The sequence below is a fragment of the Arthrobacter sp. FW306-2-2C-D06B genome, from assembly GCF_021789175.1.
Lineage (GTDB): Bacteria > Actinomycetota > Actinomycetes > Actinomycetales > Micrococcaceae > Arthrobacter.
Window position 1 is genome coordinate 1,138,312 of the sequence record NZ_CP084560.1, and the last position, 55,529, is coordinate 1,193,840.

Genomic DNA, 55,529 nt, shown 5'->3' on the forward strand with positions numbered 1-55,529 from the left:
CCTGCGGCACCCGATTCCCGGGAACAAAATAAGCCGAAGATTTTCCATCTAAGTGTGGAGGTGGTCCCATCTACGTGCATTTTGGCCGGTTTTCGGGCCGATCTCAGTGTGAATTCCGCAAAAATCAGTGTGGCTCAGCATGCTTCTACGTGTTCGACTACGTTCTCCTTGGCAGCGAGGTCCGTCCATGGATCGCGGGTAGGACTCCGAAGACTTCGACCGGATACGGTCAGGAGTCCCACCGCTGGCATTGCGTTCCTGAACCGAACCATGGAAGCAATAGACTTTGGGTAGTTGCGCCATTCTGAACGCTCGCGAGAGACGGAGGAAACGTTGAACAGAGCAGTAAACAGGGGATTATTGTTCGGGGCCGGGTTCGGATGCGCATATGTGCTGGCGGTTCTTCTCTTGGACGGGCCTGGCGGCCCCGGATTGACGATACTCAGCGGGCTCGGCGGCGCGATGGTAGGTGCCGTGTCGGGTTGCATCAATGCCGCATTGACCTTTTGGGCGTGTCGCCTGACTAGAATTCGCCGTGATCTTGAAAATGCTACGGCCGCCGGTATCACCGCGGTTTCGACTTTGCTGATCCTTATGGCCTTGGCTTCGGCATCCGATTCGAGGTGGCCGTGGTGGACGAATCTTGTTTCGGCGGTTGCGGCAGCTGCCATTGGCGGATTGGCGTGGCCTCGGACGAAAACTGTGATGCTCCGCGACTGAACCACGCAGTACCGGAACGCCACCGCTCCGGTGCCGGGCGGCGTCGTACATCTCAACCAGGGCGTTTAGAACGCCGGAGTTCGCGGACTGCCCCAACGTCTCTCCGCACACCATCGGGGAGGTTCGCTCTGATGGCCGGACATTTTGAAGTGTTCACTGACAACGGCGGCAGCTGCAGGGTCAGGCTGGTTGACGAGTTCGGCAGGGTGCTCGCAGTGTCAGGCCCCTTCCATGACAAGGACGCCGCAGCCCGCGGGATCTACGCTTTCCGTGACAACGAACGCGAGCGGCCTCATCGAGGTCCACACGTCCACATTCTGAACGGTTCCACGATTACAGCGACGAGCCAACGCACTCGCGTTCCCCGGATGGCGCCTGGCCGGCGTTCGCGCTTGTCCGCGAGGCTCGGCGCTGGCCGGCCGCCAGCACCCCGAGCGAAACGATGGTCAAAGACGCGATCGCCGCTCCGACTGCCGGTGGCCCGGTTTCGCCTGCCGCGGAGCTGAGGGCCAGGCCCGCCGCCCACGAGCCGGCGGCAATGCCGAAGTTGAACGAGGCCGTGGTCAGCGCGGACGCAAGCGTCGGGGCCTTGCCAGCGAACTTGACCGCAAGCGCGAACGCCACGGGATTCACCACGAACCCGGCGAAGCCTGCCAGGGTGATCAGGATGACGACAGGCAGGGCCTGCTCCGAAAACACGCACAATGCGAGAAGGAAGAGCGTGGCCGCGACGGCAGCTGTGATGGTGGTGGCGTACGGCCGGTGGTCTCCGAGCCTGCCTCCCGTGTAATTGCCGAGGAGCGCGCCCACGCCGAAGCAGCACAGCACCCACGGCAGCATCGCAGCCGGGACGCCGGCACGGTCCGTCAACAGGGGCGCGATATAGCTGTACGTGGCCAGGACGCCTCCCATGATCAAGGCACAGGAGGCCAGGGCCAGCCCCAATCGTCCGGACCGGAGTGCCGCGAACTCAGAGCTCAGGGACGGCGTCGCCCCGGCGGGCTCTTCGTGCGGGACGAAGCGGACGATAAACACCGCGGCGGCGGCCGCGAGGATGGCCAAGGCCCAGAAAGGAGCCCGCCAGCCGGCGATCTGCCCCGCGAACGCCCCGAGCGGGACGCCAACCACTGTCGCCAGGCTTCCTCCACCCATGACGACGCCGAGCGCGCGCGATCCGGCCGCGGGGCCTGCCGCTCGGGTCGCCACCACGACGGCGACGGACCAGAAGGCGCCTGTAGCACAGGCTGTGACAAACCGGGCCGCGAAGATGACTTCGAAGCTCGGGCTAACGGCGACCAGGACATGACCGACCGCGAACAGCAGGAGCGAGAGCATCAGGGTGAGCCGACGCTGGAGGCGCAGGGTCAAGATGATCATCGCCGGTGATCCGATGATCATCCCTACGGCGAAGATGGTGATGAGGAGGCCCGCGTGCGGAACGCTGACCCGGAGGTCGCTGGCGAGTTCGGGCAGCAGACCGGCTATGAAGAACTCGGTTGTCTGCATCAGGAATGTTCCGGCGGTGAGAACGAACACCACCGGTGGCAGTCCGCCGCGTGAATGTACGGCGCTTTTCAACCCGGCCGCTTTGAGATCCGTTGATGGCATGCTTTGAGGCACCACTTTCTAGGGGAACACAGAAGGCAACGCCCGAGGCGTGCTGGGGATGGGGGAGGGTCAAATTCACGGTATCGGAGTAGAAGCGAACACTGAGAGGCCCCCTTAGAACCCCTCACCCGGGTCCAAAAGGGGCCCCGGCAGGGCCTCCCACTGTTGCCGGTCCACGCCCTACCGTGGAAGGTATGAGTTCGAAAGATGAAGTGCGGGCGTTTCTGATGTCCCGCCGCGCCAACATCACGCCGTCCCAGACCGATCTGCAGGATTTCGGCGGGCAGCGCCGCGTACCCGGCCTCCGACGCTCAGAAGTGGCCATGCTTGCAGGGGTTAGCCTCGACTACTACACCCGTCTTGAGAGGGGGAACCTCCGCGGGGTGTCAGAGCATGTACTGAACGCCCTCGCCAATGCCCTGCAGCTCAACGAGCTCGAACGGGAATATCTTTTCGGACTCGCCCGCACCGCTACGGCGCCCACCGCCGCCGCCCGGACAGTGCAGAAGAAGCCGGTAGTGCGCGAATCGGTGCAACGGGTTTTGGACAGCATGGGCGTTCCGGCCGTGGTGTGGAACCGTCAACATGACCTCGTCGCCTCCAACCTCATGGGGCGGGCGTTGTACTCGCCGCAGTTCGAATCCGACAGTCCCAACCTCGCGAGGTTTATCTTCCTGGACCCCCGGGCGAAAGACTATTACGTGGACTGGCCGCTGGCCAGGCAGATGACAGCAGCAATGCTCCGCATGGAAGCAGGACGCGATCCGCTGAACGCCGAGCTGACCGCCCTGATCGGGGAGCTCTCCACCCGCAGCCCGGAGTTCCGTTCGAACTGGGCTGAGCGAGACGTGCACGAGCACCGCACCGGCCGGAAGCTGTTCAAGCATCCGGTGGTGGGGGTTGTTGACGTTACATACGATGTGTTTGAGATGCCGGGGGAGAAGGGGCTATGGATCGGGATCTATAGCGTCGAGGAGGATAGCGAATCCGCGGAGAAGTTCGCACTCCTCGCCAGCTGGGCCGCCACCAACGACCAGCTCGCCGCGCAAGGGCCCGCGCCGCCGTCGTCCGTTCATCCAGACCAGAACCAAACACTCACAGCTAAATCATCACGAAGCACTGGAGAGCAATGAAGGTCATCGTCATCGGCGGCAGCGGTCACATCGGATCTTTCCTCGTGCCCCGGCTGGTGCGCGCCGGCCATGAAGTCATCAACATCAGCCGTGGCACCCACAAAAGCTATGGCGACGCGCCCGAATGGCAGCAGGTGAGCCAGGTCATCGCCGACCGGCAGCAAGAGGACCGGGACGGCACTTTCGGTGACAGGGTCGCGGCGCGGCAGGCCGACGTCGTCGTCGATCTGGTCTGTTTCACGCTCGAATCGGCGAGCTTGCTCGTCAACCGGCTCCGCGGGGAGGCCGGGCACCTGCTGCACTGCGGCTCGGTGTGGCGGTACGGCCAGAGCCTCAAGCTGCCGATCGCTGAGGCGTCCGGATCGGCGGCAGCCCCGTTCGGCGAGTACGGCATCCAGAAGGACCGGATCGCGCGGATGCTGAAAGAGGAGACCGACGACGGCGGACTGGTCACCACGTCCGTGCACCCTGGCCATATCGTCGGGCCCGGTTGGCACCCGATCGGCCCGCTCGGGAACCTCGACCCCGCCGTCTGGTACACCCTCTCTGCCGGCCAGCCGCTGCAAGTCCCCGGAAGCGGCTCCGAACTGATGCACCACGTGCACGCGGACGACGTCGCCCAAGCGTTCGAGAAAGCCATCCAGAACCGCGACGCGGCAGCAGGCGAGGACTTCAACATCGTCGCCCCCACAGCGCTCACCGTCCGCGGATACGCCGACATCGCCGCCGGCTGGTTCGGCCAGTCAGCAACGTTGGAGACGGTCACGTGGGGACACCTCCGCGAATCGACCACACCGGAGTACGCCGAGTCGAGCTGGGGCCACCTCTACCGCAGCCATTGCTTCACGACCGAGAAGGCCAAGTCCCTGTTGGGCTACGCTCCCCGGTACCAGCCCGAAGAAGCTGTGCTGGAATCCATCACCTGGCTGATCGAGCGCGGGCAGCTCCGCGTCGCAAATCCGCTAAGGGTCCTGGCGGGCTGATCGTTCACGTGGACAGCGCCGGATGTGTCTGGCGGTCGTGGGACATGAGCACCTTAACGACTCCGCGCACCTTAACAGATGCGTTTCAGGTCAAACATCGCCCGTCGCCCGACTGAACTAACATGCCTACTTCTTCCGTGTCGGGAGCAAGGAACTCCTGGTTCGTTGCTCGGTGGTGTAGCGGTAGAAGGGTAGGCCTCACTTTGACCACCCCTCAAATAGGCGCGACTACGATCTTCTGTACTGCGTTCCGAGCCCCCGGTGCCGTACTTGTGAGTAGACAATCCAACCGACTGAGCCTACAAACGGCAACACAAAGATCGCGACGGCAATGGCTACTTTGGCTAGAGCGGGGATCCACTTTGATGCCATAAGCGATGCAAGCGCGACGACTACCAACACCATATAGACGATGCCAAGAACGGGAGTAACCCAGGAGTCGACGTCTGGGTTAACCGGATCAGTTGGACCCAGCGCGACCGCCAAGTTCATGTCTAGTGCCTTTCTTTAGAAGTTACAGTTGTTGATCTCGAGGCCCGCGGTTGTCGCTTGGATTCCAGCCCGGCTGGCCGGACAAACACGCCGCGAAACTTCTGGAAGAGAACCCCGCCCGAAGGCCGTGCGGACTCACCATGCCTAAGCGCGTAGCCAGCAAACGACTCTGGAGTTGCGCTAACCACACCCCCTAAAGAGCGCGGCCCTGACCGGCTTTTCTTAACCGGTAGCGATAAATCGCCGGGACCCCAAGAAAGATGTACCCAAACGCTATTGCTGGATATCCGGTCCACAACGGGCCAAGCAACTCGCGAACTGGGCTAATGAAAATCATGGCAACGCCCAGGAGGATTATTGCGAGCGTCAGCCAGCCGCTCCAACCGTGAAGCATCACGTAGCGGGCTTGTTCTGCAGTGATCATTTCACAGCTCCTCATGCCACGTGCTACCTACAATTGCTGCCATTGTAGATGACAGGGAATGACACCTGACCAGCAAACCGTGGCGTCCGGATGCCTACGCATTCGCCCTGGTTGTGAGCTTGCGACGCAGTAATCGTGACAGCCCCTCCAATGGCACCGCACAGCACGGCCATTCCCGGGGTCAGCAACCCGCACCCGATGGAGATGACTCCAGTTGCCTGCCATCCATTGTCCGCGATGGTCTTGGTTTCGGATCTATTGAATTCCACTGTGCAAAACCAAGGGTCGCAGGCCGTCTGTGGGTCGGCAACCACGGGGAAGGTCGCTCCCTGCAAATTGACCTCCTGTCGGAGGATGTTCCCATTGACTGAGTATGACGTCGACAGATTCTTGTCAGTGGCATCAACAGCCCAGGCCGGGAGTATCGCGTTGACCAGTGTGCCGTCGACGGAATAGACCGCGACACCACCATTGCTTCGCGGCTCGAGGACGGCTGGGGCTCCGTTAACAAGGAATTCGTATTCGAAACTGCTCTTATTGGCAGAGTTGATGATTGTGTATCCCGCGAGCCGACCGTTGATTGAACCTGCCGCGTAGTTGTAGTCCGAGGACTTCGACCCGAATACGGTCAGGGTCCCATTGCTGGCAGCGGCTTCCTGAACGGAATCATCGCGGAAGCGGATCTGGAGCGTGGCACCTGGCAGATCGACTTCCGTTCCTCGATCGACGAGACGAATTGAGCGCCCGAGAGTCGACTGTGAATCGACCTTGCGCTCCCCATCGACAGATGACCGAGCCGCCGCCCTGGCGCTTGAGTCTTGGTGTGCGATTTCGGAATGCTCGACGGCTCGTTCCAGTGCACTGAGCGCTCGCGCCGATTGATCCGAAGGCAGCTCGGCCGCCGCGGAAGGAAGAGCGGACACCAAAAGCCCTGCAGCTACAAGCATTGCGGTCGATAACACTTTTCCTCTGAACTTCATTTCGTTCCCCCAGATGGTTCGAATTGATTCATTTCTTTGGATAGGGCAGTCGTTCACCTTCCACCGGTAAGCCTCGGGTGTTCTTGCCCATGACCCGAAAGCCATATCCGTCAGAGAGGGTGATGCATCTGACCCAATTTGGTTAGGAAAGTTCGGTCAGCCGTTGAGCTGCTGACGGCTCCGTCCTGAGAGAAAGATAAACCTGCGAAACCCCGTCTCCGTGTGGATTGGTTGAATCTCCGTGCGTTTTGAGCGAATCTCCGTGTGAAAATCGCAAAATTCAGTGGAGACGAGCGGGCGTCTACGTGTTTGATATCCCCGCCAGAGACGCAAGCCGCGCCTAGTCGTCAGACTCCGGCAGTTCCCGCGTCCCGGATCCGGGTTCCTTCCTCGGGGAGTCGCCATCCGGGCCGAGCTCATCGGAGTAGGGGGCGTGCCCTTGCGGGAATTTGTTGATGAGTTCGTTGGCGGCCATGGCCAGGAGGTCACGTTGTAAGACGGGCAGGGAGAGGAGGCCTTGGAGATAGGCTTCCACCTCGTATTCGCCAACTTCGCCGCCTAGGCTGAAGTACTTGAGCCAGAGTTCGCCGACGTTGATTTGTGCTGACTTCATGGCAGCGGCCAGCATGCGCTGCTGTTGTGGTTCGTGCGGATCGAAGCCCACGGGCCGGCCTTAGTCCAGGGCCGCCGGAATCCCGGCGACGAGATCGGCACTGATCTGGCCCAGTGTGCTGTTCTGGCGCCGGGCGCGGCGCATCAGTTCGGCAAGGGCTAGGTCAACGGTCAAGGAATGGCGCTGCATCAGTATGCCGCAGGCCCGGTTGACCAAGTCGCGACTATGGAGGGATTCAGCCAAGGCTCCGCTGATGCGATGGGGGGCTTCGCTGGTCTGGATGTTCGCAAGCAACGTGGCAGCGGGGGCGGCAAATAGTTCCAACACACAGGCCGCGTCCTCCCCGAAAGCGCCGGCAAGGTCCGAATAGATCTTCAAGGCACCAATGCATTCTTGCTCGGCAAGCAAGGGAGTGCTGACCACCGAACGGATGGACATGTCCTTCACAGCGTCAGTCCAGTCCGGCCAGCGCGGATCTGTTGCGACGTACTGGACGATCACTGTTTCTTCCATGGCCCAGGCTGTCAGGCAGGGCCCTTGGCCCAGGTCGTACTGGAGGGCATCCGCAAGGGTGACCATTTCGTCCGTGGAGGCGCTGCTGGTTCGCCTGCCCCTCGAATCCAGAAGAGAGACCCCCGCGCCGGTGGCTCCGGACACGGAATCCTTGATGGCTCGGGCCAGCAACTGCACGGCGCGGTCCACTTTCTCTTCCGTGAGCAGCAGGCCGTGGATTCGCGCAATCACGGTCGACAGTTCGTCCAGCGGTAGTTTTCCGCGCCATGGTCCTCATTCATCTAGGTCGAGTGCATCGAGCCGCAGCGTTCCTGTGAAAGAGAATCCAGCACGGCAGTTGGTGCGCTGTTCCTAGCTTAGTCCGCACCATTCCCCACGCTTTGGCTATTCGTCGAAGTAGACTGCCGGATCCGTCTCGCCCGACACAGAGGCAACGACATGAGCGGCTATATCCCGGAGTTTGACGTTTCGACTGTTCGAGGCCCGGGTCAAAACCTTGAAGGCAGCGTCGCGTCCGAATCGGTTCTGCGCCATGACAATCCCGACGGCGGTATCGATCGTCGAGCGGGACTGCATGGCAGCGGTGAGATCGTCCCGGGCGTTACGCAACTGGGAGATCATCAAAGCCAGACTCAGGGACTTCGCCGCACTGTAGGCGAAGTCTTCCGCGGCTGTAATGTCCGGTCCGGTAAACCCGTGCGGCGTGGTCGAATAGAGGTTCATGACGGCCTCGGCATCACCAGCCACATCGAGCGGCACTGCCAGGACAGATCCAATGCCGTTCCGCCAGACGGCCTCCATGTAGTCACTCCAACGGCTTTCGCCGCGGGTATCGGCCACAAGAATCAGTGAACTGTGCCGAAGCGCCGTAAGGCACGGCCCGTCGCCGAATTCAATTTGCAGTTCATCGAGCGCCCGCACCCGCTCATCGCTGCTGGCTGTGGTGAAGCCCTTTTTCTTCGTGATCACGGTGAGACCGCATGAGACGCCATTGGAGGCAGTTGTGAGTGCGGCCGCTGCCAGATTGGCTAAGGCACCAAGGAATTCGTCGACGTCGGCAGTCTCCAAGACAAGGGCCTGCAGGGTGATGCCAAGGTCCTGGTTCGGGTCGGCAACCAATCCGGCCAACCCAGTGTGGGTTGGCCTCGGCTCCGAATTAGTCATGGACCGCACTGGAGGAAGTCCAATCCCGGGGGACTGATGCGCTCAAAATATCGGTGGCGATGTCGTGAAGCCGCCGGCTGCTATCCCGCGCCGCGAGCTGGAGCAGTTCCATGGCGCGGTCCCGTCCACAACGATTCTGGAGCATGATCAAGGACAAAGCAGCGTCCACCACGGCTCGCGATTGCAAGGCGGATCGCAGGTGTTCAGGGTGCGGCTCCGGGACATGAAGCCGCAGCGCCAACCTCAGTGTTTTCGAGATTGTTTCGGCATGCTCTAGCACGCGGGAAACGGTGGCCTCGTTGAAGATTCCGGTGGTATAGGCGTAGCAATTGAGGGCTGCGCGTGACGACGAGTCTGTTTGGATTGGCACCGCCAGCACAGAGCGAATACCTTCGCCTTCCACCTGGTGGGCGTACTGTGCCCAACGGCCATCGGCCTGCAGATCATCAATCAGCACGCGATGTTGGTGACGCAACGCCGTAAGGCAAGGGCCGTCGTCGAACGTGTATTGCTTTTCGTCCAAGCGCTGCGCCGCAGCCGTACTACTGGCCACCGTTGAGGGACCGCCATCCCGCTCCACAGTGATGGCGCACAAAAGAGGTTCCCGACCGTCCAACAAGGACGCTGAGATGGTGGCCAAGCCTAGGAGAAATTCGGTGAAGCCGGGACTTTCAAGCAGGAGGTCCTGCAATTGCTCTGTAGTGGGAACTGCGTTATTACTGGCCATACGGCCTCGATTCCAAGGGGCGCCCGGGATCCGAACCCAAGCCGGTAGCCCTGCCCGCTCGCGCGCTGCACGGCCCTTATATTCAATCCCTGGACCCGAACGGCCATCCTGAAATCTCCTACTTCGACACTACGCCCTCCTGGAAGCTTTGGACACGAGCCCGGGCCCCGGCGTTCAGCGATCCAGCTGCGGTCCGAAATAAAGTCAAGTCGATTGGCATGACCTAAGTCACATTCGATATGCTGGTATAGGTCAAGCAGCTGGCTTTCTCGATTTTCGTACGGGGAGGTCAGTCATGGCACCTATTCAACCCAGTCACCCCCATCTTCATGGTCAAAGGGCCGTCCACCTCGATGTCCGCGCTGCACGGCGCGGTGCGGCCTGGACGGCGGACACCTCCAGTGAAGCCTTACGGGGCTACCTGCCCAGGCCGAGCGCGGTTCAACAACTGTTTCGGCGATGGCCATTCGTGCCCTCGCGGGAATTGGAACGCATCCGTCTAGTGCTTCTTCATTGCGACGAAATAGCCCACCCGGCCGCAACCCGCCGGCTCTCCGAACCGGCCCAGGCGTTGCTGGATCTCGTGACGGGCGAGTTGGAGCGGCGACGCGAACCAGGACATCATCAGCCGCTCGACGGCAGCCCCGCTACCGGGCATGCCGGACCGCCCACGCTTGCTCGCGGTCGCCGTCGGGGAGGACTTCTCTGATGGCGGGACACTTTGAAGTGTTCACTGACAACGGAGGCAGCTGCAGGGTGCGGCTGGTTGACGAGTTCGGGAAAGAGCTTGCCGTCTCCTCACCATTCCGGGACACGGACGCAGCGGTCCGCGGGATCTATACCTTCCGTGAGATCGCGGCGAGCGGGCTGATCGAAGACCATACTTCCCGATTTTGAGCTCTTGTCCTTGCTGGTGGCATCGCCACTGCGGCAGCTACTTCTTGGGGGAACGGGGTTTTGCGGCTTTCGGTGGGAGGGTTGCGACGTACTCGAAGGCTTTCTCGATCCATTCTGCTGTTTGCTCGTCCTTGTCGCTCAAAGCTTCGGGCAGCCCGACGTAGCCACCCATGGCGCGACCTTCGGGTCCGAACGGAAGCGTTTGGTGAGCGGCCTCGAGTGCCTCGCGATCGGCGTCGGAAAGCTTGACGCCGATCATCGGTCCGAACAGTCCGGCGAACATATTGCCGTTCACGAATGCACCCAGGTTCCCGAACATCGGCTTGACGACGACATCAGGGTTCTCTGGCACCACCGCGCGGAAGCGGTCTTTGTCGGCGTCGGACGGTTTGGGGATCTGCATGTGCGTACTCCGCGGTAGGGGATCAAAAGCCTAGGACTGCATGCAGCATACGACGGCGGGATGCGGGCCGCCAGCGTCGGGGCACCGTTCTCCCTGGCAAACGAGGAAAGTAGGATGGGAGGATGTCGAGTTCACCGGAAAACGAGCCTGCAGACGAGCTTCAAGGCATTTTGGAACTTCAGTCTGTTCTGGTGGGCGCAGGGAATGCATCTGAATTCCTGACCGGGCTCTCTAGACTCGCTGCGGCCTCGATCTCTGAGGCTTCCGGCGACGAGATCGACTGCGCAGTCACCGTCAAAGTCAGGCGCCGGCCCCTTACTGCAGCCGGCAGCAGCGCACGCGCCGTGGAGCTTGACCGGCTTGAGCAGGCTATCGGTGACGGCCCCTGCATCAAGGCACTCCGGGAGATGTCCCCTGTGATCATCGACGACGGTTCGACCGATCTGCGCTGGCCGGAGGTCACGAAAAAATTCGCCGAGATGGGCATTCATAGCTCGTTGGGGATTCCCATGGAAATCAGCGACGACGCCAGCGCCGCACTGAACTTTTTCGCATCCAGGCCAGGCGCGTTCACCCCGGATGTCTTCGACAAGGCCGTGGGCTTTGCGGCCGCCGCCCGCAACATACTCCACCTGTCTGTGCGCATCGACTCGGCCCACAACCGGGCGAAGGACCTGGAATCGGCCATGCAAAGCAGGACCGCCATCGACATGGCCTGCGGCGTCATCATGGCGCAAAACCGATGCTCGCAGGCTCAAGCGATGGAAATCCTTACAAAGGTCTCCAGCAACCGCAACCGCAAACTGCGGGACGTCGCCGCCGAACTGATCGAACAGGTCTCGGGGAGCGCGATCGAAACTCACTTCGAGGGGTAGGAACGGGCTCAGCCGGAGTACCGTGGCAGTTTGGATGGCCCCGGTAGGACCGTTACTTGTGGATGGGCTTGGTCACCGCGAGGCTGATTGTCTGGCCCGGGGCGAGCTCACCGGTGGGTGGGTCGGTAAAGGCGTACCAGACACGGTCGGTGCCGGTGAGCGGTCGGTTCGCCCACTCCAGATCAGGCATTCCGAAACGGAACGAGATCTGGCGTTCGGTGTCCCCGGGGGCGGTGGTGTACGTGAGTGGAATCCCGTCGGCGTCGGCAGTGAAGCTGCCTTGAGCGCCGTCGATCTTCAGCTCTCCTGGTATCAGTCTCACCCTGGTACCCGCGGGGATGGGCCGGTCCGCGGCCAAGGAAGTGTTGTACTGCAGCAACTGCTCGGTGGTGCATCGGAATTTGTAGCCGATGCTGTCGAATGAGTCGCCCTCGACAGTGGTGTAGAAGATGGTCTGCCCGGATGAATTGTTGACGGTTTTTCCTCGACCGGATCTGCTGTCGACGGGATTTTTCTGCAGCTGGATGTGGTTCCCGGCGCGGACAAAGTAGGTGTTGCCCTTCTCGTACACGTACGGGACCTTGTTCGCTTCGGCCAACTGCTCGCCGGTGATTCCAAACCGGTAGGTGATCCCGCCCAGAGTGTCACCGGATTCAATGACGTAACTGGTGGGGATACCGTTCCCATCGACGGTAGCCGTCCCTTTCGCGCCGTAGATCGGACCCGGAACCGGGATCAGCCGAAGCTTCGTGTTGGGTGCCAATGCGTTCACGGGCTGAAGTTCATTGAATTCGGCGAGTTCCTTCTCCGTGATGTGGAACGATGCGGCCACCGCTGCCACAGTGTCTCCGGAGACGGTGGTGTAGTAATCCACGTTTCCAAATGAATCGGTAATCGTGGGCCCCGACAAGGAAGGCTTCCCGGCGTCGTACGGTGTCGCCACAGCGGTGACGGTCGGAGCCGCAGCCGTGTTGAGCGGACCCGCTACGAAACTCGAGGCCACGAGTACGCAGGCCGCGACCGCAGCTGCCGCAAGCCCCGCAGCGGCGAAACGCACCCAATGACGTTTCGCCCGTGTGCGGTGGAAGTCGTGGACGGATCCGCCGACCGCGATGTGAGTCACATCGGAATTCATGAACGACAGGGACCGATCGCGGCTGCGCTCCAATTCTTCGTCGGTGATCATGAGTGCAGGATCGGCGGCTGAAACCAGATCGGCGAGGGACAGGTCCTTGCTCATTCCGTTGCTCCTTCTGACACTTTCTGCTCCTGAAGTAGTCGGCCTAGTTCCTTGCGGGCCCGGTGCAGGCGCATTCGCACGGCAGTCGCCGTCGTGTCGAGGAGATGGGACACTTCGACGGCGGTGAGTCCGTCCCAGTACGTCAGCAGCAGCACCTCCCGTTCCTTCGGGCCTAGGTGGTCGATGGCATCCCGCACGGAGGATTCCACGGCGGGTGTTGCGGGGATAGGCTCAAACCGCAAAGCACCGATGAGCCCGGCCGACCGGGACAAGGACCTGTCATGGTTTCGGAGCACGTTCTTGGCTATTCCGAAAATGACGAGCACCGGGAGCTCAGCGTCCTGTCCGGACTTCTCCCAGACAATCCTGAAAACCTCCGCGCACAGATCCTCCGCGGTGGCGGGGCCATCCGTCCTCCGCCGGAAATAGCGGTAGATACGGTCGTGGGACCCCGTGTGGGCGGCAAGGAACCGTTTTTCCCTCTCCAGATCCACCCGTTCCCCCATTGTTTGCAAGCTCATGCCCAGTTAATGTCCGGCAGCCAACAAACTGTAACGAGAATCTTGAAAGAATCTGGGCCATTCAGAAGATGCCCGGCGAGTCACGAAGTGGGGGCCAGCGATTGCCGAGCAGTTAACAGAACCATTCGTGCAAGAATCGCGGCATGGATGAGGATGAGCGGCAGACAAGGGAACAATTGGTGGTCCTCGAGGCTCTCGAGCAGGCGATGGATCGGCGGGGCGAGGTCTTCCAGGTGGTCGAGGATTCAGAGGACGTGGACGAAGCAATCCGTCGGGTGGGTCAGCTGTTGGGCCTGGGAGAGCTGGGCAGCCGTGCAGTCCTCGACCTGCAGGTCAAAAGACTCACCCGCGACCAGCGTCAGGCCATCGCTTCCTATGCAGAAGAACTTAGATCAAGGTTGCCCGATGGGCGCTGAACTGGTCGCGTGCGGTTGATCGTCCTGGGCCTCGCTCCCGAGCTTTCAGCGCAATGAAGTGCATTATGACCTCCGTGGCGGCGACGGCCCACGGGGAAGTTTAGCCCTCGACGACGGACATCGGCAGGCCGCCTCCGTGCACGCTAGGGGCGATGCTGTCTAGCTGCCAAGCGTCTCCAGATGACCGGAACGTCGCGGTCTGGACCAGCGAGTACCCCGACGGGATGCTGCTCGGCCCATTCGCCGTCGAGGCCTGGTATTCCTCAGTCAATTCCTTGAACCGGACGCTCGCCTCCGAACCGGTCACCTCGACCGATTCCACGGTTATTTTCGTCGAAAATGACGTATACCAGAAGCCCATTGCCTTGAATCCGGCCTTCGAACGGGCCACCTTTGAGAGGTCCCGCTCGCGCTTGGACAGGTAGGCCGCCGTCATATGCTCTCCGGCAAGTCTCATGGCAGGGGGAGTGTCGAGGACTGTACCGTTTCGATCCTCGACGGCTGCCTGGATGATGGCCGCCAGCTCGGACGGTGAGGGGCTCGAGGCTGCCCCGGGCGATCCCACCGTGATCGGACCCGCGGTGGGCTGGCATCCGGCAAGGGCTAGTCCGAGCACAGCCGCCGCGGCGACCGTGCACATCGGGCGCTTCATCGTGGTCCCCCTTGCCGTGGATGTCCTCACAGCCTGCCGTGCCTACCCGACCCCGTCAACGGGCGCTCACTCAGGGTGGGGATGTGAGAAGCGCTTTCGACCAAAGATCCCGATGACGCTGTGCGTAGTCGGTTGCGGCCCGCCAGTGGTCCCCATGGCCTTCGACGTACATCGAGCCCCACGGTTGACGCCCAGCGTCATGGGAAGACTTTAGAAGGTGATACATCGCCGCGGCGCGCTGAAACATCGCTTGTGGAAGTTGTTCGCGCGTACGTCGATCCGCATCGTACCCACCAATGAAGGCCGTCAAATTCTGCGCGGCTTCCTCCGGCGCTTGGTTCGTATCTGAGAGCGTGAATCCCTGGGCGGCGTAGGCCAAGTCCCACAGTCGTGTGCTCGGTGCGGCAGCGTCCCAATCGATGAACGTCCAACGATCACCGATGATGAGATTCCACGGCGCCAGATCGTTATGGCAGATCAACTCTTCGCCCGGTGAAGGGATCGCTACGGTCCACCGTGCGCCGCGCGGTGGAACGAATGACTCGCTCGCGTCGTGGATCGCGCGGACCATCGCTCCGACACGATGAAGTTCCGAATGCGTGAGTGGCTCTGACCCGAGCGCGAGTCGCCCCGGAATGAACTCGGTGATTTGTCGGCCCTGCTCATCCTGGCCTAGGACCGCTGGCACATCGACGCCGGCTTCCCTAACAGCTGTCATGAACTCGAAGACGCTCGGGGTCGAGTCCATCCACGGCTTGCGGACCGTCGATCCAATGCGTACGACGCCATCGCTGGCATTGCCACCTTCGAGTATCTGCTCGGCATCCATTACTCGATGCTAGCTCCGTCCGTAAGCCGATCCACTTACGGGCTCCAGTCATACATGGCGCGAAATTGACGGCTTGGTCCCGTCATAGGCTGAGGTTCGCTGAAAGGGAAGCGAGATGTGGTGTCCCAAGTGAAGGTGCCTCGGTTGACGTCCTGGTGGACGGCTATGAAGTGCACCTCGTTGATGGTCAGGGGAGGCAGTGCGGGGGCCCTCAGACGGTCGGACGCTTGTTGAATAAGTTCGGTACTTCCTTCGGCCAGGGCGTAGCCCAAGGTGAGATGAGGGTTGAAGGGGGCTCCGGGCAGGGGGTGGCTCTTGTTGATGGTGTCGGCGGCCGCGTCGCGGACCGCCGCCGTCAGTTTCGCCCATGATGACGTAATCGTCCCTCTGACCCCGAGCGAGTAATCATCCGCTTCCGGTTCGCCCAGCTCGACGCTGAACGGCTTGGTTTCGGCGGTGAGGCTCTTGAGCCTGGCCATGAAGGCGTCTATTTCTTCGGGGCTGACCTCCTCGGAGGTAACCGCGAACTGCTGCACCGTTGCATGCAGGTACTCGGCTGGCTGGATGGAGCAGTAGTCGAATGCCTCCAGGACCCGCTGACGTTCTTCCAGCGCCGATCGGAGGTCGGGGGCGGGCAGTGCGTAGACGTGCAGGCGGTTCCGCATAGACGGCCACAAGGTCATGGGGTGCCCAAAAAAGCGCTTCACGGGCAAACCGTAGCGTCATCGTATGAATCGGAGGTGAACCGCCTGCTTCGTGGGCAGCACGGCGCAATCGTCGGGGTGGCCTCGTTGGATTCCACGGTCACCCCTTAGCGGCTAAGCACCGAATCCGCAATGTGCTGCGCGGCTTGCTCCGGCGTGATGTGTGTGGTGTCGATGACCTCGGCTTCATCGTGCAACCAAGTACGAGCTGCCTCGGCGTATGGCTCCAAGTACGCGAAGCGGAACGTCGAGGGGCCGAGGTCTTTGTCGTTCTGTATGCGATCGCGGAGCGTCGCCTGATCAGCGTGGAGCACGAAATGCTGGATCGGTATGCCGTGCTCCGTAAGACCATCGCTGATCTCCCGCCAGTAGCTCTCAACCAAGACAGTCATCGGCATCACGAGTGTGCCTCCGGTGTATTCGAGCACTCGTCGAGCCGTTTCGACAACGAGCCCCCGCCACGGTTCCCAGTGCTGGAAGTTGTCCGTTGCAGGAAGCCCCGGCTTGATGTCCATGAGCACGTCACCGACCTTCTCGGCGTCGAGGACGCGCGCGTCGGGCAGCAATTGCTGCACGAGCGCGCTCGTCGTCGTCTTTCCCACTCCATGGGTGCCATTGAGCCAAACGATCATGGACCGAACTCTAGCGCCAAGAAGTGTCTTTCACGGGCACCCGATAGCCGATCCCGCTGGGACATGGCCTCTGTTAAGGTCGAAACATGCTCGTCGTCCTGCGTGGAAACTCCGGTTCCGGTAAGAGCACCGTCGCGGCCGCGCTACAGCGAGAGCTGGGCTGGCCGACTGCGATCCTCAGCCAGGATCATTTTCGGCGAATCGTCTATCGGGAGCGGGAACAGGAGAGCCTCGCCCACGCGGACCTTCTCGAAGTCGCGGCAGCTCACTGCCTCAGCGCCGGGCATCACGTCATCCTCGAAGGGATATTCAACGCCGAGCGGTATTCAGCGATGCTCGAACGCATCGCCGCCCAAAGCGACGACGCGAGGTTCTTTGCCTTCGACCTTACGTTCGATGAAACCGTCCGCAGGCACGCTTTGCGGCCACAAGCGAGAGATTTCACCGAGGACGAGATGCGGGCCTGGTACCACGGCTGGCAGCCGCTATCGTTCGTGGAAGAGGAGCGCATCAACGCATCGGAATCGCCGGGCCGCATCGTGGCGCGCATTCTCGGCACGGCCGCCCGATAGCCGATCCTCCGTGATGCAGTTCGTGAGGTCTTTGGGTACCGCTATGCGCGGCACGCCCGAAAAAGGTTCTGCCCTGGGTGAGGATTGAGCCATGGCAAAGCACATCCGCGGCCTATCCGCCGCGATCTACAAGCAGACTGGGTCCGTGCCCCTGTTCCAAAGTTCATCTTTATGAAGCAGATGAGGCTCCGGTACGCCGGAGTGTGCAGGGCGTGCGATGTCTCACTTCCGGCCGGGACAGAAGCTATTTATGAGAGCGAGACGAAGACCGTCCTCTGTTTGGATTGTGCCACCGAGGCTACGGAAGCCATGTCCCCAGACCTGGAACCACCTTCTTATGATTCGTTGGCCGCTGAGTCCGGAGTAGCCGGGTCGTCCGCCCGACGCGAATATGAGCGCCGCAAGACGAAGGACGAAGAAAGGCTTCGCGAGAAATGGGGTCGCTTCGGTGGCCTCGCAGTCGCCCTCTCTGACGAGCGGCAAAGCACCAAGGCCTGGGACAAGGGTGCGATTGGTGAAGAACGCCTCGGCGCTCGGCTGAATGCCCTGGCCGCCGAGGACCTCGCTGTCCTTCACGACCGGCGCATTCCCGGCTCGAAGGCCAACATCGACCACATCGCCATCACTCGCGGTGGAATCTTGGTGATCGACGCCAAGCGGTACAAGGGACGGCCTGAACTGAAGGTCGAGGGCGGCATCCTTCGCCCACGGGTCGAGAAACTCCTGGTCGGCCGGCGTGACTGCACGAAACTGGTCGATGGGGTGCTCAAACAGGTCGACGTCGTGCGGGACCTCGTTGGGGATGTTCCGGTCACCGGGGCATTGTGCTTCATCGAAGCAGATTGGCCCCTAATCGGGGGCGCGTTCTCAACTCAAGGCGTTCATGTGCTCTGGCCGAAACGGTTAGCCAAAGTGCTTTTAGAGCAGACAGCCGGCGAGGTTGATGTGGCGACGATGCGTGAGGCGTTAGCCTCGCGGTTCAAGTCTGCGTGACGTCAGGCGTCAATGTTCGATGCTGTCCGGAAGCACGCTAAGGGATCCTCCAGCGGGCGCTCTCGACGCTCTGAACAAAATCTGTCTTCAGGGATTGGGTGCGCACCCTCGAAAATGCGACGTCACGAAGGACCTCCCGGCTAGCTGTCGGGCGAAGCTGGGGAAGTCCCGAAGAGCATATTGCCCATTGCTGGTTCCATAATCAATGCATGGACAGAAAGCAGCTCGAACTCACCCTTGCGGCAGAAGGTTTCTCACCGGATTCTTACGTCATGCACGGCAGCGACCGGAACGACACGTTGAACATCGAACAGCAAGGGTCCAAGTTCGTTGTCTGTCACACAGAGCGTGGATCCCGGAGCGATGTACACGAATTTCTTTCTGAAGCTGATGCTTGTGACTACTTTTTAGAATCAATGAGACGCGCCTACCCGAGCGCAAAACGCTCCGGTTAACCAGCCGAGTCCGTAGACAACTGGGGGGAAGAATTCTGCTACCCTGCCTGGCGCGTGAGCCGAGAGGTATCCGCTGTAACCCGCGCGAACCGTCCGGTGGGGGATCCCCTACAGGGCGCCAGGGCGTCCGTTGAACCACCGGCTAACGGGCGGAGTCTCCTACTGCTCCACTCAAGGTCAGGAGCTCGTCGACAACGTGCGCGAGCGGAGCGGTGGCATCGATGGCGATGCCACCGCGCGGAATGTCCGCCTTCGTGCGATGCAACCGGAGTATGAGGTCCCGTTCCGCTTGCCGGCCCTGTCCTCCCCACTCGTCGTCCCGCCGGTCGTCGAGCCGGCGAGCCAAGGTTTCGGTGTCGATTTCGAGCACGAAGACGCCGTTGAACAGATCAATAAACTTCGCGAAGTTTCGCGATCCCCCACACAAGAACGTCACCGCCTCGCGCTGATCTGCGACGAGCGCCTTCACTTTGTCGACCCGCCATAGGTGGTGATCGTGAACGGCAAGACCAGTGACGTCCTCCACCGGTGCCCCGGTCTCCGGATCACCCTGGTACGCGAGTTCGCGATCGCCGTGAACTACGTGGTAACCGCGCCTTGCCAACTCCTCGCACACAGAGGTTTTCCCGGTTCCGGAACCGCCTTCAATGAGGAAGTTTCTCTTGCCCATAGTGAATGGTAGTCAGACACTGCACCACGCGAGCGTTCGGGGATCCAATACCAGGGCAGAGGCCTACACTTTCAGGCATGGGGGACTCAGAGTCAGACGTCGGGGCAACTCCGGTGATCGGGCGGGTCGCTGTCGGCGTCTGCGCCGCGGCCAACCTGACCATCCTGGGTGCGATCATCACAGACGCGGTATCCAGCAGCGCCTCCGCGGTGCTGTCCGGCACGGCCCAATCAGGGCCCCTCGGGCTGCTGGCCTTCGGGCTCCACGCTTCCATCATCCTCGGCCTCATCTTCGCGGTGAACTCCCTGACCGGTCCCACCCCCGACTACGGGAAGATTCTGAGTCTCTTCAGGCGCAACGACCTCAAGGGATTGAGCGAAGCCGCACCAGCCATGCCGCTCTTGAGTTTTTCGTTCCTGACTTATTGGCTTGGTTTCATGGGCGTCTCCTGGTTCGCGTGGAGACGCCACGAGCCGGCGTCTGCCATGGCCGAGGGGAGCGCCGCCCTCACACTTGTCGGCGCTGCCGGCTTGGCTCTGTGGCTGATCCAGGTGGCTCTCGGCAAGAGGTCACCGCACTCCGCGGGAAATGGCGCGCAGGAGCACGGGGCAGTCCTTTTGGCGAACACACTCAGCCGACCGGGGAGCCGAAGGCCGATAGAGCCTTATCGAAGTAATGTCGGCATCGAGTACCAGGCAATCCGAGCCACGATACCGCTCGTAGAACTCAGCGCGACCTCAGAGGAGCTCCATTTTAGGTTTCGGTTCGGTCTTGGACTCATTTTCGGACCATGGCACTTCCGCAGGGAACAGGTATCCGAGGTGTTGACAACACGCAGACTATTTTCCACGCGAATCCACATCCGCGGGGAAGGCTTTGAGATCTATGTCTATGCGTCACCTCCGGAACCGCTGCTCCTAACTCTCGAGGAACTCGGCTACCCCGTGGACTGGATCATGCGACGATGACAGCGCCGGAATGCGCAGGTGGGTTCGGGTGCACGGTGAAGGATCCTTTACCGGACACTTAATGGCTCCTCTCTATTTTGGGATGGAGCTGGGCAAGTGCTTCGCGAGGAATATCCTCTCGCAGATCAGGGCTACGAATCATCTGTACTGCTTTGCTCCTGAGTAAGTGTCAGGAAACGCCCCGCACGCCGAAAGCCACGTACGAAAAAACCAATGCCTATGACTATCACTGCCGTGCCGATAGTCATCAACCACCCGAACAGGCTGTCGCCGCGTTCGGCAAAGTTCAGGGCCTGTGGAATAAAAAAGAGCGGCACCATCGGTTGCACGAGCAGTGCCGTGGCAAGGTTCTTTCGGAGTTGCACCGCGGCGGCCCGAATGACCGGAAGGTGGTCTGTATCCAGGGGTGCTTTTCCTGCGATCTGCCGGCGGACGTGCTTTCGTTCATCGTTGTCCAATGAGAGCAGCACATCGATCTTCCCCGACTGCGCGGCAGGTACAACTTTCTTCGCGTTATAGATTAGTCCGCCAATCAAGGCACTGAAGGCCGCAAGGGCAATCCCGGCCCCCAGAAGGGCAGGTGCATTGCCTGTAATGTCAGGAAAGACCAAAGCTCCGATGACTGCGCCGACGGCGACGGATAGGGCCAGTTCGACCGGGAAATAGCGGGTGTAATAGGTTCTTACGGCCTCACCGAGGCCGATGTCCTGAACGCCCTCGGATCGTCTCAGGGCCACTGTCCAGCGCTCATTGGACTCCGCCATGAGGTCGTCAATTCCGCTCACAGTCTTCTTCCCATGGACATTTCTAACGCGAATAGAAGAGTGCTGTAAATCCCAGCTGACCAAATCTTTGGGAAAAGTCAATGAGCAGAAAAGCGCGCGCACGAACTTTCGCATACGCGGGGTTTTGAGGAAGGTCTCACGCACATCGTCGTTGATAAGAGATCATTGGATTCCGCGTCGAGATCTTCAAGCCTGCACACCACATGGACTTTCGCGTGTTCGGTGCATCCGCGGGCTCAGCGCCCGCACCTCAAAGTTGATCGTCATCGCTCCGGCCGTACAGGTGCAGTGTTCCTACCAGCTGGCATTTTGGGGTTGCGGAGAACGTGGGTCAGCGGCGCCCGTAACCCGGTCGATCACCGTGCCGCGGTAACCCGCCGGTCCGGCCCGCGGAATTGCTGATCACGGCCATGTACGCAAGACCCGCACGATGAAACGCTCGATGACGGCGGGGTGGGATTATCGCAACCATTTCTCACCGCCCCGCCACTTGCCCCGCAACATACTCCGCATCCACGCCCACGCCGCCGACGATCGACGAGTAGTGCCCCGTCAGCCACGGCAGCCCGACCACGTAAAGGCCCGGACATTCGGTGACGCCGCGGACTTGTCGCGGGTAGCTCCACGCGTCCAAAACAGGAATGTCCACAAAACCAAGGTCGAGCTTGTAGCCGGTGGCCCAGAGCACCGAGGTGATGTTTTCGGCGGCTAGGTTGACCCGCGCCGGTGAGGCAACAGGTAGCCAGTCGTCCGCCGGTGCCGGCTGCTGTTCGGGCGCGTCGATTCCCGCGCTGGCGATGTAGGCGTCGAGCGCCCGCCCCATGCGCTGGCCGAACCCGGCCTCGACTGTTGCCAAGCGTTCGGGGAGGTCGTCCGTGAAGGTGAGTTCGCCGTCGTCGGCTGCTTCCAGATGGCCGTGCAGCCGGATGCCTTGGCGGCCGAGTTCGCGGAGGTGGATGTCGTGGCCGCCGTCGGTGCCGGAGAGCAGGGGGTTGCAGGCGAACCGTGCCGCGGGGGAGGGCAGCTGCCCGACCGTCAGGGCGTTGACCCCGTACTCGGGCCCGTAGATTCCGGCTTGCAGGATCCAATAAATGGTGTCGTGCCCGCGATACCGGCGCGGCGCCTCCGGACACATCGACACTGCCAGATGCACCTCACGCCCGGCGGCAAGCAGGTCTTCCGCGATCTGCCCGCCTGACTGCCCGGTCCCGACAATCAGCACGGCGCCGTCGGGCAGTTGTTCCGGATTGCGATAGTCGTGCGTGTGAAGCTGCAGGACGCTCCCGGGAAGCCCGGCGGCCAGCGCCGGGATCTTCGGTATTTGATACGCGCCGGTCGCCAGCACTACATTGCGTGCCCGCCAGCCGCCGTCGGACGTTTCGACGCTGAAGCCGCCATCCGACGTCGAGATCCGCGTGACGTCGGTGCCGGTCCGGACCGGGGCGTCGATCCTCCGCGCATAGTCGCGGAAATAGTTCACGGCGTCGTCACGCGCCATGAACGCCTCCGGCTCCGGCCCCGTATACGGCATGCCCGGCAAGTCCAGTGAGAAGTTCGGGGTGTTCAGCACGAACGCATCCCAGCGATCCTGCCACGCGCCACCCAGCGCGGCTCGCCGTTCAAGGACCAAGTGCTCGACGCCGGCCCGGCTGAGGAAGTAGCTCGTGGCCAGTCCCGCTTGGCCTCCACCGACAACGAGCGTGTCGATTTCGAGGGGGCGGTTTTGATGCGCGGCTCTGTTCTTTTGTGCGGCCCTGGGCTGTTCAGTCTCCATGAGCGGTCCTTCCGGTCCCTTGGCAGAACTTTACGCCCGGAGATTCGGGTGCGGGAGGTGGACAGCACTGTGGGCCGCGTGGTTGCGTGGAACCGGCGCACGAACTTGATGCGATCCTCCGGAATCAGTCCTAGAGTGTTGGCCATGGCTATCGCACGCTTCCCCGTCGTCGTACTCGACTGCCCTGACCCCAAGGCCCTGGCTGAGTTTTACAGCGCCCTTCTTGAGTGGAAAATCGAGCGGAACGACGACGACTGGTGGTCCGTCCGCGCCGAGTACGGCGATTCGCTGGCCTTCCAGAAAGTCGACTCCTACAGGGCGCCACAGTGGCCCGGCCAGGAGGTTCCGCAGCAGATGCACCTCGACGTCGTGGTCGATGACCTCGACACCGCTGAGGCAGCCGTGCTCGAACTCGGCGCGACCAAGCACGAAAACCAGCCGGGAACGACGTTCCGTGTGTTCCTTGATCCGGCCGGTCATCCTTTGTGCCTCTGCCTGGACTGATTGAGCATCGGTCAGGATCGGAGAAGCGGTCAGTGGGGCCTCGGCATAAAGTCGAAATCACAAAGCAACCCACTCACTAAAGGACCTGTCATGACCGCCATCGAATCAGTCACCCTCGAAGTTCCTGACCCCGCGGCTGCCACCGCTTTCTACGACGCCGCCTTCGGATTGGGCCCGCGTGTGCGCGTGCGGGCCTCCGATGCTCCTACTGACGGCTTCCGCGGGTTCACGCTGTCGCTCGTAGTGTCACAGCCGTCCACCGTTAGCAGCCTCATCGATTCCGCTGTGGAAGCCGGTGCCACGACGCTCAAGCCAGTGGCGAAGTCCTTGTGGGGCTACGGCGGCGTCGTTCAGGCTCCGGATGGCGCGATCTGGAAGGTCGCGACGTCGGCGAAGAAGGACAGCGGTCCGGCCACCCGGGAGGTCGACAAGATCGTGCTCCTGATGGCAGTCGCGGACGTTGCCGCGAGCAAACGGTTCTACGGCGAGCGGGGCCTCGCCGTCGGGAAGAGCTTCGGAAAGTACGTTGAGTTCGCCATGCCGTCGAGTCCCGTCCAGCTCGGGCTTTACGCGCGCCGCGCCCTCGCCAAGGACGCCGGTGTCTCTCCCGACGGCACCGGCTCGCACCGACTCGCGATCGGCAGCGCAGCCGGCCCGTTCACCGACCCGGACGGGTTCGCGTGGGAGGCCGCCTCAGCGTGAGGCGGGCTCGACGTCTCGGCGCCCGGCGCGGATTCCGCCGTCGGGCGTTACCGCGAGTTCCATCGGAACCAGCGGATTCCGATGAAGGCGAACACGACGACGTATCCCACGCAGGCCAAGAGCGAATAGGTGTCCTGACCGCCCCAGGCAGACTGGTTCAAGACATCCGAGAAGAGTGCCAGGAGGGCTCCGACGGGGGACCAGCCCGAGATGGTTTGCATCGCGTCCCCGAGGATGCCGCTTCCTCCGAGGAGGCCGAGGAGCAGGAGGAAGATCATGAGCAGCCGGCCGATCGCGCTGACGGCGTTGGTGGACTGAACCAAGCCGACCAGGGCTTGTCCGATGGCCAGGAACATAGCCGCTCCGAGGACCGCAATGGTGATGACCAAGAGGTATTGGCCGATGTTGAGCGTGAGCCCGTGAACGATGGCGCCGACGATGACGACAATGATGGACGCGAGCAGGTTCGTGGCTATTTGGACGACAAGGCGGCTGGTCATGATCATCCAGTTGGGCGCCGGGGTGACGCGGAGCCTTTGCAGCACACCGATCTCACGGTCGTGGGCCAGGGCCAAGGTGAATCCGAGCAGGCACGAGGTGAGTAGTCCAAGGGTCAACGCCAATCCGATGAGGAGGTTTGACCCTCCGAGCCGCGATTGTGATTTGCCAAAGCTTGTGACCACAAGGATGACGACCGGCAGCAGGGCGCTCAAAACAAGTGAAGTCTTACTGTTGAGCATCACAATTGAGTCCGCGCGAAGCAACGAACCCATGGCGAGGCCGCGGGGTGGGCGGACAGTGGCGACGCTGGTGTTAGTCACGGATCTCACTCCCAGTCAGTCCGATGAACACGTCTTCCAAGGTCGGTGCGCCGTGGGCGACCGAAAGCACCCGCGGATCGTCCCTGTGTTTGTCGATCAATTCCGACGGCTTGCCGATGGTGAGCAGTACCCCGTGATCGATGATCGCGACCCGGTCACACACGGCCTGAGCCTCCTCCATCGAGTGCGTGGTCAGAAGAATGCTGTTGCCTTCGCCACGGAGTTCCTCGATGCGACGCCATAGTCCACGGCGTGACTGGGGGTCCAGTCCGGCGGTCGGTTCGTCCAGCAAGAGCAGGAGGGGGTTGTGAATCGTGGCAATGAACAGTGCAAGCCGCTGCTGCTGCCCACCCGACAACTGTTTGAACCTTTTGCCCAGTTCTTCTTCAAGCCCTATGGAACGCATGCTCGTGCCGATTTGCTTGCGCGAGAGTTGTACTCCGTAAAGCCCGCCGTAGAGCTTCGCGATCTGTTGAATAGTCAGTTCGGCCTGGAAACTGGAGGACTGCAATTGCACCCCGAGCCGCGCTTTCGCGTCCAGGGGCTCTTCTTGAACGTCGATTCCGTCCACCAGCAGCCGCCCGGATTTCGGCGTAACCAACCCTTCGATGGCGCTGAGTGTGCTCGTCTTCCCCGCACCGTTCGGGCCTAGCAGTCCGAAGATCTCACCGCGGTGAATCTGAAAACTCACGCCGTCGACGACGGTCCGCGCACCATACGCGACGTGCAAGTCGCTGATGTCCAAAACCGGCCGTTGTGCCGGCACATTCACTTCACTCATCGAGCCGCATCCCCCTTAGGGTGGCCAAGCGGCCCCAGGGCAGGGCGCCGTTGCGATGAGTCTATATCCGGGAACCTGATGTTTTCGTGAGAGCGGGGAGTGCCCCTAAATAACCCGATCCGCACGTTCCCAATGGTCCCGGAGCAACGCGGCAAGGCGCTCGGGTTCGATCCGGTGCGGGGGATCGAAGTGGTGGCGGTCCGGGAAGACTTCGAGGCGGAAGTCCGGGAACACCGTGGACAGCCGCTCGGCAACCTCGCCATAGTCGTCCGGATTGCTCAGTCCGCCAAGGGCGAAGAACACTGGCCGATCGAACGCAGCCAGTCGCGCCCTGTCCAGATCGTAAATCGTGAAGTCCCGCAGAAACGCCCTGATCCCCGCCGGGCGCTTGGCCATCCACGGGGGCGGTCCGCCCTCGGGCGGTGGCGGAAGGACGACGTCGGGCTTCACTCCCAGCCTCATGAATGCGGCCATGAACTGATCAGGCGGCAGCGTTTCCAGGGCTTCATATTCCTTCCAGAGTTGGGTGTGCGCCGGACTCCAGTCCCAACTGCCGGCCCAGGCGGGCTCCAGGAGCGTGAGACTGAGCAGTCGCTGTGGATGCTTGGCGGTGAATGCCAAGGACGCTGCCCCGCCTCCCGAATAACCGAGCAGGTGGAACGTTTCCCAGCCGCGGGCGTCGGCCTCGCGAAGCACACCGTCGATTTCGGTGTCCAAGCTCCAGCCCGGCGGCGGCTCATCGCCGTCGTACAGTTCCAGGTCTTTCGCGACGGCGTCGACGTCGGGACCCAGCGCTTCGATCAGCGCACCGTAGGCGGGTTGGGCGGGAAGGACGCTCCCGGGAACGAGGATTACTCGAATCGGCTCCATGGCGGAACTCTACGCCGGTTGGTGCGCGAAGGGAGGGGGTGAGAAGGGCTATTTTCCGGGCGAGAGGACAGGGATGCCGGCGTCAACCGCAGCGGCGAGAAGCTCGCCGTCGTACGCGATCATCAGATCAGCCTGGAGCCTGATCGCTGTTGCCAGATGGATCGCATCCGCGCTCCGCAGGCGGCCCGGAAGGGCGGCCGCATACATTAGGTCGGAGCGGGCAGCATCGACCAGATTGATACCGCTCAGCACGGTATTGACTGGTTCTGCGCCCAGTCCCCGCCGCCGTGCCGCGCAGATCTTCCAACATGTCCGAGGTGCTCATCTCGCTCTTGATGCGGGGCACAAGCCTGAAATCCACGGGACTCTCAGCGGCAGGGTGGATGCCGCCTGACTGCAGCAGCCGTTCGAACGGCGAAGAGTGGCCGGGATTGTGGCATGGCGAGGCATCGGCGCAGAGCACAGGAGGGGCCCTCGGCGGCGCGCGGCAGATGAAGGTTTTTGACAAATAGTGGCCATCCGCCCAAAGGCCTGTATGCTTGTAGCTGTTGTTGTGTTTGGCATTTGGTAGTTCAGGCAGTTCCCGCGGTTCATCAACCGCGACCTTCTGAAGTAACGGTGGAGAACACCCCACACCGGAGGCCCGACAGTCGGGACAACCTCCACCTTCAGTAAGGAAACTGAAAAAATGGCTACAGGTATCGTCAAGTGGTTCAACTCCGAAAAGGGCTTCGGCTTCATCTCCCCGGAAGATGGCAGCCAGGACGTTTTCGCTCACTACTCTGCAATTAACTCGGGCGGCTACCGCTCCCTCGAAGAGAACCAGAAGGTTTCCTTCGATGTCGAGCAGGGCCCCAAGGGTCCCCAGGCAGTAAACATCCAGGCTCTCTAAGCTTCGGATCTCAAAAAGCAGGGCCGGTCATTGACCGGCCCTGCTTTTTTGTGCCCATTTCCGGGTTGAGTGACTACTTCGCGACAGGCAAATTGCCCGGGGATGCGCTCGGCCCCTGCCGACACCTGGATCCAGGTGTCGGCAGGGATTTGGCGTGTCGTCCAGCTTTTGCTGTAGCGCTCGGCCCTGGGTTTGGTCATGTCCCTCCATGGACCGTCTTCGCCCGGAGGTGTGGGATTCTGCTCAATCACTCGAATGGACAAATTGCCGGGCCCGCAAAATCACGGGACCGGCAACTTCGGCGAAGAGAGTGATCCAGCAGAATCCGACTGTGTCCCTAGGTTGTCCTGGGTAACCCCTATTCGCAGGCTATGCCGTCGCCATCCCTGTCCAGGGCGGGCCGGTAGCCTGGCTGCCCCCGATAGATCGGTGCGGCGCCGGCCGCCCGGGCGGCCGTACAGTTCGCGTAGTAAACCGACGACGGCGCCACGGGCGGCGCGACCGGCTGTGCCTGCCTGGCCTGGGCTTGGTCTTGTTGTGCCTTCACTGCAGCAGCATCGGCGTCAGCCTTTGCCTGGGCAGCCTGAGCTGCCGCTGCCTGAGCTGCTGCGGCATCGGCAGCCGCTTTGTCGGATGCAGCCTTGTCTGCCGCCGCCTTCGCCGCCGCAGCGGTTGCTGCCGCACGTGCATCCGTCACTCGCTTGGACTCTGAGCTTTCCATCCAGAGGAGGACTCCCGTGTCCGACTTGGTGCAAATGAACTGCTTGGGTGGATAGCTCTCTGTTGCGCTCTCCGTCACGCAGGACGCAGATTTTGGCGCAGTCGGCGTCGGTGTCGGCGTCGGCGTTGGGGTGGGAGTCGCCGAAGCCGAAGCCGAAGCCGATTGGGTGGCGCCGGCCTGCGAAATTGTTGAGCCAGCTCCGCCGCATGCGGCAAGGGAGAGCGCTGCGGCAGTTGAGGTGACGATGGCAAAGACCTTGAAGCTGGCCTTGCGAGATTTCAAAAAGTCGTGCGACGCGTGCTTTATTTCCCCGTTGTTTTTTGGCGCGCGAGTATTCATTTATTGCCCCCAATGATTCAGTTTTCGACGTGAATGTCAGCAGATCCTAGCATCTGAAATGCGAGAAAAGAAGAAGTTGTCCACATGGACGAGGAAGCCTCTTGACTGCGACCTCATGAGCGCGACGCAAAATCGAGATTAGAAAATATGTTCGATCATGAAAAAGAAGATTCGAATAAATATCCACATGCGCGAGGTTCGGTCTAGAGGCGGCCACGAAACCCCCGTAGCGTCGAAAGCAACAGACCACCACCAGGAGAGCCATGGAGAAACCATTGCCAAACCCGAGATCCTTGGACGCCGGGGAAACACTGAGTTTTCGCTTGCGCACACGGAGATGCGGAACAAAACCCCACGTCGGCACACGTAGACGCCTCCTCGCGCACACTGAGTTTCGCCAAAACCACACGTAGATGGAGGTTTCGGACTTTACGGTTTCCCTTGGAACGAGGTTCGTCAGCGCACCCGGGGGGATTCCGCGGGAGTACTTGGGAGTCCGCCTGCCAACGCCCGGCTTTGGGCAGGAGACAGTTGAATCGTCTGGACCTCGCACCACTTAGGGCCCGGAGAGTGCTGAATCAGCGCATCAGAGAAAGTTGGATCGCGAGTGTTCGATCAGGAAGTTCGGCGAACGCTGGACTACGTTGCTCGCGGAATGATGGTTCGAATTGTCGGTGCACCTGGCAGCGGCCGCACGAGCGTCGCGCAAAAGGCTATCGCCGATCTGGAAAACACCGGAGCAACGGTTTACTCCATTTCGGGACTCCGCTCACATCGCGGAATACCATTTGGTGGAATACATAGCCTGAGCCTGGATATTCGAATAGGCCAATTGGGAGTTCTAGGTGTGGCTGACACCCTCGCAAGCCGACTCTCGAGGCCAGGTGAGCGCGTGCTCGTGGTCGATGACCTCGAGTTCGTCGACACGGAGACTGTAGCGGTTCTGGACGCCGTCCGGCGCCGGACGAAACGGCCCATGATCGTCACCATGAGCGAGTCTTCCATCTACTCGATGGCACAGCCTGCGGTGCTCAGCCCCGGCCCGGAAGCCAGGGTTCACCTGAATCCGCTTCGCTACGAGCAGGTGAACGAGCTCCTCACCGAGATTCTGGGAGCTCCTGCGGACGCCGACACCACTGCGCGGATCCTGACGAAATCGGCGGGGAACCCCCGGCTTGTGGTTCGCATCGCGGAGACTGCTTCCCTCGCTGGCTTGATTGTCCTTCGACATCGTCAATGGCACATGACAGGCGACACCCTGTGGAACGAGCACCTTCACGGCACGGTGGAATCCCTCCTCGAAGGACTTGAACCCGACGAACTCAATGGCCTTCAGGCCATGGCCATCGCCGGGACGACGCCCCTCGATGTACTGCAACAGGTAGTCCATTCCGACGTTCTCGACAGGCTCGAACAGCGCGGCCTCATTTCCGTCACGGAAGATCTCCACAACACCGTTTGTGCTTCGATCACCCCGCCGGTCCTGGCCGACTATTTCCGCGGTCAAAGGGTATTCACAAGCAGGCGCGTCCTGAAGAGTCGAATAACACGAGCCCTCAGCGGTTTGCCGCAGGAGTCCCGCATCGACCTCAACTCAGCCGATTCGTTGATGAGGGTCCTGGCCGCGCTGCGCCTTGAACGGAGCTCCGACGATGCGGCCACGGCACGCCATTTTCACGAGCAGATCTCCGTCCTGGAGCGCCAGCGCTACGAGCTGTGGGATGGCGACCGATCGGTGTCGAATGCGGTCGCACTCCTGGGCGTCTACTGGGGCTCGCCCATTGACGCATCGAGAATCGAGCGCGTGATCGCGCAGACGTTGACCTCCGAGGGAGAATCGTGCGATCTCCTGTTCCTGGCATTTACCAAAGCGCTTTGGGCGATCCATAAAGGCAAAGGACTGGATTCTGCAGCCGGCGCCCTCAGGAGCTTCGGGAAGGAACGTCCCAAATGGTCCGCCGAAGCCGAAGCGGCGGAGCTTTTCCTCGTGGCGTCCTATGACCGAATGCCGGAGAATCTCGATGAAATCTTCGCTCGGCTGCACGATCGTCACCCGGAAAGCGGTGTCATATCCAGCATCCGAGGCATCCTGGAACTCTACCGATTCAACCCTTCCGCCGCGCTCAGAGCCATCGACACTTCAGGCGGCTTAAGAGGCATCCCGGGAATCGAACCGTTCATCCGTGGAATGGCCTTGTTCAGCTCGGGACGGATCGAGGAAGCAATTGTCTTTGCGCTTGACCAGCGCGCAGAAGCCCGCCGCAACCTGGACCAATTCGGGATGGTTTCCAACACGTACGTGGCTGCCCAAGCCCTGATCTACCGCGGCTTTTTCGACGACGCCGAATACCTCATGGGCAGTGTCTTTGCCATGGGGCGCCCAGGTTTCCTGGTGGCTTCCCTCCACGATGCCATGCTCAGGCTCGCCGGGCTAAGGACGGCGACGTCCGCGATCTTGCCTGCGGCGACCCTTGCCACCCAGGCGAGGCGCGAAGCTGAAGACATCGGTCCACTCCCCGGAACCGCGAGAGGCGTGTACGAACTCGTCGCCGCGCGTCCGCTCATCCCCGCTGTATTCGACGGGAAGGCCGCGAAACTCATTGAACGGCAGCTCGAACGCGGCTATGTCCTCGAGGCGATCTATTCCGCACTGTTCTTCACGTGCCTGCTCCCGGGCCGAAAGGTTCTCGAACTCCTCCGGCAGACCCTGAAGGAGTATCCGTCCATTTCGCACGATCAGCTTTTGGCAATTGCCACGGCGGTGGTGGAGGACGACCACCAGATGCTCGGCGTGCTGCTCGAGCATTACGAGCCCGACGTCGATTTCTACCAGGTACGGATGCTGCTCCGCGGTGCTTTCAAGCGGTATGCATTCGTGGACGACACCATCGGCGCGGCAGCGATGGACCGGGCGTACTCCGTGTTCGCGACACGATTTCCCTCGGAGGATGAACCCGTCGCGTTTAGTTCCGGAAGCTACTCGCCCCTGACGGTCCGGGAAATTGAGATAGCAGCCCTGGCCGGTCATCGCTCCAATCCCGAGATCGCCGAGCATCTGGGAATAAGTATCCGGACCGTTGAAAGCCACATCTCCAACGCGCTGCGCAAGACAGGAAGCCCCTCTCGCACGGCCCTCTTTGACTTAGTCCGGGATTCGTCTCCGTTCCGCGAGAAGCGGCTTTCCGAGTGAGCCGCGCCTGGGCTTCGGTCTACAACGTTCCTCCTTCCTGTTTGAAGACGAAGGAATGTCTGATGGCCAGTTGCTCCGGAACCGTGTGCGAGATGAGGACAACTACCTTGTGCTGTGCCCACTCGCCGAGTTCGTCGATGAGGGCCTCGATCCCTCGAACGTCCATACCGTTGAAGGGCTCATCGATGGCGACTACAGGGGTTTCGGCGACAGTGCACATGAGCAGCCAGAGCTTCCGGATATTGCCCGTCGAAAGCATGGAGATGGGCTGTTCCGCCCAGTCCTCCAGTCCGTACCGGGCCAGTCGGGCGAGCCCGGCCTCCGGGCCAACCTGACGGCTACGGGCCGCAAGAGCCAGATGGTCGTGAACGGTCATGGACGGGTAGAGCGCCGGTGTCGTACGGCAGACGCTGCGCACGTGGCGCGCGTCGGGAGAGCCGGCGTCGATTCCGCAAAGGCGGACGCTTCCGGTCCATGGTTCGAGGAAGCCGCTGATGAGCTCCAGGAGAGTCGATTTCCCGCTGCCATTGCTGCCGGCCACCCGGTAGAGCCCCGGCTCGTTCATGCTGAGACTGATTCCTTCCAGGACGGGTGAGCCTTGCCGGTAGCCGGCGGTTACAGAATCAATTTCGAGCGAAGCCTCAAAAGTCGTTGGTGTAGGCATACGGCGGCTCCCAGGATCAAAAGGATGGAATAGCCCGACAACAGCACGGTGCTGAACTCAGGACTGACGACAAGAATGAGCGAGCAAGGAGAAATCAGGAGGAGTGTGAAAAGGCCGTCCATCACATCGTTGGATTTGGTGCCGTCCGTTGTGGTTGGCGGACGGGAGAGCGATTCCGCGACGACTCCGGACGCTGCGACGATCAAGCCCGCGAGGACAGTACCGGGAGCCGTAATGTCCAGGGCGAGAACCGCCCCTAGGAAAACAAATCCACCGATGGCGGCCCCCGCCATAACGTAAATCCCTACGAGCCGGACAACGATCGCGGCGGCGGAGAAGCCGTTCTCCCACGCAAAGCGGTAGTGGTACAGCTTCGCAGTGGGCCCGATCCGATAGAGCATCGGTTCCGTGACGCCCAAGCTCAAGAGCACGGCGACGCCGACCAAGGATTTGTGCATTTCCCCTATGCCGAGAGCCGAGTGCAGGGGGAGAGCGCCCCTCGCTCCCAGGAGAACGCCAACGACGGCGATCCAGGCGAGCACAATGGTGGTGATTACCGAGCCCTGTTTGCTGCTCAACAGATCAGTGACAACGAATTGCCCGAAGTTCGTCACGGCTCGTTGGCTGCCGCCCTGTCCGGTGCCGAGGGAAATCCTGCGGTAGCTCAGGCGGCGCCAAGCGCGGACGCCGAGGACGATCAATGTCCCGGAAGCGGCTGCCGCGAGCACGTACAACGCTGGAAGGAAGCGCGACGGGTCCTCGGCGAGTCCGTCGAGCCGGGAGAGCTGGGGCAGGAGAAAGCCAGTGGCACCTCCGAGCAACAACCCGAGGATGAGAGCCAAGAGGCAATACTGCCAATGGAGGCCTATTCGTCGTGCAGGAGTAGAAGCGAAATGGAGAACGCAGAAGGCGCACGCACAGGAGGCGAGAGCCAGAACGGAGACCGAAGCCACCACGACGTTGAGGTAGTTCGATGTTTCCTCGAAAAAGACCAAGAGGAATACCGCAGCCGAATACCAAAGTATTCCTGTCCGGCGGAGTGCCGGGATCAGACCGTATCTCACCACAACCTGCGGGAGGGGAAGTTCCATCGTCCGGAAGAGCTCCAAATGCGGCGCGCCGGATACTGCCAGTCGTCGACCGGAAACTACCTCGGTGAGCACTGTCGCCACAGCGGAGTAGAGGATTGCAAGGAATCCCCAATTAAGTACAGCGGAAGTGTCATGGCGGAGCGGGCCGTCGCGGAGAACAGACATCGTGGACGCGAACGCCATAGTTCCAAGCAGGCCCAAGGCTATCGATCCGAAGATCACGAGGGCCCTGAAGCCATCCAGCGTGAGCGGCAAACGCATCGCGTTGACGATTTCGAATGCCCGGAAGTCCCGCAGGATTCGGTAATCGGACTGCCTGACCGACGCGGCAGTGACTCCGGCGTTCGAGACCTGGCCCACGACGTCGGCGCGAGAGGCTTTGGTCCTCATCAGCGCCTAGAACTTGCTCCGCGGACTCTTCTTCTGGACTGAGTCCATGAAGGCCACAATGGTGAGGACCGCGAGTCCGAGCGCACAGACGGCGGCGAGGGCCGACGTCGTTCCCTGGAACGGGACAACTATCACCGGGCTGAGGACCGCTGCGTTGGCAAAACCGGCGACGGCGAAAACGGCCGCTTTGAGCGGTAGCCATTTCCCGGCCGGGCTGAAAGCCGCAATCAGGGGTGCTGCCACTCCGAAGACGAGAAGTACGGTGACCGTTGTGTTCTTCAGGACGAGCGGATCAATATTGTTGAGGCTTTCCGGCGCAGGAGAGGCCCAAATCAGGCCGAGGGAAATGCAGGAGAATGCAGCGACCAAGAGGCCCACGATTCGTAGAAGAAGGCTGTAAAGCTGAGTAGTCATTGAGGTTTTCTGTCCGTGGGTGGTGGTTGGGGGAGGTCAGCCGATGGCAACTATTGTTGACAGAGCTATGGCTGAAAGCACAACGAGGATCATCCTGCCTGTGGAAAACCCGCGCCAATGTCGGTAGAAGATCGCCAGGGCAAGAACAGCCATCGAGGGGAAATAGGCCCAATATCCGGGGACCTCCCGCGGTTGGATGACACCGAAAACCACGCTGAATAGATTCACCGGGATCGTGGCGAGAATGGCGATCACAAAGAAGGCCCCGATATTGAAGCGACCGGCGAGTACCGATTTTCCCGGGATCACGCGCTTGTCCAAGAAGGCGGCGAGGGAAAAGTACAAAGCGATGATTACCGCGTAGACAAGAAAGAACAAAACGGTGCCCACCGTCATGGAGAGATTCAGCAGGCGATCGTCCCCGATTTCCGACCGCACGTCCGCCGGAACGTTCGCGCTGAGATGCCTCCTGGTCAGGGGAAGCCGCAGAGCCACCAAAGCCATCAGCAGAATGTAGCCCGCGATCCACAGACCGCGGGACGTGGAGACCAATTCCCTGGCTGTTGCCGATGGCTCAGGCCGCAACTTTCCCACCTTCGCGACGCTGATCACGGTTTCGGACTCTCGGCCGTCTTCCGTGCTGGTCATGAATTCCTCCTCAGGTCTTTAGCTGGATCACGATGGCCTCGATGGCGGCACCGAGGACTATCAGGGCGATGGCAATGAGCAAGGTGCCGAGGGAACGGGCCATGTCGTCGATGAACGAGCGCACAGTTGCGGGCTCGTTCTTCATCAGCAGCCTGCGGGCGAGGCCCGCGGCGGGCTGGAATCCGGCGGTCGCCGCCATCACCAGGCCGAAGAATTCGAACGGGACATACCAAATCACGTCTGCAACCAGGCCGGTCCCGCCGACGGAATGCACCCCGAGGGATACCGTCGCTCCGACATACAGCGCCAGGATTCCGGCTCCGAGAAGCGTAGTCAGCCCAAGGGTCGCGACCCCGGAATAGAGCACCAAGGCCGCGCCGACGTTCCGTCCAAGGATCTGGAGGAAGTCTTTGCTGTAGAGGGGACTCCCACCCATATCCCTGGCGTCCCGGATCCAGGACAAGTCCACGGCCGAGTAGCCGAAGACGGCAATGGCTGCCATGGCCAGGCCCGTGCTTGGGAGCAACCATCCAGGGATGCTCCCAAGCACGCGTGCTGTCTTAGCAAGCATCGATTTAGGCGACTGCTTGCGCCCGGCCGATGCGGAAGAGGATGCTTCGAGCCGTTGCGATCAAGGCACCAGTGATTCCTGCCCCGAAGATTGTGCCGATGACAACGAGGGCCCAGCCTCCGACCTCGATGGCGTGCATGATCTGGGACGCCGCCGCGGCAGAGATGCCAAGGGACCCCGCGATCCATGAAACAGCCAAGCTCGCACCGAAGATGCCAACCACAGCCAGCGCAGCCGCGGCCGCAGCCTGAAGCCCGGTCCTTTTCGTCATTGTTGATTCCACTTCAACCCCATTTCTTGAGTAGAACGACCAGCGGTATCGCTGGCCTTGAATTGCGGTGCCCTCCCAAAAAGGAAGGCCATCCACGATTCAGATTCTCTCGGTGAAAATGGCGTCTACGTGTAGAAAAGGGAAAAATCAGTGTGCCAAAGGCCGTTTCTCAGTGTGAACAAGCCGGATCTCAGTGTGCGTGCGGGCCCGTCTACGTGTTTAAAGGCAAAAACACTGAGAGCCGGTTGCGGCCTTCATCATGGCCGCGGCAACGCTACCGTCGCGTCGACGGCGCCTTGGCCGGAGAACCGACAATGAACGGCCGCGTGTTGAGCGGTTCGACGGGAACGACTGGAGGCTTGACGTCAGCCATCGGCGCCGAAGACTCAGCGTGGGAACCGGTTCCGAGCCCCCGAACCGTCCAGCCCTGCGCCCGCCACACTCCGGCGTCCAGGACGTTCCGCGCATCCAGCACCATCCGGCGTCGTACGAGCGAGCCGACAGCGGCTGGTGAGAGGGCTCGGTATTCGTCCCATTCGGTGAGCAGCAGCACCAACTCAGCGCCTTCGAGCGCGCGTGTGGTGGACGCTTCGAAGCGGAGCTGGGGGTAGCGCATCCAAGCATTGTTGATGGCCTTGGGATCGGTCACGGTGACGTGGGCGCCGGCCGCGGCCAGTTGGAGAGCGACGTCAAGGGCGGGGGAGTCACGGATGTCGTCGGTGTCCGGTTTGAAGGCCGCGCCCAGCACCGTGACGGTGCGGCCGGACAGGAAGCCCTTGCACATTTCACGGGCGACGTCCACGGCGCGGGCGCGCTGGCCCAGGTTGATGGAATCGACCGTCCCCATCCACTCATCAAGGGAAGGCACGGACAGCGCTTGTGCCTGTGCGCGGAACGAGCGGATGTCCTTCGGCAAGCAGCCGCCGCCGAAACCCAGGCCAGCGTGGAGATACCGGTTGCCGATGCGCGGATCCAGTCCCATCGCCTCGCTGAGCTCGGTAACGTCGGCCCCTGAGGCGTCGCAAAGCTCGGCTATCGCGTTGATGAAGCTGAGCTTCGTGGCGAGGTACGCATTTGAGGCGGACTTGATGAGCTCGGCCGTCGCGAAGTTGCAGACCAGCCGCGGGATCCCGGCGGAAATCAGCGGTTCGTAGACGGCGTCGAGCGCAGCCGTGACCGGGGCCCCGGCGGCGGAGTCCTTGCCGCCCGGAACGCCGTACACCAAGCGATCCGGTACCAGGGAGTCCTTCACTGCCGTGCCTTGGCGCAGGAATTCGGGGTTCCAGCCGAGCAGGACGTCGGGCCTGCGGGCAAGGATGCCGCGGAGCATGTCCACTGTTCCCACCGGAACGGTGGATTTGCCGACGACGGCGGCGCCCCTTGCGAGGTGCGGGAGGAGGCTCTTCGTGGCCGCGATCACGTAGGAGAGGTCCGCGGTGTCCGAGGTCTTGGACTGCGGGGTGCCCACGCAGAGGAAGTGCGTCTGGGCATCGGCGGCATCGGCGAAATCGGTGGAGAACGTGAGCCGCTTGGTAGCGAAGCCGTCGCGGAGAAGTTCATCAAGGCCCGGTTCGTGGAAGGGCGCGAAACCCTTGTTCAGGTGGGCCACCTTCTGGGCGTCGACGTCGATGCCCACCACGGTGTGGCCCATCGACGCGAGCGTTGCGGCGTGCACTGCGCCAAGATAGCCGCAGCCTACAACGGAGATTTTCATGCTGGGAGTCCTTTGCTGGAAGTCACGGAAATGGTGGCAGGCTCGGCCGGCTGAAACGCGGTTGCCTGAAGTTCGGTTGCCTGAAACTCGGCTGCCTGAACCGGGTGGCTGGGAGCAGTGGCCGGCTCCGCAAGCGCTTCACCGGAGATCACTGCCTCGTAATGCTCGACGAGTTGGGCGCTCAGCACCGGCCAGGTCCGTCCTTGGACCGACGCGAGCGCTGCCAGTCCGAACGCGCGGCGTTTGGCATCGTCGCCCACCAGGTCCTGCACGTAGGCCCGCAGCTGTTCGAGATCTCCCGGCTCGTAAAGCCAGCCGGTGCGCGAGTTCTCCACGAGATCGAGGGGACCGCCCCGGCCGGTGGCCACGACGGGAACGCCGGACGCCATGGCTTCCTGGATCGTCTGGCAAAACGTTTCGAACTCGCCGGGATGGACGAAGAGGTCAAAGCCGGCCACAACTTGAGCCAATTCGTCGCCGCCCAGGAAGCCGGTGAAGAAGGCGTTCGGCAGTGCCGCTTCGAGGGCAGCGCGTTGCGGGCCGTCGCCCACAATGACAAGCCTGGTTCCCGGCAGATCCGCCAAGACGGCAAGGTCCTCCACCTGTTTCTCGATCGCGAGGCGGCCGACGTAGCCGATGATGCGCTCGCCGTGGGGCGCCACCGAGGCGCGCCACGCCGTCGAGCGCTTGGTGGGGGAGAACCGCGCGGTATCCACACCGCGCCGCCACATGCCCACCCTGAGGATCCCGCGGCCGCGCAACTGGTTGAGGGCGAACGTGGACGGGACCAGTGTCCGGTCTGCACGAAGATGGATGTTGTCTACCCGGTTCCATGCCCAGTTCTCCAGCATGGGGAGGCCATACCGGGCGGCGTAGCTGGGGACCTCGGTTTGATAGATGGCAACCGTGGGGATGCCGAGTTGGTGCGCAGCCTGCACTGCCCGCCATCCGAGGACGAACGGGGATGCGAGGTGGACGACGTCCGGTGCGTAGTCGGCAAGGATTCTCTTGACCCGGCTCACACCGCCCAACGCCACCCGCACATTTGTGTATCCGGCCAGCGGCACGGAGGGGAGGCGGTGGACAAAAGCGCCGTTCACGACGTCGGAGACAGCGGTGTCCGACGTCGACGGCGCAATCACCATCACTTCGTCGCCTCGCTCTTGCAGATGCTCCAGCACCCGCAGGATGGAGTGCGTGACCCCGTTCATGAGCGGCAGGAATGATTCGGCAACGATAGCGATCCTCACCCCTCCACGGTGTGCGCGGAGGTTGGCGAAGCGGGGGAATGGGCGTGACTGCGAGGGGAAGGTTTGGTTAACAAATTGCTGTTGTTTCCCCGAGTGGAGGATCCGTACCGACGGAAAATGCGCAACTCTAGGTAATTACGCAGCTGAAAGACGGGTAGAAGTCACTCTTATTCCCTACCATCGGCCCGATTTACGGTGACAACGGTAATGAACCTCGTGGCCATGACTGGGGCTTGTCCCGGGCACCGGGGTATTTCGGCAAGAGGGCGATGACTGGGCGGCGCGCCCTCACAGGCTGAACAGCGCTGGGTGCATCACCCTGCGCCGCCCGCATGTCCGGCCAGGCCGTTGTCTAGAATCGAGCCAGACCCTATGAAACTCTTCTACCGTACTGACCAGGTTGACCAGCACCGGACGTTCCAAGAGACGATCCGCGGTAAGTGGTTCACCTGGTTCTCCACCCTTGTGGTGGTACTTGCTTTCACCGGCGTCACCGCCGGGATCACCGCACCCGCGGCCCAAGCCGCTAATCCCACCGTGGTCACGTTGACCTTTGACGACGCAAATGCCGACCAACTCACCGCCGCGCAGACCATGCAGAGCCTGGGCCTGGTGGGTACTTTCTTCACGCCGTCCGGATTCATCAACAACCCCAATTACATGACGACGAGCGACATGCAGGGCCTCGTGGCGAATGGCAATGAGATTGCCGGCCACACTGTCACCCACCCGGACCTGACCACTGTGACGCTGGATGAGGCAACACGCCAGATTTGCAACGACAGGGTGAACCTCACAAACCTTGGATTCACGATCACTGACTTCGCGTATCCGTTCGCTGCCGAGAACGCATCCCTCGAAACCGTAGTCAAGAACTGCGGGTTCAATAGCGCCCGCAATCTTGGTGACATCAAGACGCGGTTCAGCTGCGCGGGGTGCCCGCTCGCCGAGACCATCCCTCCTGCCAACCCTTACAACACCGCGGCCCCGGATGAAGTCGACAACACTTGGACCCTCGCAGACCTGCAAAAGTCAGTCACCCAGGCGGAGCCGGCAGGCGGGTGGGTCCAGCTCACCTTCCACCACATTTCAGCTACCAGCACGGATCCGCTGAATATCACCCCGACCCTGTTCAACCAATTCGCCACGTGGCTCAAGTCCAGGCCCGCAACCACCACGGTCAAGACGGTGGCCCAAGTGATTGGCGGAACCGTCAAGCCGCTTGTCTCGGGACCACCGGCGCCACCGGAGGGTACCGGCAACCTGGTCAAGAACCCAAGCCTTGAAACCTTGGTCAACGGGGCTCCGCAGTGCTGGGCCGCAGCAGGGTATGGCACCAACACCGCAGCCTTCTCCACCGTCAGGCAGGCACACACAGGAAAAGTCGCCGAACAGCTCGTGGTCACCAACTATGTCGACGGTGACGCGAAGTTGCTGCCCACCCTTGACCTAGGCGGGTGCTCGCCCACAGCCACACCCGGGAACTCCTATTCAATAGGTGCCTGGTATAAATCGACCACAAGCACCCAGTTCGAGCTCTACTACCGGATCGGCGTGGGCTCGTGGAAGTACTGGACATCGAGCCCCTGGTTCTCAGCGGCCACGACCTTTCAAAAGGCCACGTGGACAACGCCTCCACTGCCTGCTGGAGCGAGCGGCATCAGCTTCGGGCTGAACCTGTTCAGCAACGGCACGCTCACCACCGATGACTACGAGATGTTCGACGTCGGCACGCCGCCACCTCCTCCGCCGCCGCCACCAGCCGGCGGCAACCTGGTACAAAACCCCAGCCTTGAAACGGCCGGTACGGGCTCGTTCCCGCAGTGCTGGCAGGCCGGTGGATACGGCACGAACACCGCCACGTTCAGCACGGTTGCTACCGCGCACACCGGTACCAAAGCGGAGAAACTCACCATCACGGGATACTCCAGCGGTGACGCGAAACTGCTGCCCACCATGGACACCAGTACGTGCCCACCTGCGGCCGTCGCAGGACACACCTACTCGGTGCGTGTTTGGTACACCTCCACAGCCGTCACACAGTTCGCTTTGTATTACCGTGACGCCTCGAACAACTGGGTGTACTGGACCTCCGGACCGTGGCTGAATACCGCCACTACCTATACACAGGCAAGCTTCACGACGCCGGCGCTTCCTGCCGGGGCCACTGCCATCAGTTTCGGGTTGAGCTTGTTCAGCAACGGATCGGTCACCACCGACGACTATGCGATGTACGACAGCGTGGGAGCTCCGCCGCTGGGCTGAGCATCTGAGATTCACTGAAACAACTGAGGGCGGCTGACTAGCCGCCCTCAGTTGTTTTATCTGGCAGCCTTCAGAACGTCCGGCAGCTCGTCAACGAATACGGTCCCGGGCGGCTCGTAGTAGATGACAAGCACCTCGTCACCCACGTTGAAAACACTGCTCTTGTCGAAGGGATACGCGTGGAAGGCGCTCGTGCCGCCGTGGAACGGCAGCATTACTTCCCCCACAGTGCCTGGCCCGATTCGACCCGTAACCCTACCGATTTTGCCCGTCAGGCTCCGATCAACCTCTTTGTGCATCGGTGTCCCTATGCATCAGGGGTTTTGGTGGGCCGCTTGGGCGGCTCCTTGCCGTTCTTGAGGGCTGCAGTGATCGAGGGCAGGTAGTTGCCCACCTGGGAAAGGATCCCGCCCACCATGCTGTTGAGGCCCTCGCCACCGTTGAGGACCGTCAGGTTTCCCACGTGGGCAAAGGGTTCGGCCGCGGCTGCCACGATCGCAGGCATGTTCTCGGCAAGCTGCTGGGAGATAACGGCCTCTTGGTTGGTTCCGAGAGCCTCGGCACGGGCCTTGATGCCGTCCGCTTCCGCCAAGGATTTGGCCTTGATGGCGGAGGCTGCAGCATCACCCCGGGCCTTGGTGGCTGCCGCTTCAGCTTCACCGGTGATCTTCGTAGCTCCCGCAATGGCGGCCGCCGCCGTGGCGTTGGCCTGCGCTTCGACTTCCACTTTGCGGGCGTTCGCCTGGGCCTCGAGTTCCGTGCGCCGTGCCCGCGCCTCGGACGCGCTGATGTCGGCAGCCTTTTGGGCTTCCGCCTCGGTCCGCTGGGCGTACGCCTTTGCGTCGGCAGGCTTCCGGATGGACGTCTGGAGCTTCTGCTCCTCCCGGTCTGCCTCGAGCTTTGCCACTTCGGTTTCCTGGACCACCACTTGCTGGCGCGCCGTGGCATCAGCCAGCGGTCCTGCCTGGGCGGCATTGGCCCTGGCCGTTTCGGCATTGGCTTGCGCCGCTGATTGCTTGATCGCCGAGATGCTTTGGGCGTCCGCGATCTGGGCGGCTGCCTCGGCTTCCCTCTCCGCGGCCTCGCGGTTCCTGGTGGCTTCAGCAATACGGGCCTCCATTTTGACCTGCGCAATGTGCGGTTTGGCCAGGTTTTGGATGTAACCCGTGGGGTCCTGGAGATCCTTGATCTGCAGGGAATCAACCACTAGGCCAAGCTTTTCCATTTCTATGCCGCTGGCGCTGCGGACCAACGACGCAAGTTTGTCGCGTTCACGGATGATCTCTTCCATGGTCATGCTGCCAATGATCGAGCGCAAATGCCCCTCAAAAACGTTGTAGACCTGGCTTTGCATTTTGGGCTGCTGGCCGAGAAACCTCCTCGCGGCATTCGCAATGAAAGGCGCGGCATCCCCGATTTTGTAAATAACCACGCCCTCCACGATCACCTGGATACCTTGCGAGGTCACGCAGTTGACCTGGAGTTCTGTTTCATTCAGCGTGAGGGACAAAGTCCTTACGGTTTGGAGCCCGGGGACCACCAAGGCGCCTTTCCCGGTGACGATTTTGAAATCCATTCCATCCCTGGTGTCCAAACTTCCGCGGGTCAGGCCGGAAATGATCAATGCCTCGTTTGGTTCAGCCACCTTCCACATCAATTTGATGAGCAGCCGAATGACGGCAACGGCGACAACTACCCCCAATACGGTGACAAGAAGGGGGAGATAAGCAACGAGGTCGAACATGACTGTCCTTTCAACGGCAAGCACCCAAGCGGCTCGTGTAGTCAGTCTGCGGTGGTCTGCTCCAGGAGTCCAGCAATTTGTTTACCTACAATTGACACAACGGATGCTCTTAGGCGTGCGTTCCCGCCAACGATTCAGTCCTCGCCTCTGGAATGCCTTCAGCAGGGACGCCGTCGCCCTCTCGCCCGTAGAGCCAGTCGTTGTACTGGAAGTCGCCGTCCTGCCGGCTCTTGAACAGCAGGTTCCGCAAGACGCGCGCGACGCCGGACACGTGCCATGACTCTCCCCAGACGCGCGCGGTGCGCTGAACACGGGCCGTGCGCGCTGCGCGGGCTGAGTTGAAATCGCCGATGGCGCGGTCCCACGCTCCGTTGTCCACGCCGTCGTCGGTGAACACGGAGCCGACCGTGCAGTCCTGGAGGACCGCCGCGTCTTCAAGCGCCTGGCAGGCCCCCTGGGCCAGGTACTGGAGCATGGGATGCGCGGCATCGCCCATCAACACAAGGCGGCCGTCGATCCAGTTCTCGATGGGATCGCGATCGTACATGGGCCAGCGGATGCCGGTCGCCAGGTTCCGGAGCGCCAGCTGTACTGCCGGGATGCAGTCCTTGTAAGCGGCCTCGAGTTCGTCGACGCCTCCGTACTGTTCCTCGCCGCGCTCGAACGAGGGCGATTTGAAGACCGCCACAGTGTTGAGCAGTTCGCCTTTGCGCAGCGGGTACTGCACGAGGTGGCAGTCCGGCCCGAGGTAGACGACGACGTCCTCGAGATCGGTCGCCGGGGTCTCAGGTGTGATGGGCACAGTTCCGCGATAGGCGACGTACGACGACGACACCGGTCCGTCCTGCGCGACGGCGGCGCGGAGCGTGGACTTGAGGCCGTCGGCGCCGATCACGACGTCGGCCTCGTAAACGTCGCCACTCGACGCGTGCGCCACGCCGCGGCCGTTCACGGTCTCGACTTTCTCGACGACGACGTCGTTCACCAAGCGGACGCCGGCGTCTTGGCAAGCCTCCAACAGGATCCGGTGCAGGTCGCTGCGGTGGATCACCACGTACGGGGCGCCGTAGCGCTCTTCGAATTCGCCATCGAGGGTCTGCCGGGTGAGTTCCTCACCGCTCAGGGCGTCGCGGAACACCAAGTGCTTGGGCCGGACGCCGATCTCGAGCGCCTTTCCGAGGAGACCCCAACGCTTCAGGACGCGCGAGGCGTTGGGCGCCATCTGTAGTCCCGCCCCGACCTCGCCGAACTCGGGAGCCCGTTCAACCAGCGTCACCTCGGCGCCGTTTGCGCGGAGGGCCAAGGCGCCGGCAAGGCCAGCCATCCCCCCGCCGACGACGAGGACTTCAGTGGACGGTTTGCGGTCAGACATTGCGGGCTCCTACAGAGGTGGTGTTTTTGGATTGGATTTCGGGGGTTTTGATCTTGGCCGTTTTGATCTTCGCGCCGATCGCGCCGAGCAGGATGGCCGCGACGGCGGCGGCCCCGGCGAATGCCAGGAAGTTCGAGTTGACGCCGAGCCCGGCCGCGAGCAGCAGTCCGCCTACTTGGGGTGCGGCGACTGCGCCGATGCGGCCGACTCCGAGGGCCCAACCGAGCGCCGTGCCCCGCAAGTGCGACGGGTAATGGCTGGCCACTGCCGCGATGATGAGGCACTGGGTTCCGTGGGTGCCCACCCCGGCCAGCACCAACATGACGTAGACAAGCCCCACGGGCGGCCCCGCCACGAGGACGGCCAGCGCGACGGCGGCGACGGCGGCCGCCGCGATCGCCGTCGGGATCGGACCGAAGCGGGTTCCCGCCCAAGCGGTGGCAACGGAGCCGACGACGGCACCAAGGTTGAGTGCCAGCGCGAACGTCAAGGCTGATCCGAGGTTGTAGCCGGCAAGTTGCATCAGGTTCGGCAGCCACGTGCCCAGGCCGTACCAGGCAAAGAGCGTCACGAGGGTGGAGATCGCGAACAGGAGGCTCATGCCGAGGTACGGGGCGCGGAGCAGGGAATTGAAGCCCGCCTTCTTTGCGGTGGGAAGGGATTCCGGAAGGGTCGCCGGGAGCGTTTCCGGGAGGAAGCGCATGCCCAGCGGAACCACCACGAGCAGGGCCACAGCGGCCACAAGGAACATGACGGGCCACCCGAATGCGGGAATCAGCGGAATGCCAGCCAACGCGGCAATCGAGCCGCCGATCGGCACTCCGGACATCATCAGCGTGGCGATGGTGGACCGCCATTTGGCGGGCACCAGTTCCGCGACCAAGGCATTTGCCGAGGGAACAAGTCCGCCGAGGCCGATGCCGGCCAGCAAGCGCAGGCCCCCGAAGACCAGGGCGTTCGGGGAGAACGCGCACAGGATGGTGAAGATCGAAAACAGTGCGGCGCAGGCGATGATCGTCCGTCGGCGGCCCCAACTGTCTGACATCCTGCCGGCGAAGATGGCTCCGAGCATCATGCCCAGGAACGCCATCGAACCGACCGTGCCGGCCGTGGCTTTGGTGAGCCCCCAGCCTGTGTCGGTGATGAGGGACGATTGCACAGTGCCGTAGACGATGAGGTCGTAGCCATCGAATACTACGAGCAGCCAGCAGACAAGCACAGCGGTGGCGGAACGCTTGGAGAAGCGGGCGGAGGCCCCGGGGGATTGGTGAAGGCCGTGTTGGGTCCGTTCCGGCGCTGCAGCGGATGGTGTGTGATTCATCCCACCACTGTGTGGCCGTTGTTTGCGTGGCCCAATAGAATTCTGTGGTGCAGAATCTTCCAGCCCGCAAGAAGCCGGCCTATTCCATCGAAGCCGTGGACAATGCCCTACATCTCCTTCAGCTCCTGCGTGACGGCGGCAGCCTACGGCTCAAGGACGCCGCCGCGGAGCTGGGAGTTGCCCCTTCCACCGCCCACCGGCTGTTGGCCATGCTGGTCTACCGCGGGTTCGCGGTCCAGGACGAGACCCGCCGCTACGTGCCCGGGCCGGCCATGGGGGTTGGCCCGGCGGGACTCAGTTGGAGCCGTCTGCTGCGCACCGTGGCGCAGCCGCACATGGAACTCCTGAGTGGCCGGATCAATGAGACCGTCAATATCATGGTTCGCGTCGGTACCAAGGTGAGGTTCCTGGCCACGGTGGAGGGGACCAACGCCTTGCGGGTAGGCGACCGGCAGGGGACCGTTCTGCCCGCGAACAAGGCCTCGGGCGGCAAGGCACTGTTGGCCGAGCTGGAGCCCGCCATGATTGAGCAGTTGTTCCGGAGCCACAATGCCGAGATTGGCGGGGACAACATTCCCGACGCCGACTATCCGGCTTTCCTCCGCGAGCTCGAGACGATCCGGAGCAACGGATTCGCCGCGAATTTCGAGGGCACCGAGGAGGGGATCAGTGCCCTGGGGGTGGCCCTCCACAACAAGGACGGCGTTGCAGTGGGCGCCTTGAGTGTCGCGACTCCGGTGGCAAGGTTCCGCAGGCTCTTCGACAGTGGACTCGTGGGCATCATGCGGGAAACCCAGCGCCAATTGGAGATCGATATCGCAGCGAATCCGGCCGAGTCCCAGCCTTAACCCACCCAACTAGCTCGCAGTAGATGTCGTTATGGGCCCTCAAAACGACATCTACTGCGAGTCAGTTGGGTCAGCGAGCCTGTCAGTTGGGCCAACGGATTCTGACTAGCAGAATTTTCTGGAGATCACTTGAGGGCTTCCCTAGGGTCTGGAGTACGCCAAAACTGTCCCGTACCCCTCGAGGAGGCTCCTGTGTCCATCAGCGCCGATAGCACAACACATGAATCAGTTGCCGCCGCGCACGCGGTGCCGGAACCGACTCCCGAGGAAGCTGCCCAGCTCAAGCAGTTGTACCGGGATTTCGAGGCCGGGAACCTGATCCCGCTCTGGACCGAGATCGCGGACCTGATGCCGATGGTTCCGTCCCCGAAGGCCGTGCCGCACGTGTGGCGCTGGAACGATCTGTACCCGCTGGCGGCCCGTGCCGGGGACCTGGTCCCTGTGGGCCGCGGCGGGGAACGCCGGGCCATCGCGTTGGCCAACCCGGGCCTGGCCGGCACGCCGTATGCGACGCCGACGTTGTGGGCGGCCATCCAGTATCTGGGCGCGCACGAAACAGCCCCGGAGCACCGCCACTCGCAGAACGCCTTCCGGTTCGTCGTCGAAGGTGAAGGCGTCTGGACCGTTGTCAACGGGGATCCGGTGGCGATGCGTCGCGGGGATTTCCTGCTGACCCCGGGCTGGAACTTCCACGGACACCACAATGACACCGACCAGCCGATGGCGTGGATCGACGGACTGGACATCCCGTTCGTGCATTACGCGGACGCCGGGTTCTTCGAATTCGGCACCGAACGGGTCACGGACGAGGCCACCCCGGACGTTTCGCGCTCCGAGCGGCTTTGGGCCCATCCGGGCCTGCGCCCGCTGTCCGGGCTCGATGACACCACCAACTCACCGATCGCGGCCTACCGCTGGGAGCACACCGACGCGGCCCTGCGCGAACAGTTGCTTCTCGAGGATGAAGGCCACCCGGCCACGGTGTCCCAGGGCCACGCCGCCGTGCGCTATACCAACCCGACCACCGGCGGGGACGTCATGCCGACGATCCGCGCGGAATTCCACCGCCTGCGGGCCGGTGCCTCGACCGAGCCGCTGCGTGAGGTCGGCTCCAGCGTGTGGCAGGTCTTCGAAGGGACCGGCACCGTGGTCCTGAACGGGGAGTCCAAGGTCCTGGAAAAGGGCGACCTGTTCGTGGTCCCGTCCTGGGCTCAGTGGTCGCTTCAGGCGGAGAGCGAGTTCGATCTCTTCCGCTTCAGCGATGCGCCTATTTTCGAACGACTGAATTTCAACCGCACGTACATCGAAGGACGCAACAAATGAGACTCCTCACCCTCCGCACCGGCGCCGGAACGACGACGGCGGTCCGCCAGGACGGCGACGTCCTCACCGAGATCGACGGCTTCTCCGATGTCGGCGCCCTCCTGCAGGAACCCGCCTGGGCGGCCATCGCGGAGGCGGCCCACGGCGCAACGCACGCGTACGACGGCGCCGACCTCGCCGCCGTCGTGCCCTCACCGGGGAAAATCATCTGCGTGGGCCACAACTACCGCAACCACATCAAGGAGATGGGCCGCGTGGTCCCGGAATACCCCACCCTGTTCGCCAAGTACGCCGAATCCCTGATCGGGCCCAACGACGATCTGGCGTTGCCGCAGGAATCGGACACGGTTGACTGGGAGGCCGAGCTCGCAGTCGTGATCGGCAAGAAAGGCCGGCGGATCAGCGAAGCGGACGCGGCCGATCACATCGCCGGGTACTCGGTGCTGAACGACATCAGCATGCGCGACTACCAGTTCCGCACTGTCCAGTGGCTGCAGGGCAAGACCTGGGAGAAGTCCACGCCGTTCGGGCCGGCCCTCGTCACCAAGGACGAGTTCACAGCCGGGCCGCTCATGACCTCCGCGGTGGACGGCGAGGTCCAGCAGAGCACCCCCACGGGGGACCTCGTGTTCACCCCGGAATTCCTCGTGTCCTACATCTCGACCATCATCACGCTGAACCCTGGCGACGTCATCGCGACCGGCACGCCCGGCGGTGTCGGCCACGCCCAGGACCCCAAGCGCTACCTCCAGGAAGGCCAGCTCCTGGTCACCACCATCGAGGGTCTGGGCCAGCTGAACAACCGCGTGGTCAAGGAAGCCTGATGGTCGCCCGCCACGACCTCACTACCGATCCGGGCCTGCAGGAACAACTGCTGCAGGCCCGGCGGGGGACCGCGTTCTTCGCCCGCAAGCTCAACGAACTCTCCGACGCCGGGCTCGACGGCGGTTCGCTGCTTCCCGGCTGGAGCCGCCGCCACGTTGTAGCACACGTCGGCTATAACGCCCGGGCCATCGCCCGCTTGGTGGAGTGGGCTTCGTCCGGCGTGGAGACTCCGATGTATCCCTCCGTCGCGGTGCGGGATGAGGAAATCAACTTCGGCGCCACCCTTTCTCCCATCGCGTTGCGGAACCTCTTCGACCATTCCGCCGTGCACTTGAGCGTGGAATGGCGGGACCTGCCCGAGGACGCCTGGCACCACACGGTGCGCACGGCCCAGGGCAGGGAAGTCCCGGCGTCGGAAACGGTCTGGATGCGCACCCGCGAAGTCTGGGTGCACGCCGTCGACCTCGACAACGGGGCATCGTTCGGCGACATCCCGGCGTCGGTACTGGAACGGTTGCTGCGGGACATCACGTCTGCGTGGGCCACCCGCGGCACCGATGCCGGGTTGTTGGTCAGAGTCGCCGGCACCGACCTCACGTTCGGCGATCCGGACGCCGCGGTCGTGATCACCGGGCCTCTCGCCGGCGTCGTGCAGTGGGCCACCGGGCGCGGGACCGGCGGGGTGGCTGGGGGGACTGGGCCGGTGCCGGCGGCGCCCAAGTGGATCTGACGGCGTCGGGCATACAGAAGGTTGGCACAGCTCCCGGCTTCTTCACCGCAGGAACTGCACCAACCGCTTGTATGACTATTCAGATTTGGCTGTAGACCCTACCATTGGCGGCTCCTGTAATCCCGGGCTAGCTTAATCCGGGCTTGTGAATGGGCTATTTTGCGTCGTCAGCCAGATGCCGTGAAAACATCCAGCCTGCGGCGACCATCAGGATGCCCAAGACAATGAACGTCCAGTTGTCGAGCGTGTTCAGCGACAGGAAGTTGGCCGCCGAATCAACCCCGACACTCAGTCCGTACACGCTGAGCACGATGTACAAGGCACCGAAGCCCATCAGGACATTGCGTGCGCTATGGCCGCCCGAGCGGGCCATCGCCCAGCTGGTTCCGCCGATCAGCAGCTGCACAATGTTGAGCAGCAGCGACACTTGGAACGCACCCAGGAGCATTGCGTGCGAATTTGGCCCGAAGAACTGCAATTCCCCGTACCGCATGGTGATGCCCGGAATGAATCCGAGAAGGCCCACCAGCGCCATCAGAATACCTACACCCATGCCGATGTTCTGGATGTCCGTCCGTCCAAAGTGAACACCATGTGCATGCGGGGTTGCGGTAGTCATTTATGCCCTCCATCCACCTTTGCGAACAATCCAATTTTACGTCTGGCATATGCAAAAAGCGCTGGGATCGGCGCCGCCCGGCGCCGCCCGGGGCGCCGACGGCTGGCCCCGACGGCGCCCCGACGGCGGGCCCCGACGCCCGCTCACTTGTGTGGCGTTTTCCCCTGACCCCCGCTCACTTGAACGACGGCGGCACGGCGGTCGTGCACGAGCGCTTGGCGTTCGCCCCGCACAGGTGAGCGGGGGTTGGCCGGGAGGGGGATATAGGTGAGCGGGGGTTGGTGGATTCGCGGGCCGTCCGGGCGCCTGCCGGGGGAGCGGGGCGCGCCGTGGCACGATAGAACACGATGAAACTGCGCGCTGATCAGACCGGTGACCATGGCCTGCCCATGCCTTTGTGGCTGCAGGGTGCCCTTGAGTCGGCCCAGGCCGCTATCATCTCGGCGCTCGTGGTGGTCCTGCCGTTGATCGGAGTCTGGGCAACTAACGGATTCCAGAACCACACCATCGATTTCCTGGCACGCTTGGCTGGCCAAACCTGGCTCCTGGTCCACGGCGTCCCGCTGCAGCTTGCCACCGTCAACCTGGGAACCGCAGGCCTACCGGGGTCCGGGATGCTGTCCCTTATCCCGCTTGGACTGACTTTGGTCCCCTTCCTCCTGGCATGGCGCGCGGGCCGCCGGCTGGCCAGGGCTTCCTACACGGACCAGCTGTGGCAGGCCTTCTTCGGAGCGTTGCTCGTCTACGGCGCATTCGGCGCGGCGACCGGATTCGTCTGTCGCACGCAGGATGTCGTCATCAATATCTGGTTCGCTGCATTAATTCCCCTTATCCCGTTCGGCCTCGGCATGGTGGTGGGCGCCCGGCGTGAGTCCGGCTCCTGGAGCAGGCTCATTGGGGTCGACGCCGTCGATTGGCTCGCACGCACAAGCCAACATTCCCGTTGGGCCGGGTCCTACTTCGGCTCCGCCATCAAGGCCGGATTCGTGGCGATCATGGCGGCCATGACGCTCTCCGCGACGCTGCTCGCCGTCGACCTTGTCATGCACTGGACGGATATCATCGCTGTTTACGAAGGCCTGAAAGCCGGGGCCCTCGGCGGTGGCGTCCTCACAATCGCCCAGCTCGGCTACCTGCCCAATCTGGCGGTTTTCACTTTGGCTTGGTCATCCGGCGCCGGCTTCTCGCTCGGTGTCGGCTCACACGTCGGGCCGCTGGGCACCGTCGTCGGGCCGCTGCCAGCGATTCCTGTGTTCGGCGCACTGCCCACCGGGCAGCTCGACCTTGGCGCCGCGGCCCTTGCCCTTCCAGTGATCGCCGGTCTGTTGGCAGGCTGGTGGTTCCTGCGTGCGGGGGAGAACCACTTCGACGAATGGCTTTCCATCAAGATCAAGGCCCGCTGGTTCACGGCTCCTGTTTCCACGTTGATCCTTGGCGCGCTCATCGGGGCCGTAGCAGGGGCTTTGGCGGGATGCCTCGCCTGGCTGGCGCGCGGTTCCGCCGGAATCGGGCGTCTCACCGAGATCGGCCCCGACCCGCGGGGGACGGCAGTCTGGATCGCCGCGGAGGTGGGGATCGGCGTCGTGATCGGTTACTGGGTGGGGCCCTGGCTCGAGAGGCGGCAGAAGCTCCGCGAAGCGGATCTCGACGATGCCGTGTACGACGGCGACCGCCGCTAGGGTACCCGCCTCACCTTGCTGCGCCCCCGGCTAGCGCAATCCGGAGGGAATGGAGTTCTGGAAATCCATCTGGCACGAGTTCTGGGCGTGGAGCGTCAGGGCGGCTCGCGCACAGTCCTGCAGGGTAGTGATCTGTTTGAAGAACACTACGGCGGTGATCACCAGCAGGCACATGACGGCCGTGACCACGAGCCCGGAAATGGTGCCAAACAACACGATGCGTGGCTGCTTGAACCGGATGGTCCGCACGAGGACGACCACTCCAAGCACCCCCGCGATGACGGTGAGGATGCCACTGAGCCAGACGTAGCTGATGTTCAGGATGTAGACGAAGATGGCGCCAAGCACGGTCAGCAGGAATGTCCTGAACAGCGTTTGGGTAACGGCAAGCGCTGATTTGGCAGCCTCGCTCTGTGGCTGATGCTGCGGGGTGGGTCCAACGCCGGAATTCATGTTTTCCAGCCTACGCGAGCCAGCCATAAGCTAGTGCAATGCGCATTGTTGTCCTCGTCTCCGGAACCGGTTCCAACCTCCAAGCTGTCATCGACGCCGTGAAGGCGGGCGAGCTGGACGTTGAGATCGCGGCTGTGGGAGCCGACCGGCCGGGTACCTACGGCGTGGAACGTTCTGCCGAAGCCGGACTGGACACTTTCGTGGTGGACTTCAAAGACTACGCGGACCGGGCGGATTGGAACTCCGCACTTACCAGAGCCGTTGCCTCCTACGATCCGGACGTGGTGGTTTCCTCAGGGTTCATGAGGATTGTCAGCCCGGAATTCATCGACGCCTTCGGCGGCAAATACCTTAACACGCACCCCGCACTGCTGCCCGCTTTCCCGGGTGCCCACGGAGTCCGCGATGCCATGGCCTATGGCGTGAAAGTGACTGGCTGCACCGTCCACTGGGCCGACGCCGGCGTCGACACCGGTCCCATCATCGCCCAGGAGGCAGTCGAAATCGCCCCGGACGACACCGAAGACACCCTGCACGAACGCATCAAGGTGGTGGAGCGCAGACTCCTTGTCCGGACCCTCGCCGAGCTCGCTGCGGGAAAACACGCCTGAGTCCTCGTTCGGCCCAACTGACTCGCATTTGTTGTCGTTATGACGGCTCAAAACGACAACAAATGCGAGCTAGTTGGGGAAGCGGGGGAGCGGGAAGCGGGGGCATGCTCAGTCGAGGTCGAGCTGCTTCGTCTCGGGCGCAAAAAACGCCATCCACACCACGGACAGCACAATGAGCCCGCCCGCCAAGGCGAAGGACGTTGCCAAGCCAAACTCGGGCCAGAAATACGAGGCGAACACGAGCGGCCCGATCCCGGCTCCAACCCGTGAGAACGTGGAGGCCCAGCCGAAGCCGGAGCCCCGGAGATCGGTGGGGTAGAGCTCCGACACGTAGGTATAGAGCACAGGGATGGCCACCTGGATAACGAAGCCGAACGCCAGGAGCCAGAACACTGCAGCGTCAGGAATGTCCACCACCAAGGAAACGATCACCAGGGTCAACGCGGACAGCGGGCCGCTGATGGCCAGGATCCACTTGCGGCCGACGCGCTCCACCAGCACCGCGGCGACCGCCACGCCCAGGAGTCCGACGCCGGCCATCCCGGCTGTCGTCACGAACGCCTTGTACTCCTCGAATCCGGCGCCGATCAGAATCCGCGGCATCCACGTCAAGCTCAAGTAGTAGACCAGCAGGATGCTGAAAAACAGGGCCCAGGCCGCCGTCGTGATCTTCCAGTTGAACTGCCAGACGCGGCGCAGCTGCCGCCACGCGCTGCCGGCGGAGAGGCGGGGCGCGTCCTGCGGCGCGGGCAGGCTGTAGGCGCGTTGCTCGGCTCCCGTGGCCAGGACGAGACTGTCAATGACGTCGGCGGCCTCTTGGCGCCGGCCCTTGCGGATGAGGAAGAGCGGGGATTCGGGCACGCTGCGCCTGATCCAGAACACCAGCAGGGCCGGCAACACCATGACGAGCATGGTCAGGCGCCAATCGGCAAAGGCCGCAACGAGTCCGGCCGAAATGAAGCCGCAGAGGGCTGCGCCCACGGGCCACCAACCATCCATTGCGGTCAGCACCTTGCCGCGTTGCTTCCGCGGGGTGAACTCACCTACCAGGGCGTAATCCACCGGAATGCAGCCGCCCAGGCCGAAGCCGGCCATGAAGCGGAAGACGCAGAACCAGATGAAGTCCGGCGCGAAAGCTCCCAGGACCGTGAAGATGGAGAAGATGAGCAGGGTGGCGGTGAAGGCCCGCTTCCGGCCGATCGTGTCCGCGATGGTGCCCCAGGCGAAGGCGCCCAGGGCCATGCCGATCAGGTTGGCAGTGCCGATCCATCCGGCGTCTGCGGGCTGAACGGACCAATGCTTGGAGAGGAGCGGAATGAGGATCCCGTTGAGGGTGACGTCCCAGGCATCGAACATGAAGCCGAGGCCACCGATCAGGAAGATCCGGCCCTGGACCTTCCACCGCCACGGCAGCTCCTGGACAACCTGCTCGCCGCTCGGGACGGTTGTGTAAGTATTCATTTCCCCTCCTGGGGAAACTCTATCCGTGCTTTTGGACAGCCTTTCGCAGGAAGCCTCCGGCCTCATCCAAAGCGTGCTTCGCCTGTGCGGGATCGATGCCCGTCAGTACCACCAGGATGGCCGCCTTGACCGATCCCCCCACGGAATCGAGAGCGCGGATCGCCGTCTCCGCGTCCACGCCGGTGGCATGCTGGATGGTCCGTTGGGACCTCGCAAGGAGTTTGTTGTTGGTGGCGCGCAGATCGACCATCAGGTTCCCGTAGGTCTTCCCGAGCTTGACCATGGCGAGCGTGCTGATCATGTTGAGGACGAGTTTCTGCGCGGTCCCCGCCTTCAGTCGCGTTGATCCGGCGACGAATTCCGGCCCGACTACGACGTCGATCGCCACGTCCACCAGTTTGCTGATGGGTGAGTCATGGTTGCAGGCGATCGATGCCGTGAAAGCCCCTCGGCTGCGGGCCTCCTCGAGGGCGCCGATCACGTACGGCGTGCGTCCCGAAGCCGAAATTCCGACGACGGCGTCCGCCTCGGTCACGCTGATGTCGTGCAGGTCCCGGGCTCCGGCCGTGGCGTTGTCCTCGGCGTATTCCACCGGTTTCTGGATGGCCTGGGTGCCGCCCGCGATGATCCCGACGACGAGACCCGGGGGAGTGCCGAAGGTGGGCGGGCATTCGCTCGCGTCCAACACCCCGAGACGCCCGGCCGTTCCGGCGCCGACGTAGAGCAGCCGGCCGCCGCGGGCGAGGCGTTCCGCAACGGCGTCGACCACTGCGGCGATCTGCTCGCTGGCTTGTTCGACGGCGGCCGGGACGCCCCGGTTCTGCTCGTTCATGGCGGCGACGAGCTCGGACGTGCCCATGGTGTCCAATTCACTGAGCGCGGGCGATGCCGCTTCTGTTTGCAGGCCCTCGAGCTCGGAGCGGAGTTCCTTGAGCCCATCCCCACTGAGCGGACCCGGGGAACCTGATGCGTCAGGCTGTTCCGTCACGGTGAATGTACCTTTCCTGGAGGAGCCCGCGGCGGTTCGCTGCGAGGGCGGCCCCGTCCATGCCATCGCCGAGTGCCGCAACCACCTCAATCCCAGCCGAAGCGAGGGCGTTGTGCAAGAGCCCGCCGAAGAACTCCGATTTCACCACGCCGCCAAGGAGCGCCACTTTCTTCGTGTCGCCGGAGGCGAGGATCACTGTGTTCACGAGGAGCCTGCACGCTTCGTCCACAATGCCGCGTGCGACGGCGTCTCCCGCCTCCGCTTCTTTCAGCACTGCGGGGGCGAAACGCGCCATGGTCCGGGCCGGGTTGGCGGATTCGGCGAGCCACGCCGGAAGCTGCGCGGGTGAGCCAACGAGCGCGGCGGCCGCGCCGAGCAGCGAAGTGGCAGGGCCGCCGTCGTGCGCTTGCAGTGCGGCGTGAAGACCCTGCTGGCCGATCCACCGGCCGCTTCCGCGATCGCCCAACAGCGGTCCCCAGCCGTCGGCGCGGTGGAGGGTGCCGGCGTCGTCGAAGCGGAAGGCGACAGCACCCGTGCCCACAATCAGCACTGTTCCGGGCGCGCCGTCCAGGGCGCCGAGCTGGGCCGCGGTGGCGTCCGAGAGAACCGCGGCCGGGACCTTGAAGCGTTCGGAAAGCAGGACGGCGAGCCCGTGGGAGTTCGCCGCGGAGGCTTCAACCCCGGCCACGGCGGCGCCGATGCCACGCAACGACC

At 62.6% G+C, this 55,529-nt stretch carries 60 protein-coding genes (1 of these 60 running past the window's edge); 20 read left to right on the plus strand and 40 right to left on the minus strand.

The features are described 5' to 3' along the window. Positions 1-1,053: 1,053 nt before the first annotated feature. Positions 1,054-2,328 carry an MFS transporter gene (locus tag LFT47_RS05420; RefSeq protein ID WP_236815999.1) on the minus strand — a complete coding sequence of 425 codons (1,275 nt, stop codon included), beginning with the start codon at positions 2,326-2,328 and terminating at the stop codon, positions 1,054-1,056. Between the two features lie 194 nt (positions 2,329-2,522). Between LFT47_RS05420 and LFT47_RS05425 the strand changes: the two genes are divergently transcribed. Further along, on the plus strand, positions 2,523-3,461 hold the full coding sequence (locus tag LFT47_RS05425) for a helix-turn-helix transcriptional regulator (protein WP_236816001.1): 939 nt from the start codon (positions 2,523-2,525) through the stop codon (positions 3,459-3,461). Next, on the plus strand, positions 3,458-4,444 hold the full coding sequence (locus LFT47_RS05430) for an NAD-dependent epimerase/dehydratase family protein (protein WP_236816003.1): 987 nt from the start codon (positions 3,458-3,460) through the stop codon (positions 4,442-4,444). The genes LFT47_RS05425 and LFT47_RS05430 overlap by 4 nt, the downstream gene beginning before the upstream one ends. A gap of 685 nt (positions 4,445-5,129) precedes the next feature. Here LFT47_RS05430 and LFT47_RS05435 read toward each other — a convergent pair. From LFT47_RS05435 to LFT47_RS05465, 7 genes are all read right to left on the minus strand, one after another. Then, positions 5,130-5,360, minus strand: coding sequence for a hypothetical protein (locus LFT47_RS05435; protein WP_236816005.1), 231 nt, complete (start codon positions 5,358-5,360; stop codon positions 5,130-5,132). A gap of 23 nt (positions 5,361-5,383) precedes the next feature. Continuing rightward, positions 5,384-6,307: a hypothetical protein gene (locus LFT47_RS05440; RefSeq protein WP_236816007.1), complete on the minus strand. Its 924-nt coding sequence runs from the start codon at positions 6,305-6,307 to the stop codon at positions 5,384-5,386. 373 nt (positions 6,308-6,680) lie between these two features. After that, the gene (locus LFT47_RS05445) at positions 6,681-7,004 is read right to left on the minus strand and encodes a hypothetical protein (protein WP_236816008.1); all 324 of its coding nucleotides are present in this window, start codon (positions 7,002-7,004) and stop codon (positions 6,681-6,683) included. A 9-nt stretch (positions 7,005-7,013) separates the two neighbouring features. Next, positions 7,014-7,697: a GAF and ANTAR domain-containing protein gene (locus LFT47_RS05450; protein WP_236816009.1), complete on the minus strand. Its 684-nt coding sequence runs from the start codon at positions 7,695-7,697 to the stop codon at positions 7,014-7,016. Positions 7,698-7,850: 153 nt separating this feature from the next. Continuing rightward, positions 7,851-8,630 carry a GAF and ANTAR domain-containing protein gene (locus LFT47_RS05455; protein ID WP_236816010.1) on the minus strand — a complete coding sequence of 260 codons (780 nt, stop codon included), beginning with the start codon at positions 8,628-8,630 and terminating at the stop codon, positions 7,851-7,853. Beyond that, entirely contained in the window at positions 8,623-9,357 is a 735-nt protein-coding gene (locus LFT47_RS05460; protein ID WP_236816011.1) for a GAF and ANTAR domain-containing protein, read from the minus strand. Before LFT47_RS05460 ends, LFT47_RS05455 begins: the two co-directional genes overlap by 8 nt. A 499-nt stretch (positions 9,358-9,856) precedes the next feature. Then, positions 9,857-10,015: a hypothetical protein gene (locus tag LFT47_RS05465; RefSeq protein ID WP_236816012.1), complete on the minus strand. Its 159-nt coding sequence runs from the start codon at positions 10,013-10,015 to the stop codon at positions 9,857-9,859. A 50-nt stretch (positions 10,016-10,065) separates the two neighbouring features. Here LFT47_RS05465 and LFT47_RS05470 point away from each other — a divergent pair, with 50 nt between their 5' ends. Beyond that, positions 10,066-10,254 (plus strand): YegP family protein, encoded by a 189-nt coding sequence (locus LFT47_RS05470; RefSeq protein WP_236816014.1) that lies wholly within the window; start codon positions 10,066-10,068, stop codon positions 10,252-10,254. A gap of 37 nt (positions 10,255-10,291) precedes the next feature. Here the strand turns inward: LFT47_RS05470 and LFT47_RS05475 are convergent, their stop codons facing one another. Beyond that, a complete protein-coding gene (locus tag LFT47_RS05475) occupies positions 10,292-10,657 on the minus strand; it encodes a TfoX/Sxy family protein (RefSeq protein WP_236816015.1) in 366 nt (121 codons plus the stop codon). A gap of 122 nt (positions 10,658-10,779) precedes the next feature. On the opposite strand from LFT47_RS05475, the gene LFT47_RS05480 reads away from it, so the two are divergent. Beyond that, positions 10,780-11,532: a GAF and ANTAR domain-containing protein gene (locus tag LFT47_RS05480; RefSeq protein WP_236816017.1), complete on the plus strand. Its 753-nt coding sequence runs from the start codon at positions 10,780-10,782 to the stop codon at positions 11,530-11,532. A 52-nt stretch (positions 11,533-11,584) separates the two neighbouring features. On the opposite strand, the gene LFT47_RS05485 is transcribed toward LFT47_RS05480, so the two are convergent. Both LFT47_RS05485 and LFT47_RS05490 read right to left on the minus strand, forming a co-directional pair. Further along, positions 11,585-12,772, minus strand: a complete 1,188-nt coding sequence (locus tag LFT47_RS05485) for a LysM peptidoglycan-binding domain-containing protein (RefSeq protein ID WP_236816018.1) — start codon at positions 12,770-12,772, stop codon at positions 11,585-11,587. Continuing rightward, the gene (locus LFT47_RS05490; RefSeq protein ID WP_236816019.1) at positions 12,769-13,293 is read right to left on the minus strand and encodes an RNA polymerase sigma factor; all 525 of its coding nucleotides are present in this window, start codon (positions 13,291-13,293) and stop codon (positions 12,769-12,771) included. The genes LFT47_RS05485 and LFT47_RS05490 overlap by 4 nt, the downstream gene beginning before the upstream one ends. Positions 13,294-13,436: 143 nt before the next feature. Between LFT47_RS05490 and LFT47_RS05495 the strand changes: the two genes are divergently transcribed. Beyond that, positions 13,437-13,709 carry a DNA gyrase subunit A gene (locus tag LFT47_RS05495; protein WP_236816020.1) on the plus strand — a complete coding sequence of 91 codons (273 nt, stop codon included), beginning with the start codon at positions 13,437-13,439 and terminating at the stop codon, positions 13,707-13,709. Between the two features lie 100 nt (positions 13,710-13,809). Here LFT47_RS05495 and LFT47_RS05500 read toward each other — a convergent pair whose 3' ends face one another. The 4 genes from LFT47_RS05500 to LFT47_RS05515 all read right to left on the minus strand — a co-directional run bounded on the left by LFT47_RS05500 (position 13,810) and on the right by LFT47_RS05515 (position 16,526). Beyond that, entirely contained in the window at positions 13,810-14,361 is a 552-nt protein-coding gene (locus LFT47_RS05500; protein WP_236816021.1) for a hypothetical protein, read from the minus strand. 70 nt (positions 14,362-14,431) lie between these two features. After that, positions 14,432-15,190 carry a phosphotransferase gene (locus LFT47_RS05505; RefSeq protein ID WP_236816022.1) on the minus strand — a complete coding sequence of 253 codons (759 nt, stop codon included), beginning with the start codon at positions 15,188-15,190 and terminating at the stop codon, positions 14,432-14,434. A 35-nt stretch (positions 15,191-15,225) separates the two neighbouring features. Further along, on the minus strand, positions 15,226-15,897 hold the full coding sequence (locus LFT47_RS05510) for a 2'-5' RNA ligase family protein (RefSeq protein WP_236816023.1): 672 nt from the start codon (positions 15,895-15,897) through the stop codon (positions 15,226-15,228). 104 nt (positions 15,898-16,001) lie between these two features. Next, the gene (locus tag LFT47_RS05515) at positions 16,002-16,526 is read right to left on the minus strand and encodes an AAA family ATPase (protein ID WP_236816025.1); all 525 of its coding nucleotides are present in this window, start codon (positions 16,524-16,526) and stop codon (positions 16,002-16,004) included. Positions 16,527-16,612: 86 nt separating this feature from the next. Between LFT47_RS05515 and LFT47_RS05520 the strand changes: the two genes are divergently transcribed. From LFT47_RS05520 to LFT47_RS05530, 3 genes are all read left to right on the plus strand, one after another. Continuing rightward, positions 16,613-17,098 carry an AAA family ATPase gene (locus tag LFT47_RS05520; protein WP_236816026.1) on the plus strand — a complete coding sequence of 162 codons (486 nt, stop codon included), beginning with the start codon at positions 16,613-16,615 and terminating at the stop codon, positions 17,096-17,098. Positions 17,099-17,443: 345 nt separating this feature from the next. Next, positions 17,444-18,091: a nuclease-related domain-containing protein gene (locus tag LFT47_RS05525; protein ID WP_236816028.1), complete on the plus strand. Its 648-nt coding sequence runs from the start codon at positions 17,444-17,446 to the stop codon at positions 18,089-18,091. 209 nt (positions 18,092-18,300) lie between these two features. Continuing rightward, positions 18,301-18,546, plus strand: coding sequence for a hypothetical protein (locus tag LFT47_RS05530; protein WP_236816030.1), 246 nt, complete (start codon positions 18,301-18,303; stop codon positions 18,544-18,546). Positions 18,547-18,688: 142 nt separating this feature from the next. Here the strand turns inward: LFT47_RS05530 and LFT47_RS05535 are convergent, their stop codons facing one another. Further along, positions 18,689-19,216: an AAA family ATPase gene (locus tag LFT47_RS05535; RefSeq protein WP_236816032.1), complete on the minus strand. Its 528-nt coding sequence runs from the start codon at positions 19,214-19,216 to the stop codon at positions 18,689-18,691. A gap of 77 nt (positions 19,217-19,293) precedes the next feature. Between LFT47_RS05535 and LFT47_RS05540 the strand changes: the two genes are divergently transcribed. Further along, on the plus strand, positions 19,294-20,184 hold the full coding sequence (locus LFT47_RS05540; protein WP_236816034.1) for a hypothetical protein: 891 nt from the start codon (positions 19,294-19,296) through the stop codon (positions 20,182-20,184). A gap of 131 nt (positions 20,185-20,315) precedes the next feature. On the opposite strand, the gene LFT47_RS05545 is transcribed toward LFT47_RS05540, so the two are convergent. Continuing rightward, positions 20,316-21,113, minus strand: coding sequence for a hypothetical protein (locus LFT47_RS05545; protein ID WP_236816036.1), 798 nt, complete (start codon positions 21,111-21,113; stop codon positions 20,316-20,318). A 331-nt stretch (positions 21,114-21,444) separates the two neighbouring features. Beyond that, the gene (locus LFT47_RS05550; protein ID WP_236816038.1) at positions 21,445-22,743 is read right to left on the minus strand and encodes a flavin-containing monooxygenase; all 1,299 of its coding nucleotides are present in this window, start codon (positions 22,741-22,743) and stop codon (positions 21,445-21,447) included. 144 nt (positions 22,744-22,887) lie between these two features. On the opposite strand from LFT47_RS05550, the gene LFT47_RS05555 reads away from it, so the two are divergent. Both LFT47_RS05555 and LFT47_RS05560 read left to right on the plus strand, forming a co-directional pair. Further along, the gene (locus LFT47_RS05555) at positions 22,888-23,247 is read left to right on the plus strand and encodes a VOC family protein (RefSeq protein ID WP_236816040.1); all 360 of its coding nucleotides are present in this window, start codon (positions 22,888-22,890) and stop codon (positions 23,245-23,247) included. A 90-nt stretch (positions 23,248-23,337) separates the two neighbouring features. Next, positions 23,338-23,949, plus strand: a complete 612-nt coding sequence (locus LFT47_RS05560) for a glyoxalase (RefSeq protein WP_236816042.1) — start codon at positions 23,338-23,340, stop codon at positions 23,947-23,949. A 47-nt stretch (positions 23,950-23,996) separates the two neighbouring features. Here LFT47_RS05560 and LFT47_RS05565 read toward each other — a convergent pair whose 3' ends face one another. From LFT47_RS05565 to LFT47_RS05580, 4 genes are all read right to left on the minus strand, one after another. Continuing rightward, on the minus strand, positions 23,997-24,770 hold the full coding sequence (locus tag LFT47_RS05565) for an ABC transporter permease (protein ID WP_236816046.1): 774 nt from the start codon (positions 24,768-24,770) through the stop codon (positions 23,997-23,999). Further along, a complete protein-coding gene (locus LFT47_RS05570; protein ID WP_236816047.1) occupies positions 24,763-25,551 on the minus strand; it encodes an ABC transporter ATP-binding protein in 789 nt (262 codons plus the stop codon). Before LFT47_RS05570 ends, LFT47_RS05565 begins: the two co-directional genes overlap by 8 nt. A gap of 105 nt (positions 25,552-25,656) precedes the next feature. Then, on the minus strand, positions 25,657-26,421 hold the full coding sequence (locus tag LFT47_RS05575) for an alpha/beta fold hydrolase (protein ID WP_236816049.1): 765 nt from the start codon (positions 26,419-26,421) through the stop codon (positions 25,657-25,659). 48 nt (positions 26,422-26,469) lie between these two features. Further along, entirely contained in the window at positions 26,470-26,673 is a 204-nt protein-coding gene (locus tag LFT47_RS05580; RefSeq protein ID WP_236816051.1) for a hypothetical protein, read from the minus strand. 436 nt (positions 26,674-27,109) lie between these two features. Between LFT47_RS05580 and cspE the strand changes: the two genes are divergently transcribed. Beyond that, complete coding sequence (gene cspE / locus LFT47_RS05585) at positions 27,110-27,313, plus strand: transcription antiterminator/RNA stability regulator CspE (protein ID WP_028266315.1); 204 nt, start codon at positions 27,110-27,112, stop codon at positions 27,311-27,313. A gap of 358 nt (positions 27,314-27,671) precedes the next feature. On the opposite strand, the gene LFT47_RS05590 is transcribed toward cspE, so the two are convergent. Continuing rightward, positions 27,672-28,316 (minus strand): excalibur calcium-binding domain-containing protein, encoded by a 645-nt coding sequence (locus LFT47_RS05590; RefSeq protein ID WP_236816053.1) that lies wholly within the window; start codon positions 28,314-28,316, stop codon positions 27,672-27,674. Positions 28,317-29,220: 904 nt separating this feature from the next. On the opposite strand from LFT47_RS05590, the gene LFT47_RS05595 reads away from it, so the two are divergent. Then, complete coding sequence (locus tag LFT47_RS05595) at positions 29,221-31,563, plus strand: helix-turn-helix transcriptional regulator (protein WP_236816054.1); 2,343 nt, start codon at positions 29,221-29,223, stop codon at positions 31,561-31,563. A gap of 19 nt (positions 31,564-31,582) precedes the next feature. Here LFT47_RS05595 and LFT47_RS05600 read toward each other — a convergent pair whose 3' ends face one another. The 8 genes from LFT47_RS05600 to LFT47_RS05635 all read right to left on the minus strand — a co-directional run bounded on the left by LFT47_RS05600 (position 31,583) and on the right by LFT47_RS05635 (position 38,576). Then, positions 31,583-32,227 carry an ABC transporter ATP-binding protein gene (locus LFT47_RS05600; RefSeq protein WP_236816055.1) on the minus strand — a complete coding sequence of 215 codons (645 nt, stop codon included), beginning with the start codon at positions 32,225-32,227 and terminating at the stop codon, positions 31,583-31,585. Then, positions 32,179-33,708, minus strand: a complete 1,530-nt coding sequence (locus LFT47_RS05605) for a hypothetical protein (protein ID WP_236816056.1) — start codon at positions 33,706-33,708, stop codon at positions 32,179-32,181. Before LFT47_RS05605 ends, LFT47_RS05600 begins: the two co-directional genes overlap by 49 nt. Positions 33,709-33,714: 6 nt before the next feature. Next, positions 33,715-34,122: a hypothetical protein gene (locus tag LFT47_RS05610; protein ID WP_236816057.1), complete on the minus strand. Its 408-nt coding sequence runs from the start codon at positions 34,120-34,122 to the stop codon at positions 33,715-33,717. Between the two features lie 36 nt (positions 34,123-34,158). Beyond that, complete coding sequence (locus tag LFT47_RS05615) at positions 34,159-34,770, minus strand: hypothetical protein (protein WP_236816058.1); 612 nt, start codon at positions 34,768-34,770, stop codon at positions 34,159-34,161. A gap of 10 nt (positions 34,771-34,780) precedes the next feature. After that, entirely contained in the window at positions 34,781-35,320 is a 540-nt protein-coding gene (locus tag LFT47_RS05620; RefSeq protein ID WP_236816060.1) for a hypothetical protein, read from the minus strand. Positions 35,321-35,345: 25 nt separating this feature from the next. Beyond that, complete coding sequence (locus LFT47_RS05625) at positions 35,346-35,612, minus strand: uberolysin/carnocyclin family circular bacteriocin (protein ID WP_236816065.1); 267 nt, start codon at positions 35,610-35,612, stop codon at positions 35,346-35,348. A gap of 274 nt (positions 35,613-35,886) precedes the next feature. Next, entirely contained in the window at positions 35,887-37,326 is a 1,440-nt protein-coding gene (locus tag LFT47_RS05630; protein WP_236816066.1) for a UDP-glucose dehydrogenase family protein, read from the minus strand. Then, positions 37,323-38,576, minus strand: a complete 1,254-nt coding sequence (locus LFT47_RS05635; protein ID WP_236816068.1) for a glycosyltransferase family 4 protein — start codon at positions 38,574-38,576, stop codon at positions 37,323-37,325. Before LFT47_RS05635 ends, LFT47_RS05630 begins: the two co-directional genes overlap by 4 nt. Positions 38,577-38,948: 372 nt before the next feature. Between LFT47_RS05635 and LFT47_RS05640 the strand changes: the two genes are divergently transcribed. Then, positions 38,949-40,841 (plus strand): polysaccharide deacetylase family protein, encoded by a 1,893-nt coding sequence (locus tag LFT47_RS05640; protein ID WP_236816071.1) that lies wholly within the window; start codon positions 38,949-38,951, stop codon positions 40,839-40,841. A gap of 56 nt (positions 40,842-40,897) precedes the next feature. Here the strand turns inward: LFT47_RS05640 and LFT47_RS05645 are convergent, their stop codons facing one another. From LFT47_RS05645 to LFT47_RS05660, 4 genes are all read right to left on the minus strand, one after another. Next, positions 40,898-41,068, minus strand: coding sequence for a hypothetical protein (locus tag LFT47_RS05645; RefSeq protein ID WP_236816073.1), 171 nt, complete (start codon positions 41,066-41,068; stop codon positions 40,898-40,900). 80 nt (positions 41,069-41,148) lie between these two features. Beyond that, positions 41,149-42,585, minus strand: a complete 1,437-nt coding sequence (locus tag LFT47_RS05650; RefSeq protein ID WP_236816075.1) for a flotillin family protein — start codon at positions 42,583-42,585, stop codon at positions 41,149-41,151. 109 nt (positions 42,586-42,694) lie between these two features. Beyond that, entirely contained in the window at positions 42,695-43,957 is a 1,263-nt protein-coding gene (locus tag LFT47_RS05655) for an FAD-dependent oxidoreductase (RefSeq protein WP_236816077.1), read from the minus strand. Then, the gene (locus LFT47_RS05660; protein ID WP_236816079.1) at positions 43,950-45,278 is read right to left on the minus strand and encodes an MFS transporter; all 1,329 of its coding nucleotides are present in this window, start codon (positions 45,276-45,278) and stop codon (positions 43,950-43,952) included. Before LFT47_RS05660 ends, LFT47_RS05655 begins: the two co-directional genes overlap by 8 nt. A gap of 47 nt (positions 45,279-45,325) precedes the next feature. Here LFT47_RS05660 and LFT47_RS05665 point away from each other — a divergent pair, with 47 nt between their 5' ends. From LFT47_RS05665 to LFT47_RS05680, 4 genes are all read left to right on the plus strand, one after another. Next, the gene (locus LFT47_RS05665) at positions 45,326-46,126 is read left to right on the plus strand and encodes an IclR family transcriptional regulator (protein ID WP_236816081.1); all 801 of its coding nucleotides are present in this window, start codon (positions 45,326-45,328) and stop codon (positions 46,124-46,126) included. Positions 46,127-46,318: 192 nt separating this feature from the next. Beyond that, positions 46,319-47,449: a cupin domain-containing protein gene (locus tag LFT47_RS05670; protein ID WP_236816083.1), complete on the plus strand. Its 1,131-nt coding sequence runs from the start codon at positions 46,319-46,321 to the stop codon at positions 47,447-47,449. Further along, positions 47,446-48,273, plus strand: a complete 828-nt coding sequence (locus LFT47_RS05675) for a fumarylacetoacetate hydrolase family protein (protein ID WP_236816084.1) — start codon at positions 47,446-47,448, stop codon at positions 48,271-48,273. The genes LFT47_RS05670 and LFT47_RS05675 overlap by 4 nt, the downstream gene beginning before the upstream one ends. After that, positions 48,273-49,004 (plus strand): maleylpyruvate isomerase family mycothiol-dependent enzyme, encoded by a 732-nt coding sequence (locus LFT47_RS05680; protein ID WP_236816085.1) that lies wholly within the window; start codon positions 48,273-48,275, stop codon positions 49,002-49,004. Before LFT47_RS05675 ends, LFT47_RS05680 begins: the two co-directional genes overlap by 1 nt. 154 nt (positions 49,005-49,158) lie before the next feature. On the opposite strand, the gene LFT47_RS05685 is transcribed toward LFT47_RS05680, so the two are convergent. Beyond that, entirely contained in the window at positions 49,159-49,623 is a 465-nt protein-coding gene (locus LFT47_RS05685; RefSeq protein WP_236816087.1) for a DUF4383 domain-containing protein, read from the minus strand. Between the two features lie 347 nt (positions 49,624-49,970). On the opposite strand from LFT47_RS05685, the gene LFT47_RS05690 reads away from it, so the two are divergent. Beyond that, complete coding sequence (locus LFT47_RS05690) at positions 49,971-51,302, plus strand: cell division protein PerM (RefSeq protein WP_236816088.1); 1,332 nt, start codon at positions 49,971-49,973, stop codon at positions 51,300-51,302. A gap of 30 nt (positions 51,303-51,332) precedes the next feature. Here LFT47_RS05690 and LFT47_RS05695 read toward each other — a convergent pair whose 3' ends face one another. After that, the gene (locus LFT47_RS05695; protein ID WP_236816090.1) at positions 51,333-51,755 is read right to left on the minus strand and encodes a hypothetical protein; all 423 of its coding nucleotides are present in this window, start codon (positions 51,753-51,755) and stop codon (positions 51,333-51,335) included. 38 nt (positions 51,756-51,793) lie between these two features. On the opposite strand from LFT47_RS05695, the gene purN reads away from it, so the two are divergent. After that, positions 51,794-52,366, plus strand: coding sequence for a phosphoribosylglycinamide formyltransferase (gene purN / locus LFT47_RS05700; RefSeq protein WP_236816091.1), 573 nt, complete (start codon positions 51,794-51,796; stop codon positions 52,364-52,366). Between the two features lie 108 nt (positions 52,367-52,474). Here the strand turns inward: purN and LFT47_RS05705 are convergent, their stop codons facing one another. The 3 genes in view from LFT47_RS05705 to LFT47_RS05715 are tightly spaced (at most 19 nt apart) and all read right to left on the minus strand, a layout consistent with a single transcriptional unit that may run on beyond the window. Then, positions 52,475-53,827, minus strand: a complete 1,353-nt coding sequence (locus LFT47_RS05705) for an MFS transporter (RefSeq protein WP_236816092.1) — start codon at positions 53,825-53,827, stop codon at positions 52,475-52,477. A 19-nt stretch (positions 53,828-53,846) separates the two neighbouring features. Continuing rightward, entirely contained in the window at positions 53,847-54,815 is a 969-nt protein-coding gene (murQ, locus tag LFT47_RS05710) for an N-acetylmuramic acid 6-phosphate etherase (protein ID WP_272909615.1), read from the minus strand. Next, positions 54,799-55,529 carry the 3' portion of an N-acetylglucosamine kinase gene (locus tag LFT47_RS05715; RefSeq protein WP_236816093.1) on the minus strand. Its footprint extends 208 nt past the window's final position, so the window shows 731 of its 939 coding nt (coding positions 209-939); its start codon lies off the right edge, out of view; it ends in the stop codon at positions 54,799-54,801. The genes murQ and LFT47_RS05715 overlap by 17 nt, the downstream gene beginning before the upstream one ends.

Coding starts and splice junctions, on each gene's coding strand:
- LFT47_RS05420 (WP_236815999.1), bottom strand. CDS start 2,328: ATGCCATCAACGGATCTCAAAGCGGCCGGGTTGAAAAGCGCCGTACAT.
- LFT47_RS05425 (WP_236816001.1), top strand. CDS start 2,523: ATGAGTTCGAAAGATGAAGTGCGGGCGTTTCTGATGTCCCGCCGCGCC.
- LFT47_RS05430 (WP_236816003.1), top strand. CDS start 3,458: ATGAAGGTCATCGTCATCGGCGGCAGCGGTCACATCGGATCTTTCCTC.
- LFT47_RS05435 (WP_236816005.1), bottom strand. CDS start 5,360: ATGATCACTGCAGAACAAGCCCGCTACGTGATGCTTCACGGTTGGAGC.
- LFT47_RS05440 (WP_236816007.1), bottom strand. CDS start 6,307: ATGCTTGTAGCTGCAGGGCTTTTGGTGTCCGCTCTTCCTTCCGCGGCG.
- LFT47_RS05455 (WP_236816010.1), bottom strand. CDS start 8,630: ATGACTAATTCGGAGCCGAGGCCAACCCACACTGGGTTGGCCGGATTG.
- LFT47_RS05460 (WP_236816011.1), bottom strand. CDS start 9,357: ATGGCCAGTAATAACGCAGTTCCCACTACAGAGCAATTGCAGGACCTC.
- LFT47_RS05465 (WP_236816012.1), bottom strand. CDS start 10,015: ATGCCCGGTAGCGGGGCTGCCGTCGAGCGGCTGATGATGTCCTGGTTC.
- LFT47_RS05470 (WP_236816014.1), top strand. CDS start 10,066: ATGGCGGGACACTTTGAAGTGTTCACTGACAACGGAGGCAGCTGCAGG.
- LFT47_RS05475 (WP_236816015.1), bottom strand. CDS start 10,657: ATGCAGATCCCCAAACCGTCCGACGCCGACAAAGACCGCTTCCGCGCG.
- LFT47_RS05480 (WP_236816017.1), top strand. CDS start 10,780: ATGTCGAGTTCACCGGAAAACGAGCCTGCAGACGAGCTTCAAGGCATT.
- LFT47_RS05485 (WP_236816018.1), bottom strand. CDS start 12,772: ATGAGCAAGGACCTGTCCCTCGCCGATCTGGTTTCAGCCGCCGATCCT.
- LFT47_RS05490 (WP_236816019.1), bottom strand. CDS start 13,293: ATGAGCTTGCAAACAATGGGGGAACGGGTGGATCTGGAGAGGGAAAAA.
- LFT47_RS05495 (WP_236816020.1), top strand. CDS start 13,437: ATGGATGAGGATGAGCGGCAGACAAGGGAACAATTGGTGGTCCTCGAG.
- LFT47_RS05500 (WP_236816021.1), bottom strand. CDS start 14,361: ATGAAGCGCCCGATGTGCACGGTCGCCGCGGCGGCTGTGCTCGGACTA.
- LFT47_RS05505 (WP_236816022.1), bottom strand. CDS start 15,190: ATGGATGCCGAGCAGATACTCGAAGGTGGCAATGCCAGCGATGGCGTC.
- LFT47_RS05515 (WP_236816025.1), bottom strand. CDS start 16,526: ATGATCGTTTGGCTCAATGGCACCCATGGAGTGGGAAAGACGACGACG.
- LFT47_RS05520 (WP_236816026.1), top strand. CDS start 16,613: ATGCTCGTCGTCCTGCGTGGAAACTCCGGTTCCGGTAAGAGCACCGTC.
- LFT47_RS05530 (WP_236816030.1), top strand. CDS start 18,301: ATGGACAGAAAGCAGCTCGAACTCACCCTTGCGGCAGAAGGTTTCTCA.
- LFT47_RS05535 (WP_236816032.1), bottom strand. CDS start 19,216: ATGGGCAAGAGAAACTTCCTCATTGAAGGCGGTTCCGGAACCGGGAAA.
- LFT47_RS05540 (WP_236816034.1), top strand. CDS start 19,294: ATGGGGGACTCAGAGTCAGACGTCGGGGCAACTCCGGTGATCGGGCGG.
- LFT47_RS05550 (WP_236816038.1), bottom strand. CDS start 22,743: ATGGAGACTGAACAGCCCAGGGCCGCACAAAAGAACAGAGCCGCGCAT.
- LFT47_RS05555 (WP_236816040.1), top strand. CDS start 22,888: ATGGCTATCGCACGCTTCCCCGTCGTCGTACTCGACTGCCCTGACCCC.
- LFT47_RS05560 (WP_236816042.1), top strand. CDS start 23,338: ATGACCGCCATCGAATCAGTCACCCTCGAAGTTCCTGACCCCGCGGCT.
- LFT47_RS05570 (WP_236816047.1), bottom strand. CDS start 25,551: ATGAGTGAAGTGAATGTGCCGGCACAACGGCCGGTTTTGGACATCAGC.
- LFT47_RS05575 (WP_236816049.1), bottom strand. CDS start 26,421: ATGGAGCCGATTCGAGTAATCCTCGTTCCCGGGAGCGTCCTTCCCGCC.
- cspE (WP_028266315.1), top strand. CDS start 27,110: ATGGCTACAGGTATCGTCAAGTGGTTCAACTCCGAAAAGGGCTTCGGC.
- LFT47_RS05600 (WP_236816055.1), bottom strand. CDS start 32,227: ATGCCTACACCAACGACTTTTGAGGCTTCGCTCGAAATTGATTCTGTA.
- LFT47_RS05605 (WP_236816056.1), bottom strand. CDS start 33,708: ATGAGGACCAAAGCCTCTCGCGCCGACGTCGTGGGCCAGGTCTCGAAC.
- LFT47_RS05610 (WP_236816057.1), bottom strand. CDS start 34,122: ATGACTACTCAGCTTTACAGCCTTCTTCTACGAATCGTGGGCCTCTTG.
- LFT47_RS05615 (WP_236816058.1), bottom strand. CDS start 34,770: ATGACCAGCACGGAAGACGGCCGAGAGTCCGAAACCGTGATCAGCGTC.
- LFT47_RS05625 (WP_236816065.1), bottom strand. CDS start 35,612: ATGACGAAAAGGACCGGGCTTCAGGCTGCGGCCGCGGCTGCGCTGGCT.
- LFT47_RS05630 (WP_236816066.1), bottom strand. CDS start 37,326: ATGAAAATCTCCGTTGTAGGCTGCGGCTATCTTGGCGCAGTGCACGCC.
- LFT47_RS05640 (WP_236816071.1), top strand. CDS start 38,949: ATGAAACTCTTCTACCGTACTGACCAGGTTGACCAGCACCGGACGTTC.
- LFT47_RS05650 (WP_236816075.1), bottom strand. CDS start 42,585: ATGTTCGACCTCGTTGCTTATCTCCCCCTTCTTGTCACCGTATTGGGG.
- LFT47_RS05655 (WP_236816077.1), bottom strand. CDS start 43,957: ATGTCTGACCGCAAACCGTCCACTGAAGTCCTCGTCGTCGGCGGGGGG.
- LFT47_RS05660 (WP_236816079.1), bottom strand. CDS start 45,278: ATGAATCACACACCATCCGCTGCAGCGCCGGAACGGACCCAACACGGC.
- LFT47_RS05675 (WP_236816084.1), top strand. CDS start 47,446: ATGAGACTCCTCACCCTCCGCACCGGCGCCGGAACGACGACGGCGGTC.
- LFT47_RS05680 (WP_236816085.1), top strand. CDS start 48,273: ATGGTCGCCCGCCACGACCTCACTACCGATCCGGGCCTGCAGGAACAA.
- LFT47_RS05685 (WP_236816087.1), bottom strand. CDS start 49,623: ATGACTACCGCAACCCCGCATGCACATGGTGTTCACTTTGGACGGACG.
- LFT47_RS05690 (WP_236816088.1), top strand. CDS start 49,971: ATGAAACTGCGCGCTGATCAGACCGGTGACCATGGCCTGCCCATGCCT.
- LFT47_RS05695 (WP_236816090.1), bottom strand. CDS start 51,755: ATGAATTCCGGCGTTGGACCCACCCCGCAGCATCAGCCACAGAGCGAG.
- purN (WP_236816091.1), top strand. CDS start 51,794: ATGCGCATTGTTGTCCTCGTCTCCGGAACCGGTTCCAACCTCCAAGCT.
- LFT47_RS05705 (WP_236816092.1), bottom strand. CDS start 53,827: ATGAATACTTACACAACCGTCCCGAGCGGCGAGCAGGTTGTCCAGGAG.